The sequence below is a fragment of the Flavobacterium sp. RSP15 genome (assembly GCF_003968755.1).
Classification (GTDB): Bacteria; Bacteroidota; Bacteroidia; order Flavobacteriales; family Flavobacteriaceae; genus Flavobacterium.
The window spans coordinates 1-57,671 of the sequence record NZ_RYDL01000005.1 but is presented as its reverse complement, the minus strand read 5'-3'; the positions used below and the strand labels follow the sequence as shown (position 1 = coordinate 57,671).

General features: G+C 35.6%; 58 protein-coding genes, 3 tRNA genes and 1 riboswitch (1 of these 62 running past the window's edge). Of the genes, 28 read left to right on the top strand and 33 right to left on the bottom strand.

Annotated features, from left to right (window positions below):
* The 5 genes from EKM00_RS07420 to EKM00_RS07400 all read left to right on the top strand — a co-directional run.
* Positions 1 to 1,272: the 3' portion of a phytoene desaturase family protein gene (locus EKM00_RS07420; protein WP_126515766.1), read on the top strand. Its footprint begins 204 nt before the window's first position; the window shows 1,272 of its 1,476 coding nt (coding positions 205-1,476); its start codon lies off the left edge, out of view; it ends in the stop codon at positions 1,270 to 1,272.
* 2 nt (positions 1,273 to 1,274) lie between these two features.
* Positions 1,275 to 2,114, top strand: a complete 840-nt coding sequence (locus EKM00_RS07415) for a phytoene/squalene synthase family protein (RefSeq protein ID WP_126455540.1) — start codon at positions 1,275 to 1,277, stop codon at positions 2,112 to 2,114.
* A gap of 43 nt (positions 2,115 to 2,157) precedes the next feature.
* Positions 2,158 to 2,598 (top strand): sterol desaturase family protein, encoded by a 441-nt coding sequence (locus tag EKM00_RS07410; protein WP_126455542.1) that lies wholly within the window; start codon positions 2,158 to 2,160, stop codon positions 2,596 to 2,598.
* Positions 2,599 to 2,764: 166 nt separating this feature from the next.
* Entirely contained in the window at positions 2,765 to 3,226 is a 462-nt protein-coding gene (locus EKM00_RS07405) for an SRPBCC family protein (RefSeq protein WP_126515765.1), read from the top strand.
* Entirely contained in the window at positions 3,226 to 4,521 is a 1,296-nt protein-coding gene (locus EKM00_RS07400) for a cryptochrome/photolyase family protein (protein ID WP_126515764.1), read from the top strand. The genes EKM00_RS07405 and EKM00_RS07400 overlap by 1 nt, the downstream gene beginning before the upstream one ends.
* Positions 4,522 to 4,591: 70 nt before the next feature.
* On the opposite strand, the gene EKM00_RS07395 is transcribed toward EKM00_RS07400, so the two are convergent.
* The 9 genes from EKM00_RS07395 to EKM00_RS07355 all read right to left on the bottom strand — a co-directional run bounded on the left by EKM00_RS07395 (position 4,592) and on the right by EKM00_RS07355 (position 12,983).
* The gene (locus tag EKM00_RS07395) at positions 4,592 to 6,010 is read right to left on the bottom strand and encodes an SDR family oxidoreductase (protein ID WP_126515763.1); all 1,419 of its coding nucleotides are present in this window, start codon (positions 6,008 to 6,010) and stop codon (positions 4,592 to 4,594) included.
* Positions 6,011 to 6,263: 253 nt separating this feature from the next.
* Positions 6,264 to 6,875, bottom strand: a complete 612-nt coding sequence (gene folE / locus EKM00_RS07390; RefSeq protein WP_233592255.1) for a GTP cyclohydrolase I FolE — start codon at positions 6,873 to 6,875, stop codon at positions 6,264 to 6,266.
* 157 nt (positions 6,876 to 7,032) lie between these two features.
* Positions 7,033 to 7,716, bottom strand: coding sequence for an SDR family NAD(P)-dependent oxidoreductase (locus tag EKM00_RS07385; RefSeq protein WP_126515762.1), 684 nt, complete (start codon positions 7,714 to 7,716; stop codon positions 7,033 to 7,035).
* Positions 7,717 to 7,770: 54 nt separating this feature from the next.
* Complete coding sequence (locus tag EKM00_RS07380) at positions 7,771 to 8,055, bottom strand: TIGR03643 family protein (protein WP_255416635.1); 285 nt, start codon at positions 8,053 to 8,055, stop codon at positions 7,771 to 7,773.
* Positions 8,056 to 8,109: 54 nt separating this feature from the next.
* The gene (locus EKM00_RS07375; RefSeq protein ID WP_126515761.1) at positions 8,110 to 9,594 is read right to left on the bottom strand and encodes a cryptochrome/deoxyribodipyrimidine photo-lyase family protein; all 1,485 of its coding nucleotides are present in this window, start codon (positions 9,592 to 9,594) and stop codon (positions 8,110 to 8,112) included.
* An 8-nt stretch (positions 9,595 to 9,602) separates the two neighbouring features.
* On the bottom strand, positions 9,603 to 10,907 hold the full coding sequence (locus EKM00_RS07370; protein WP_126515760.1) for a DASH family cryptochrome: 1,305 nt from the start codon (positions 10,905 to 10,907) through the stop codon (positions 9,603 to 9,605).
* Positions 10,883 to 11,017, bottom strand: coding sequence for a DUF2256 domain-containing protein (locus EKM00_RS07365; RefSeq protein ID WP_126515759.1), 135 nt, complete (start codon positions 11,015 to 11,017; stop codon positions 10,883 to 10,885). Before EKM00_RS07365 ends, EKM00_RS07370 begins: the two co-directional genes overlap by 25 nt.
* Positions 11,017 to 12,324 (bottom strand): ABC1 kinase family protein, encoded by a 1,308-nt coding sequence (locus EKM00_RS07360; protein ID WP_126515758.1) that lies wholly within the window; start codon positions 12,322 to 12,324, stop codon positions 11,017 to 11,019. Before EKM00_RS07360 ends, EKM00_RS07365 begins: the two co-directional genes overlap by 1 nt.
* On the bottom strand, positions 12,324 to 12,983 hold the full coding sequence (locus EKM00_RS07355) for a TetR family transcriptional regulator C-terminal domain-containing protein (protein WP_126515757.1): 660 nt from the start codon (positions 12,981 to 12,983) through the stop codon (positions 12,324 to 12,326). Before EKM00_RS07355 ends, EKM00_RS07360 begins: the two co-directional genes overlap by 1 nt.
* 118 nt (positions 12,984 to 13,101) lie before the next feature.
* Here EKM00_RS07355 and EKM00_RS07350 point away from each other — a divergent pair, with 118 nt between their 5' ends.
* Positions 13,102 to 14,016 (top strand): TIGR01777 family oxidoreductase, encoded by a 915-nt coding sequence (locus EKM00_RS07350; RefSeq protein ID WP_126515756.1) that lies wholly within the window; start codon positions 13,102 to 13,104, stop codon positions 14,014 to 14,016.
* A 125-nt stretch (positions 14,017 to 14,141) separates the two neighbouring features.
* Here the strand turns inward: EKM00_RS07350 and EKM00_RS07345 are convergent, their stop codons facing one another.
* The 6 genes from EKM00_RS07345 to EKM00_RS07320 all read right to left on the bottom strand — a co-directional run bounded on the left by EKM00_RS07345 (position 14,142) and on the right by EKM00_RS07320 (position 20,633).
* Positions 14,142 to 14,339 (bottom strand): YceI family protein, encoded by a 198-nt coding sequence (locus tag EKM00_RS07345; RefSeq protein ID WP_126515755.1) that lies wholly within the window; start codon positions 14,337 to 14,339, stop codon positions 14,142 to 14,144.
* Positions 14,336 to 14,557, bottom strand: a complete 222-nt coding sequence (locus EKM00_RS07340; RefSeq protein WP_126515754.1) for a hypothetical protein — start codon at positions 14,555 to 14,557, stop codon at positions 14,336 to 14,338. Before EKM00_RS07340 ends, EKM00_RS07345 begins: the two co-directional genes overlap by 4 nt.
* 174 nt (positions 14,558 to 14,731) lie before the next feature.
* A complete protein-coding gene (locus EKM00_RS07335) occupies positions 14,732 to 15,277 on the bottom strand; it encodes an acyl-CoA thioesterase (protein ID WP_126515753.1) in 546 nt (181 codons plus the stop codon).
* Complete coding sequence (locus tag EKM00_RS07330) at positions 15,278 to 15,643, bottom strand: 6-phosphogluconate dehydrogenase (RefSeq protein ID WP_126515752.1); 366 nt, start codon at positions 15,641 to 15,643, stop codon at positions 15,278 to 15,280.
* Positions 15,644 to 15,660: 17 nt separating this feature from the next.
* Positions 15,661 to 17,019, bottom strand: a complete 1,359-nt coding sequence (gene rmuC / locus EKM00_RS07325; RefSeq protein WP_126515751.1) for a DNA recombination protein RmuC — start codon at positions 17,017 to 17,019, stop codon at positions 15,661 to 15,663.
* A gap of 200 nt (positions 17,020 to 17,219) precedes the next feature.
* The gene (locus EKM00_RS07320) at positions 17,220 to 20,633 is read right to left on the bottom strand and encodes a T9SS-dependent choice-of-anchor J family protein (protein WP_126515750.1); all 3,414 of its coding nucleotides are present in this window, start codon (positions 20,631 to 20,633) and stop codon (positions 17,220 to 17,222) included.
* Positions 20,634 to 21,098: 465 nt separating this feature from the next.
* Here EKM00_RS07320 and EKM00_RS07315 point away from each other — a divergent pair, with 465 nt between their 5' ends.
* Both EKM00_RS07315 and EKM00_RS07310 read left to right on the top strand, forming a co-directional pair.
* Positions 21,099 to 21,683: a pseudouridine synthase gene (locus EKM00_RS07315; RefSeq protein WP_126515749.1), complete on the top strand. Its 585-nt coding sequence runs from the start codon at positions 21,099 to 21,101 to the stop codon at positions 21,681 to 21,683.
* A gap of 23 nt (positions 21,684 to 21,706) precedes the next feature.
* Positions 21,707 to 22,162, top strand: coding sequence for a tRNA (cytidine(34)-2'-O)-methyltransferase (locus EKM00_RS07310; protein ID WP_126455575.1), 456 nt, complete (start codon positions 21,707 to 21,709; stop codon positions 22,160 to 22,162).
* Here the strand turns inward: EKM00_RS07310 and EKM00_RS07305 are convergent.
* From EKM00_RS07305 to EKM00_RS07295, 3 genes are all read right to left on the bottom strand, one after another.
* Positions 22,159 to 22,944, bottom strand: a complete 786-nt coding sequence (locus tag EKM00_RS07305) for an ABC transporter ATP-binding protein (protein WP_126515748.1) — start codon at positions 22,942 to 22,944, stop codon at positions 22,159 to 22,161. The genes EKM00_RS07310 and EKM00_RS07305 overlap by 4 nt on opposite strands.
* Before the next feature lie 80 nt (positions 22,945 to 23,024).
* Positions 23,025 to 24,056 (bottom strand): FecCD family ABC transporter permease, encoded by a 1,032-nt coding sequence (locus EKM00_RS07300; RefSeq protein ID WP_126515747.1) that lies wholly within the window; start codon positions 24,054 to 24,056, stop codon positions 23,025 to 23,027.
* Between the two features lies 1 nt (position 24,057).
* Entirely contained in the window at positions 24,058 to 25,200 is a 1,143-nt protein-coding gene (locus tag EKM00_RS07295; protein ID WP_126515746.1) for an ABC transporter substrate-binding protein, read from the bottom strand.
* Positions 25,201 to 25,294: 94 nt separating this feature from the next.
* Here EKM00_RS07295 and EKM00_RS07290 point away from each other — a divergent pair, with 94 nt between their 5' ends.
* The 7 genes from EKM00_RS07290 to EKM00_RS07260 all read left to right on the top strand — a co-directional run bounded on the left by EKM00_RS07290 (position 25,295) and on the right by EKM00_RS07260 (position 31,787).
* Positions 25,295 to 25,672, top strand: a complete 378-nt coding sequence (locus EKM00_RS07290; RefSeq protein WP_126515745.1) for a DUF5522 domain-containing protein — start codon at positions 25,295 to 25,297, stop codon at positions 25,670 to 25,672.
* A 1-nt stretch (position 25,673) separates the two neighbouring features.
* Positions 25,674 to 26,183 (top strand): bifunctional adenosylcobinamide kinase/adenosylcobinamide-phosphate guanylyltransferase, encoded by a 510-nt coding sequence (locus EKM00_RS07285; protein WP_126455584.1) that lies wholly within the window; start codon positions 25,674 to 25,676, stop codon positions 26,181 to 26,183.
* Between the two features lie 3 nt (positions 26,184 to 26,186).
* Positions 26,187 to 26,354 carry a hypothetical protein gene (locus tag EKM00_RS07280; RefSeq protein WP_126515744.1) on the top strand — a complete coding sequence of 56 codons (168 nt, stop codon included), beginning with the start codon at positions 26,187 to 26,189 and terminating at the stop codon, positions 26,352 to 26,354.
* A 70-nt stretch (positions 26,355 to 26,424) separates the two neighbouring features.
* Positions 26,425 to 28,101 carry a nicotinate-nucleotide--dimethylbenzimidazole phosphoribosyltransferase gene (cobT, locus tag EKM00_RS07275; RefSeq protein WP_126515743.1) on the top strand — a complete coding sequence of 559 codons (1,677 nt, stop codon included), beginning with the start codon at positions 26,425 to 26,427 and terminating at the stop codon, positions 28,099 to 28,101.
* Between the two features lie 66 nt (positions 28,102 to 28,167).
* Positions 28,168 to 28,944 (top strand): adenosylcobinamide-GDP ribazoletransferase, encoded by a 777-nt coding sequence (locus EKM00_RS07270; protein ID WP_126515742.1) that lies wholly within the window; start codon positions 28,168 to 28,170, stop codon positions 28,942 to 28,944.
* Complete coding sequence (gene cobC, locus EKM00_RS07265) at positions 28,929 to 29,453, top strand: alpha-ribazole phosphatase (protein WP_126515741.1); 525 nt, start codon at positions 28,929 to 28,931, stop codon at positions 29,451 to 29,453. The genes EKM00_RS07270 and cobC overlap by 16 nt, the downstream gene beginning before the upstream one ends.
* 39 nt (positions 29,454 to 29,492) lie before the next feature.
* Positions 29,493 to 29,762: riboswitch (cobalamin riboswitch) on the top strand.
* A gap of 99 nt (positions 29,763 to 29,861) precedes the next feature.
* Positions 29,862 to 31,787: a TonB-dependent receptor plug domain-containing protein gene (locus EKM00_RS07260; protein WP_233592254.1), complete on the top strand. Its 1,926-nt coding sequence runs from the start codon at positions 29,862 to 29,864 to the stop codon at positions 31,785 to 31,787.
* Positions 31,788 to 31,858: 71 nt separating this feature from the next.
* On the opposite strand, the gene EKM00_RS07255 is transcribed toward EKM00_RS07260, so the two are convergent.
* Both EKM00_RS07255 and EKM00_RS07250 read right to left on the bottom strand, forming a co-directional pair.
* Positions 31,859 to 32,479 (bottom strand): N-acetylmuramoyl-L-alanine amidase family protein, encoded by a 621-nt coding sequence (locus EKM00_RS07255; protein WP_126515740.1) that lies wholly within the window; start codon positions 32,477 to 32,479, stop codon positions 31,859 to 31,861.
* A gap of 66 nt (positions 32,480 to 32,545) precedes the next feature.
* A complete protein-coding gene (locus tag EKM00_RS07250; protein ID WP_126515739.1) occupies positions 32,546 to 33,997 on the bottom strand; it encodes a S41 family peptidase in 1,452 nt (483 codons plus the stop codon).
* A 201-nt stretch (positions 33,998 to 34,198) separates the two neighbouring features.
* Here EKM00_RS07250 and EKM00_RS07245 point away from each other — a divergent pair, with 201 nt between their 5' ends.
* Positions 34,199 to 34,651 carry a hypothetical protein gene (locus tag EKM00_RS07245; protein ID WP_126515738.1) on the top strand — a complete coding sequence of 151 codons (453 nt, stop codon included), beginning with the start codon at positions 34,199 to 34,201 and terminating at the stop codon, positions 34,649 to 34,651.
* Between the two features lie 87 nt (positions 34,652 to 34,738).
* Positions 34,739 to 35,305 carry a DUF4252 domain-containing protein gene (locus EKM00_RS07240; RefSeq protein WP_126455719.1) on the top strand — a complete coding sequence of 189 codons (567 nt, stop codon included), beginning with the start codon at positions 34,739 to 34,741 and terminating at the stop codon, positions 35,303 to 35,305.
* Positions 35,306 to 35,476: 171 nt separating this feature from the next.
* Here EKM00_RS07240 and EKM00_RS07235 read toward each other — a convergent pair whose 3' ends face one another.
* From EKM00_RS07235 to EKM00_RS07220, 4 genes are all read right to left on the bottom strand, one after another.
* Entirely contained in the window at positions 35,477 to 35,983 is a 507-nt protein-coding gene (locus tag EKM00_RS07235) for a tetratricopeptide repeat protein (RefSeq protein ID WP_126515737.1), read from the bottom strand.
* A 403-nt stretch (positions 35,984 to 36,386) separates the two neighbouring features.
* Positions 36,387 to 36,469: transfer RNA gene (locus EKM00_RS07230), tRNA-Leu, on the bottom strand.
* Between the two features lie 42 nt (positions 36,470 to 36,511).
* A tRNA-Lys gene (locus EKM00_RS07225) sits at positions 36,512 to 36,584 on the bottom strand.
* 38 nt (positions 36,585 to 36,622) lie between these two features.
* Positions 36,623 to 36,695: transfer RNA gene (locus tag EKM00_RS07220), tRNA-Lys, on the bottom strand.
* A 127-nt stretch (positions 36,696 to 36,822) separates the two neighbouring features.
* On the opposite strand from EKM00_RS07220, the gene EKM00_RS07215 reads away from it, so the two are divergent.
* A complete protein-coding gene (locus EKM00_RS07215) occupies positions 36,823 to 37,341 on the top strand; it encodes a shikimate kinase (protein ID WP_126515736.1) in 519 nt (172 codons plus the stop codon).
* Here the strand turns inward: EKM00_RS07215 and EKM00_RS07210 are convergent.
* On the bottom strand, positions 37,333 to 37,833 hold the full coding sequence (locus EKM00_RS07210) for a phosphoribosyltransferase family protein (protein WP_126455725.1): 501 nt from the start codon (positions 37,831 to 37,833) through the stop codon (positions 37,333 to 37,335). The genes EKM00_RS07215 and EKM00_RS07210 overlap by 9 nt on opposite strands.
* A 178-nt stretch (positions 37,834 to 38,011) precedes the next feature.
* Positions 38,012 to 38,404, bottom strand: coding sequence for an RNA-binding S4 domain-containing protein (locus EKM00_RS07205; protein WP_126460811.1), 393 nt, complete (start codon positions 38,402 to 38,404; stop codon positions 38,012 to 38,014).
* Between the two features lie 80 nt (positions 38,405 to 38,484).
* Here EKM00_RS07205 and EKM00_RS07200 point away from each other — a divergent pair, with 80 nt between their 5' ends.
* Positions 38,485 to 39,465 carry an FKBP-type peptidyl-prolyl cis-trans isomerase gene (locus EKM00_RS07200; RefSeq protein ID WP_126460814.1) on the top strand — a complete coding sequence of 327 codons (981 nt, stop codon included), beginning with the start codon at positions 38,485 to 38,487 and terminating at the stop codon, positions 39,463 to 39,465.
* 73 nt (positions 39,466 to 39,538) lie between these two features.
* On the opposite strand, the gene EKM00_RS07195 is transcribed toward EKM00_RS07200, so the two are convergent.
* The gene (locus tag EKM00_RS07195) at positions 39,539 to 40,492 is read right to left on the bottom strand and encodes a transketolase family protein (RefSeq protein WP_126515735.1); all 954 of its coding nucleotides are present in this window, start codon (positions 40,490 to 40,492) and stop codon (positions 39,539 to 39,541) included.
* A 116-nt stretch (positions 40,493 to 40,608) separates the two neighbouring features.
* Entirely contained in the window at positions 40,609 to 41,460 is an 852-nt protein-coding gene (locus tag EKM00_RS07190) for a transketolase (protein WP_126515842.1), read from the bottom strand.
* A 150-nt stretch (positions 41,461 to 41,610) separates the two neighbouring features.
* Between EKM00_RS07190 and EKM00_RS07185 the strand changes: the two genes are divergently transcribed.
* The 3 genes from EKM00_RS07185 to EKM00_RS07175 all read left to right on the top strand — a co-directional run bounded on the left by EKM00_RS07185 (position 41,611) and on the right by EKM00_RS07175 (position 43,907).
* A complete protein-coding gene (locus tag EKM00_RS07185) occupies positions 41,611 to 42,198 on the top strand; it encodes a Crp/Fnr family transcriptional regulator (RefSeq protein ID WP_126455733.1) in 588 nt (195 codons plus the stop codon).
* Between the two features lie 86 nt (positions 42,199 to 42,284).
* Entirely contained in the window at positions 42,285 to 42,782 is a 498-nt protein-coding gene (locus EKM00_RS07180; RefSeq protein ID WP_126515734.1) for a hypothetical protein, read from the top strand.
* 33 nt (positions 42,783 to 42,815) lie between these two features.
* Positions 42,816 to 43,907, top strand: coding sequence for an alkene reductase (locus EKM00_RS07175; protein WP_126460826.1), 1,092 nt, complete (start codon positions 42,816 to 42,818; stop codon positions 43,905 to 43,907).
* A 321-nt stretch (positions 43,908 to 44,228) separates the two neighbouring features.
* Here the strand turns inward: EKM00_RS07175 and dnaB are convergent, their stop codons facing one another.
* The 5 genes from dnaB to tgt form a co-directional block, all read right to left on the bottom strand.
* A complete protein-coding gene (gene dnaB, locus EKM00_RS07170; RefSeq protein WP_126460829.1) occupies positions 44,229 to 45,773 on the bottom strand; it encodes a replicative DNA helicase in 1,545 nt (514 codons plus the stop codon).
* A 140-nt stretch (positions 45,774 to 45,913) separates the two neighbouring features.
* Positions 45,914 to 46,867 carry an acetyl-CoA carboxylase carboxyltransferase subunit alpha gene (locus tag EKM00_RS07165; RefSeq protein ID WP_126455741.1) on the bottom strand — a complete coding sequence of 318 codons (954 nt, stop codon included), beginning with the start codon at positions 46,865 to 46,867 and terminating at the stop codon, positions 45,914 to 45,916.
* Positions 46,868 to 46,940: 73 nt separating this feature from the next.
* Complete coding sequence (locus EKM00_RS07160; protein ID WP_126515733.1) at positions 46,941 to 47,870, bottom strand: DMT family transporter; 930 nt, start codon at positions 47,868 to 47,870, stop codon at positions 46,941 to 46,943.
* Positions 47,857 to 48,945 carry an LptF/LptG family permease gene (locus EKM00_RS07155; protein ID WP_126455745.1) on the bottom strand — a complete coding sequence of 363 codons (1,089 nt, stop codon included), beginning with the start codon at positions 48,943 to 48,945 and terminating at the stop codon, positions 47,857 to 47,859. The genes EKM00_RS07160 and EKM00_RS07155 overlap by 14 nt, the downstream gene beginning before the upstream one ends.
* A 66-nt stretch (positions 48,946 to 49,011) precedes the next feature.
* Positions 49,012 to 50,142, bottom strand: coding sequence for a tRNA guanosine(34) transglycosylase Tgt (gene tgt, locus EKM00_RS07150; RefSeq protein WP_126515732.1), 1,131 nt, complete (start codon positions 50,140 to 50,142; stop codon positions 49,012 to 49,014).
* 587 nt (positions 50,143 to 50,729) lie between these two features.
* Between tgt and EKM00_RS07145 the strand changes: the two genes are divergently transcribed.
* From EKM00_RS07145 to EKM00_RS15170, 6 genes are all read left to right on the top strand, one after another.
* Positions 50,730 to 52,259 (top strand): AAA family ATPase, encoded by a 1,530-nt coding sequence (locus tag EKM00_RS07145; protein ID WP_126515731.1) that lies wholly within the window; start codon positions 50,730 to 50,732, stop codon positions 52,257 to 52,259.
* A 395-nt stretch (positions 52,260 to 52,654) separates the two neighbouring features.
* The gene (locus EKM00_RS07140) at positions 52,655 to 53,596 is read left to right on the top strand and encodes a DUF4238 domain-containing protein (RefSeq protein WP_126515730.1); all 942 of its coding nucleotides are present in this window, start codon (positions 52,655 to 52,657) and stop codon (positions 53,594 to 53,596) included.
* Between the two features lie 682 nt (positions 53,597 to 54,278).
* Complete coding sequence (locus EKM00_RS07135; protein ID WP_126515729.1) at positions 54,279 to 54,749, top strand: hypothetical protein; 471 nt, start codon at positions 54,279 to 54,281, stop codon at positions 54,747 to 54,749.
* A 447-nt stretch (positions 54,750 to 55,196) separates the two neighbouring features.
* Entirely contained in the window at positions 55,197 to 56,033 is an 837-nt protein-coding gene (locus EKM00_RS07130) for a DUF5694 domain-containing protein (protein ID WP_126515728.1), read from the top strand.
* Between the two features lie 374 nt (positions 56,034 to 56,407).
* Complete coding sequence (locus EKM00_RS15085) at positions 56,408 to 56,542, top strand: hypothetical protein (protein WP_255416631.1); 135 nt, start codon at positions 56,408 to 56,410, stop codon at positions 56,540 to 56,542.
* A gap of 18 nt (positions 56,543 to 56,560) precedes the next feature.
* Positions 56,561 to 56,794 (top strand): DNA polymerase ligase N-terminal domain-containing protein, encoded by a 234-nt coding sequence (locus tag EKM00_RS15170; RefSeq protein WP_126515841.1) that lies wholly within the window; start codon positions 56,561 to 56,563, stop codon positions 56,792 to 56,794.
* The last annotated feature ends 877 nt before the right edge of the window (positions 56,795 to 57,671 follow it).

Genomic DNA, 57,671 nt, shown 5'->3' with positions numbered 1-57,671 from the left:
TTCTTTGCTGATTTTGGAAAGAAAACAACTGATTACTACGAATTAATAAAATTAGCACCAGCCTATCGCGTGTACTATGGAGTTGATGATTTTATTACCATAGCAGATAATTTAAAGGATATTACAATCGCTTTTGAAGCTATCGAAAAAGGAAGCGGTGACCTGTTAAACGAGTTTATGGCTAAGGCCAAAAGTAATTATGACATCGCCATCAAAGATCTAGTGTATCGTCCCGGGATTTCTCCACTAGAATTAATAACGGCAGAAACCGCCATGAAAGTGGGTCAGTTTATTAGTACTATCAGTAAAGATGTTCGCAAGAAATTTAAAAACGAAAGGTTGATTCAAATTCTGGAATTTCCGGTTTTATTTCTTGGTGCTAAGCCATCTGATACTCCGTCATTTTACAGTTTCATGAATTATGCTGATTTTGGTATGGGAACTTGGCATCCTAAAACAGGAATGTTTGATGTAGTTCGGGGTATAGAAAGTTTAGCAAGGGAGTTGGGAGTGAAATTTGAAATGAATTCCAACATCGAAAAAATTATGGTAGTGCGTGAAACAGCCAAATCAATTCAGGTAAATGGAGAAATCATTACCTCTGATGTAATTCTAAGCGGAGCCGATTACCATCACACGGAAACATTATTGGATATGGAGCACCGTACTTATTCTGAAAAATATTGGGACAGTCGCGTTTTTGCACCATCATCATTATTGTTTTATGTTGGTTTTAATAAAAAAATAAAAAATATTTCACACCACGCCTTATTCTTTGATGTTGATTTTTATCAGCACGCTAAAGACATTTATGATGAGCCACAGTGGCCAAAAGAACCCTTATTTTATGCTAATTTTCCATCAGTGACAGATAAAACTGCAGCTCCGGAAGGAATGGAATCGGGGTTTTTTCTAATACCTTTAGCACCCGGAATCAATGATACTAAAGCACTCCGAGAAGAGTACTTTGAAAAAATAATGGATCGTTTCGAAACTTTAACGCAACAAAGTATACGTGATACTATTATATTTAAACAATCTTTTTGTAAAAATGATTTTGTTTCAGAATACAATTCGTATAAAGGAAATGCCTACGGAATGGCAAATACATTATTGCAAACCGCCTTTTTGAGGCCTAAGTTAAAAAGCCAGAAAGTGAAAAATTTATATTTTACCGGTCAGTTGACCGTGCCCGGACCAGGTGTACCACCAGCATTGATTTCTGGAAAATTAGTGTCGGAGTTAATTAACAAACAATTTTTAGCACAATAATTATGAAACAATTATTTGATGACGTATCTTTTAAATGTAGCAAATTAGTTACTAAAAACTACAGCACCTCTTTCTCTATGGCAGTTTATATGCTCTCGCCCAGTATTAGGGATGCCATTTATAGTATTTATGGTTTTGTTCGTTTTGCGGATGAAATTGTAGACACTTTTCATGGTTTTGACAAAGAAAACCTGATCATTGAGTTTGAAGATGAGTATTACAAAGCCATTGACAGAGGGATTAGTTTAAATCCTATATTGAATTCTTTTCAGCAAACGGTAAACAAATACAACATCTCTGATGATCTCATTCAGGCGTTTTTGAAAAGCATGAAATTAGATTTAATCAAATCGGATTATCACAGTAAAGCAGAGTATGATGATTACATTTATGGATCGGCTGATGTGGTGGGTCTTATGTGTCTCAAGGTTTTTGTGGCTGGAGATAACAAACGATATGAGCAACTGAAATGCGAAGCCATGCGACTGGGATCTGCTTTCCAGAAAGTGAATTTTCTAAGGGATTTAAAGGATGATAATCTCGTCTTGAACCGGAACTATTTCCCAGGAGTTGATTTAAATTCTTTCGATGAAAATGCTAAGTCGGCTATCATTAATGAAATTGAAGCAGATTTTAAAGTAGCATATGAAGGTATTGTAAAACTTCCTATTGAAGCTAAGTTTGGCGTATACACCGCTTTTGTGTACTACAAAAAACTATTAAAAAAGCTAGAAAACACTCCGTGCCATGAAATTGGAAGTGCGAGAATCCGAGTTTCTAACTATACCAAAGCCGGATTACTGGCAAAATCTTTTGTCTCTTATAAATTGAAGTTAGTTTAAGTTACAGCTTGTTTTAAATATTTTTAATTAAACATAGAATAAAATGATATTTTTTTTGATATTTATAGGTACTTTTTTAATAATGGAATGTGTCACCTGGTGTACCCATAAATTCGTTATGCATGGCTCAATGTGGTACTTTCATGCCGATCATCACCAACCAAAATACGCTAATGTTTTTGAACGAAACGATATTTTTTTTATCATTTTTGCCATCCCAAGCATCCTGCTTTTCTATTATGGTGTAGAAGGAGGATTGAATTATAAATTTTTTCTCGGACTGGGAATTATGTTTTACGGCTTTTGCTATTTCATGATACATGACGTCCTAATTCACCAACGTTTCAAATGGTTCAAAAACACAAACAACAAGTATTTAATAGGATTGCGAAAAGCCCATAAAGTACACCACAAACACTTAGGCAAAGAGCACGGAGAATGTTTTGGCATGCTGTTCGTTCCTTTCAAATACTACAAAATATAAATTTATTTTGGGCGTTACTACGCTTTTAGTAGTGTTATGGCGGGGTCGGGCTATCCGTTCCCGCTTTTTTATACCAGACAAAAAAGCCAGCTACAAAAAGAGCTCCACTATTATCCCTCACACGAAAACAGTGTCCCATGAAGGCATTTATCTTTAAAATATAACCATGAAAATATACAAACAAGAAACCGTTCAGCACGTAAATGCAACTGTTCAAGAATGCTGGACTTTTTTTTCCAATCCTAAAAATCTTCAAAAAATCACACCGGAAGGAATGGGTTTCCAAATCACAGATTTCGATAATAAATCTATGTATCCCGGGCAAATCATTCAATATAAAGTAACACCACTTTTTGGGATCACCTTGTCGTGGATGACAGTGATTACACAAGTAAATGATAATAACTATTTTATTGATGAACAGCGTTTTGGTCCCTATAGTTTCTGGCACCACAAACATTTTTTTGAAGCCGCACCAAATGGAACAAAAATGACTGATGTGGTCCATTACGGTTTACCACTTGGTATATTGGGACGAATCATGAACACCTTAGTCGTGAAAAATAAATTGAAATCCATTTTTGCGTATCGTGTTGCAAAAGTGGACCAAATGTTTAATTCAAAGTAATGAACAAGCAAGAAATTTCTGTTTTTTGGTTTAGACGCGATTTGCGTCTGGAAGATAACGTTGGATTGTTTCATGCTTTAAAGTCTGAATATCCGGTTATTCCGTTATTTATTTTTGATGATTCCATCTTAGATACTTTACCTAAAAACGACGCTCGAGTCGGTTTTATTCACGAATCACTTTTCAGAATAAATAGACAATTACAGGAAATTGAAAGTTCACTTTTGGTTAAAAAAGGAAAAACTACCGCTGTTTGGCAATCTTTATTAAAAGAATTTGATGTCAAAGAAGTCTTCTTCAACAAAGATTACGAACCGTACGCGATACAACGTGACTCTGCAATTTGTGAATTTTTAGAAACTAATAAAACCATTTCTTATTCTTTTAAAGATCAAGTGATTTTTGAAGAAAAAGAAGTTACTAAAGCAGATGGATTGCCCTACACGGTGTATACACCGTTTAAAAATAAGTGGCTGGAGAAATACAAGTCAATGACTCCAGTTCAAGAATATGATACTGCTGCTTATTTTAATAATTTCTATAAAAACAGTTTTGTTTTTCCCACTTTGGGACAAATAGGTTTCGTAGAAAGTCTTATCAAAGTAAAACCACACAACCTTAAATTCATTGCAAATTACCAAGATATAAGAGATTTTCCAGCCTTAGATAAAACTTCTTATCTTTCGCCACATCTGCGTTTTGGAACCGTAAGTATCCGGAAATTAGTCAATTGGGCATTTAATAAAAATGATATCTTTTTAAGTGAACTAATTTGGAGAGAATTTTTCATGCAAATCTTATTTAGTTTTCCAAAAGTCGGTACGCAAAACTTCAAATCAGCCTATGATGGGATTCAATGGAGAAATAATGAAGAAGATTTCAAGCGTTGGTGTACCGGAACAACGGGCTATCCAATGGTTGATGCCGGAATGCGGCAACTCAATGAAACCGGGTATATGCACAACAGGGTTCGCATGGTTGTCGCAAGTTTTCTATGCAAGCATTTATTGATTCAGTGGCAATGGGGTGAAGCCTATTTTGCCGAAAAATTATTGGATTATGAGATGTCTGCCAATGTTGGAAATTGGCAATGGGCTGCGGGAACAGGTTGTGATGCCGCACCATATTTCCGAGTTTTCAATCCGGAGATCCAACAAAAAAAATTCGATGAAAAAGGAACTTATATCCGCAAATGGATTAAAGAATTCGATTTAGGATACAAACAGCCAATGGTAGAACATGCAATGGCTAGAGACAGAGCTATTGCGACGTACAAAGCCGGAATTTTGAAGTGATTTATTTTAGCATATAAATTATGTAGGTTTTATACAAGGAAAAAAATGTATAGAATTTATATGTTATAAATTATTTTATTAATTTGTTCAGCATGCCATTAAATATAAACCCGTGAAACGGCAAAACAGAGTACCAATATAAATTTCCCCAAATCCCTTTTGGACGGAAAGTAGCCGATTGGTATAGCGTATTTCCTATTATTTTGAATTCCAGCCACGCTTCACCAGGTAACTTCATTTCGGCAAATAAGATTAATTTTCCTTCTTGTTTATTGGCATATAGTACGCGCCAAAAATCCAAAGCATCACCAGAATGAATCTCGTGCCTGTTGGTTCTTCCTCTTCTACTACCGACACCTCCGTATAATTTATCAATAAAACCTCGTAAACTCCACAGCCAATCGCCATAATACCAACCGGAATCTCCACCAATGGACCAGATTTTATTTATAGTGTATTCTCGGTCTATGATTTCCATTTTGCGTCGGTCTATAAAGCAATCTTTTTTTGGAACCTTCAAATATTCTGACATGTTACTGTTGAAACGGCCGCTAATGAGGGAATCTTTCCAGCTCGAAGCTACTTTGTCTTCATCTACTTTTATCAAAGCACGGGAAAGTGCCTGTTTGTAGGTCATTGGTGTAACATGCAATAACTCATTGATTTTATTATCACTGCAAACAACTTCTACTTTCATACTACTGACCAGTACTGAAGCTAGCCGATAAGATGTTGAGGTTACGAAATACAACCAATAGGAAGATAATTTTGGCGTCATTATAGGAACAGTAAAGATCCATCGCTTTAGCTTTTTGGCTTCAGCAAATCCCAAAAGCATCTCTTTATACGTTAAAATATCGGGTCCGCCGATATCAAAACTTTGATTATAAGTAACGGGGTTTAATAATGATTTGGATAAAAATTCAAGAACATCCGGAATTGCGATGGGCTGACATTTAGTGTTTAGCCATTTTGGAGTAATCATTATAGGCAGTTTGTTGACTAAATCCCGAATTATTTCGAAGGAAGCACTTCCAGAACCTACAATAATTCCTGCTCTTAGAGTAGTAGTTGGAAAAGTGCCGGTATTTAAAATTTCTTCTACTTTTTTTCGCGACGATAAATGTTTGGACAATGATTTATCGTTGATAATACCACTTAAATAAATTACTTGTTTGGCTTTGGTATTATTCAAGCGATGCACAAAATTTTGAGCCGATTCACTTTCCAACTCATCATAATTAGTAGCGGAACCTGACATGGAATGAATTAGATAATACGCCGCATCAATAATTTCTGGAATAGCTGTCAATGTTTCTTGATTTAGGAAATCTACCTCAATTATGGTAACATTTTTTTGATATTCGACCGGGCAATTAAATCTGTTTTTATCTCTTACACAACAGATTATATCGTGCCCTTGTCCTGCCAATAGGGGTAAGAGTCGTTTCCCGATGTAACCTGTTGCACCTGTTAAGAGAATTTTCATAAGTTTTTATATTTTGCCATCATATCGTAAAGGTACTACCTTACCGCTTTAATTGATCCCATTTTAATCTTTTCAGGTTTAATTCCTCGAAGCTCTACTTCTTTTTTTTGTCACAGATTCACAGATTAAAAAGATTTTTGAAAATCTGTGAAGCTGTGGCAATTATTTAGTTCATACTTCTGGGGCTCTGTCCTGAGGTAGTTTATTTTGGATTCTGCACTTTTTCAGTCACTTTTAATCTGTTTTATTAATTTTAACTAAGTTTAGTAGAAATTAAACTAATAAATTCTCTTCTAGTTTTATTCTTTTCGAAAGCACCAGTAAAAGAGGAAGTGGTGGTTACTGAGTTTTGTTTTTGAATCCCTCTCATTTGCATACACATGTGTTGCGCTTCAATTACTACCGCTACTCCAAGCGGATTCAGAGCTTCCTGAATGCAATTTTTTATCTGATCTGTCAACCGTTCCTGCACTTGCATCCTTCTGGCAAAAGCATCTACCACTCTTGGTATTTTACTCAAACCTACTATTTTGCCATTAGGTATATAGGCAACGTGTGCTTTTCCAAAAAACGGCAACATGTGGTGTTCACACATAGAATATACTTCAATATCTTTTACCACAATCATTTGATGGTGGTCTTCACTAAATAATGCCGATTTTAGTATTTCTAAAGGATCTAGTCCGTAACCGTGTGTAAGGTATTGCATGGCTTTGGCTACACGTTCTGGAGTTTTTTCAAGTCCTTCTCTGGTTACATCTTCACCCAAATCACTAATTATGATTTTATAATTTTCAGCTAATGCTTCGGTTATTTCTGCATCATATTGCTCGACTTTCTCGTAACTTCTCATTTCTTTTATCATGGTATACTGTATTTCAATTTTAATTTTGGCTAATTTTTTTTTTGGATACTTGTTTAAATAAACCATTTATAGATTTAACAAAAACAATCATTCTCTATGGGTAAGCTTAATTTTTTAATGGTTAATTTTTCTTTTCGTGTGGTTAATAATAACTTGTTTAGATTTTAAAAGTCACTATTCCGTAATCCATTTCGAATACCTGACCTGAAATTGATTTTGCATTTTCTGAAATCAGGAAGTTGGCCATACTAGCCACTTCTTCCGGTTTCAAATAGCCTTTCATCGGGTGACGTTCTACCATGTTTTCTTTCATGCGGTCGTTTCTCAGAATTCCTGCTGCAAGTGTGGTTTCAGTAATTGTTGGGGCAATGGCATTGATGCGAACTACCGATGCCAGTTCTGCTCCTAATGATTTCACTAATCCTTCCACACCTGCTTTTGCAGTAGCAATGCTCGCATGAAAGGGCATTCCTAATTTTGCTGCTACCGTACTGAACAAAACAATCGAAGGATTGGTTCCTTTTTTCAAAACTGGCAAGTACTTTTGGATTGCTTTTACGGCACCAATCACATTAATTTCAAAATCGGTTCTGAAATCGTCAATACTAAGACTACCTATAGGTTTTAAATTGATAGATCCTGGACAATAAATTAAGGTGTCTATCGCCTCAATTTCAGGAAGTGTATCTTGTAACACATTTACTGAAAAATGTTTCAGATTGGGATGTGTGATCTCTGGTGCATTTCTGCTGATGTTATACACCATGTTTGTCTCCAATTGTTGCAACAAAATGGCATTGCCAATTCCTTTGCTTCCGCCTATGATTACTATATTTTTCATATTATTGTTCGATCAGTTATTTAAATTCTATTTTTTTTTTTTTTTGGATTCTATTTATCGTTTGGAAATCTTATTGTTATTAATCTGTCTTTGCATGGTACATTTAAAGCGACCTTCACGAAAATCTCTTAATTTTTCATGTTTTGTTTTACGGCCTTGCACTCTTTCTCGCCACATTCTAAAACTTGATGGCTTCATTTCTGCGCGCATCAGGTCTATTACTTCTTGTTCTTTTAATCCAAATTGCATTAAAATTGCATCAAAAGTAGTTCGATCCTCCCAAGCCATTTCGATTATTCTGTCCTTGTCTAAATCAGTATGTTCTTTTTTTATAGCCACTGTGTTTCTTTTTAGTTGAATATGCTGTTGATTTTCTAAAATTTCTCGTTGACGTTAATCTCTATCACCAATATCGGCCATGGTATGCAGTTTCAAAATCCGAGAACTTTCTTCCTTTACTAAGGGATTTTTCTTCATTTTCCATAAAAAATCACTGGCAAACTTTCTGGTTCGTTCCATGTTGATAATTTGTTTGGGATAATGGATACCTAATTCAAAATCATTAAACTTTTGATCTAAATAGGTCATTTTATTGGGTTCATGTACAAATGCTCTTGGTAAATTGCGTAATTCTGGCACCCATTTTTTTATAAACTCTCCATCAGGATCGTGTTCATAACTGTTTTTTATGGGATTATAAATACGCAACATATTGATTCCGGTTTCGCCAGCCTGCATTTGTAATTGCGGAAAATGAATACCGGGTTCAAAATCGAGGAACATTTGCGATAAATGTTGCGTAGCACCTTGCCATGGTTGCCATAAATTATGCGTAAAAAAGGAGACTAGCATGGCGCGCATCCTAAAGTTCAAGTAGCCTGTTTCGTTCAAACAACGCATAGATGCATCGACTAGCGGAAATCCAGTTTGTCCTGTTTTCCAAGCTTGAATATAATTTTCATTCACTTTCTTTTGCAAAGAATGAAATCCTTTATTGACACTTTCAAACTCCATGACTTCTTCCATTTCAAATTTTTGAATGAAATGTGCCTGCCAAGTCAGTCTGGAGACAAAAGAATCAATTTGTTTTTTGTCGCTGCAGTTTATTCTGAACGTGGCTGCCTTTTGCAAAACCTGTCTTGAAGATAGATTGCCCCATGCAATATACGGGGATAATCTACTGCAACTTTTTCGAGCCAGCATTGGTTTTGAAATATGGGAACTGTAATTGTGATACCGTTCCTCAAAAAATGTGTGTAAATACTTCCCTGCCATAGTCGTGCCTCCTTTTTGGAAAATAGTATCGGCAATGGTTTCGAGATTAGTTTTTTCTAGTGCTTTTTCAAGCTCAAGAATTGCTGCTGTATTAAGGAAATTCTCTTCTTTAGAATCAAATATAAATAGGGGTTCATTCATGTATTCTTCCCATTTAGAAACCCAGTTGGTCCTGTCTCTTAATGCCCTGAAAATTCCGTTATTGATATTTTCAACCCAATTAATCTGATTGTTTTTACAAAATCGTTTGAAGGTTTTGTCTCTTTCGTAAGTTATTTTTAACCCGGTTTCCTGGTGCGAAAAAACGGTGTCAATTTTGTATGTTTCTTCAAGGATATTGAAAACTTGCAGCACCTCTGAGGTTACTGCTAAAACCTGCGTGTTTGATTGTTCCAACTGTTTGTTGATGTCAACAAGCGATTGCTTGATGAAATTCCAATGTCTCGGGCTGTAATGTGAATCATTTTCTAATGACTTTTCAAACACATAAAGCAACAGAGTAGGTGTATCTGTTTTTGTGGCATTAAAGATTGCTTCGTTATCTTGTAAACGAAGGTTTCTTTTTAACCAAACTACATTAATATTTTTTTTATTTGTACTCATTGTTTTTTCTAAAATAGTTTTTGTTGCAACCATAAATTCTGGAATTTTGATTGTCCGTCGTAATTAGAAGCTTGTAATGGAATATTGAATTTCCTATTGCGAGGATCATTTCCTACTCCTGATACATACATCCAATTTCCATAGTTACTGTGAACGTCGTAATCGATAAGCATTGCTTCAAAATAGGCCGCTCCTATTCGCCAATCAAGAAGTAGGTCTTTGGCAAAATGGGAAGCTACATTTTGTCTTCCGCGATTACTCATCCAGCCGGTTTCTTTTATTTCAATCATATTTGCATTAACAAATGGCTCTAAAGTATTACCAGTTATCCATTTATTTACTGCAGATTTGTTTGTTTTCCAATCGTAATCTTTATCTAAAATCCCTCCAATTTTAAAAATTGAGTTGCCGTTTTTTAGAGAAATATATTTAAAATAATCCCTCCAGATTAATTCGAAAATCAACCAATATGTCGATTCGTTCTTTTCGATTTGTTTTTCATATTTGATAATTTCCCAATATATTGTTTTAGCCGAGATGCTACCATTTGCCAGCCATGGGGAAAACTTTGAACTAAAGTCTGAACCAATCAATCCGTTGCGGGTCAGTTTGTAAACACTTAATTTTTTTGTTTCCCAAAAATAGATTTGCAATCGCTTTAATGCATCATCTTCGCCACCAAAATAAGGAAAAGCCGTTCTAGAATCCATTTCAAAATTACTAAATCCCAATTTTTCTAGTGTTGGAAATTCATTTTCATCTGCCCCCAAGTTTTCTTGGGGCATTGGCTGAACTGTAAATTCAGGTCTAATGTTTGTCGACTTTTCACATTTATTTCTAAATTGTGTGAAAACATTAGGTATGGATTGAATTTCAAACGGAATATCTTCAGGGTGAAATAAGAATTGATTGTAAGTTGCATTAAATTTTGTCAAAACCGGAACTTTTAACTTAATACTCTCTAGGACTTCCTTTTCTTCGCTGGTCCATTCTTGTTGAAGGTATATGGACGTGATGCCATTATTATTGACAATTTCCGGAATAACATTTTCTCCATTTTCGTAAAATACAAACAGTGTTATGTTTAGTTTCTTCAAGTTTTTCTTCAATACCAGTACAGATTCTATTAAGAACTTAGCACGAAACTTTTCTGTTTTTTTAAAACCATATTTTGTTTGCTGATACTGCCTTGGTTCAAAACAATAGACAGCAATTACGTTTTCATTGTCTCGTACCGCATTTGTAACAGATTCATTATCATGAACTCTAAGATCATTCCTAAACCAAATTAACCCTTTTTGTTTCTTTTGCATTTTTCACTACAATATTTAACTTCGTTCCAAACTTTTTCCCATTTTTTCCGCCAGCTGAATGGCCGGTTGCATACCAAACACATTTTTGAAGGCAGATTTTCTTTTTTCACTACTTGTATTTTTCAAATTCATTGACAACTATTTTCGCTTTTAAATCAAACATTAAATTGTACAATCCAAAAAAAGTTCTGTTCATATATATAAAATGTTTGGATCCACGATTTCCATTCATTTTACGAATATTGGTGTCTTTTGAAAATCGTTCCCCTAATTGTGCTATATTTTCAAAAAAACTTTCATCCGAGAAATCGAATATTTTCTCTTGAAAAGGTTTGGTAAACAACGATAATAAATCATGAAACAATTCTGTGAAATAGGCTATTTCTGCATCAGAATCATCAGCACGTAAAATTTCTAATTCAAATAATTTTGAATTGAATATTTTAGTATCGTTAATTACGTCTTTACTTACCAGCTCAAAATAGGGGGTGTAAAATTCTGTTGGAATTTGTTTCATACAACCAAAATCTAATGCTACTAATTGGTTTGCATCGTTGACTAAGAAATTTCCAGGATGTGGATCAGCGTGTACTTTTCTTAAAATATGAATTTGGTACATATAAAAGTCCCATAAAGCCTGACCAACTTTATCTGCTACTTCCTGATTGGTATTTGTTTTTGTAAATTCAGAGAGATGTTTGCCATTCATCCAGTCCATTGTGATGACTTTGTCAGTTGAAAAGGCAGGGTAATATTCCGGAAAAACCAGATTTTCTATTTTTTTGCAGGCGTCAACTACTTCTTGACTTTGTTTTAATTCTAAAACATAATTAGTTTCCTCAATCAATTTGTCTTCAACTTCCTTGAAATATTTATCAGAGTCTTTTCCTTGAAGGTTGAACATTCTGATGGCAATAGGTTTCACCATCGATAAGTCAGAGGAGATGCTGTTAGCCACTCCGGGATATTGAATTTTTACAGCTAGTTTTTTACCGTCTTTCATGGCAACATGTACCTGACCAATACTGGCGGCATTTTTCGATGTAGCATTGAATTCATCAAATATTTCATAAGGTGTTTTCCCAAAATTTGTTTTGAAGGTTTTCAGTACTAGCGGAGCTGAAAGTGGTGGAACAGAAAATTGGGATAGTGAAAATTTTTCTACATAAGCCTGAGGTAAAAAACTTTTATCCATACTCAACATTTGTGCTACTTTGAGCGCACTTCCTTTAAGGCTTTTGAGTCCGTCGTAAATATCCTCGGCATTATTTTCGTTTAATTTTTCACGAGTCAAATCAGAATTGACTATTTTTTCACCGTAATATTTTAGGTAATTTACGCCAACTTTAGCACCGGTTTGTACCAGCTTAGTTGCTCTTTCAATTTTTGATGTTGGAATATAATCTATAGTTTTCATTATTTGTTGTATATTTTTTCTTTGAAAATGAATTTTCCAAAGTCGATTAAACTGTCTATCGGTGCAATATTCATTAACTCAAAAGTTACTTTAACAGATTTTTCAATGTAAATGTCTGTTTTCTCAAAAGCAGCTGAGGCATCATCCAGCCAAAACTTTAGCGTTAATAAAAGTTGAATCCAGGAAGCTTCTTGAAAGGATTTCTCTTGAAAGTTTTGCAGTTTTTCCTGTTGTGTTCTAAATTCATCTGAGATTATTTCAGATAAATAATTTCTGAAACTGTTTCTGAGTCCAGAGAGTTGCATTAGTTTTTTCAACTGATTGTTGTGCTCCTTTAATACAAGAACAACGTAACTCCTGTTAGCAGTCAGGATCTCAAAAAATGTAAAGTAAAAACTTAACATTTTACTTTTCATGTCATACATTTCGTATTCCTTATTTTTGTTCAGTAAGTCAGTAGTTTTTTCTACAAACATTTTAAAAATTTCTTTCTCAATACTTTCAATTGTACCAAAAAAAGCATAGAATTCAGTTTCTGTAAAATCATTTATTTTTGTAAAATGATATACTGATTTTGGTTTCTCGCTGTATTCAAGAACGTAATTCATGTACAGTGAAACTATTTTGTCTTTTGTTACGGTTGTTTTTTTAGTTGCCATTTTTACGATGTTTCAAATTAGAGTATAAAGGTAGTGAATGTTTAAACATATATCAATAAAGTTAAACAAAATTTAATATAATTTTAGTATCAATAAAAATCAGTAGCTTTACAGTATTATGAAAAAGAATGTTTTAATAAGCGGAGGTTCGGGATTTATCGGAAAAAATTTAACTGCTTTGTTGGTCGCAAAAGGGTATACAGTTTCCATTTTGAGTAGAAGTGAAAAGCGTAATACAGAAGTTGTTTTTTATTATAAGTGGGATGTAGCAAATCACACTATTGATGAAACGGCAGTTTTGAACGCCGATTATATTGTACATTTAGCTGGCGAGAATATTGGGGAGAGGCGCTGGACGGCCAAACAAAAAGCGGCTATTATTGATAGCAGGGAGCAATCTGTTCAGTTGCTTTATACGGTTCTAAAAAAGCATGATAAAAAAGTAGAAGCGTTTATTTCCGCTTCGGCAGTAGGTATTTATGGTGCTGTCAATGGCGAAGAAATTTGTTCAGAAACCATGGCTCCTGCCAATGATTTTCTAGGTTATACTTGCCAGAAATGGGAAGATGCCATAGACTTTATAGAGAATTTAAACATACGTACCGTTAAAATCCGTACCGGATTAGTGTTAGGAAAAAATGATGGTTTTTTAATGAAACTCATTCCTATGTTTAAGTATCGATTGGGTTCTGGATTGGGATCGGGAGAGCAGTACATGCCTTGGATTCATATCGATGATTTGTGTGCGATCTACTTTCAGGCAATTGTCAATCCCAATATGTCTGGGCCGTATAATGCTGCGATTACTGATAATACTACAAACACCGTTTTTTCTAAAACCTTGGCATGTGTTTTTGGATATTCAATATGGTTGCCAAATGTACCTGCTTTTGTATTGAAATTAGCGATGGGGAAAATGGCGGTAATTGTACTAACGGGACGAAGGGTTTCTTCGGATAAAATAACTCAAACTGGGTTCAAATTTAAATTTAAAAATTTAGAAGGAGCTTTGCGAAATTGTTTAACAAAATAGATTTAATGTAAGACACAAATGATATTTGTGTTCACATTTTTAGATATTTTGCTGCGAACGATGAACGGAATTTTAATCTTGAAAGCATCCGTATTTAGGGGAAATGTGGCATATAACTCAATTCCCTAATCTACTCTTTTTAAGGTGCTGTTAAAAAAAAGCCTTTTAGTTCTTCCACGAATGGTTATTTTTCCATTTATTTGGTATTCTCCTACAGTAGTATTTATGTTTTTTAAATCGAATTTAGCAATTTTCTCTTTAAAAATGGCTGTTGGAAAACGATTGCTCTCCATATAATTATTGTTAAAATGTTCTTGCATCATTTTTTTTTGAACTTAAAATCTTTGATGCTAATCCAACAAATGATCTGACCTTTCTTAGGGATTAAAATACAGGTTGTTTTCTCGTTGATTGCGTTCACTTCTTCAAATAATGGGATTGAAGCCTCAAGATTAATGATTCCCGAATAGGATACCATTTTTTCTTGAGCAGTGGTTGCTATAGCAGTAAAGAGCAGCGCTATTTGTGTGATTTTTTTCATAATGATTTATGAATTAAATTACTTAAAGTTACAAAATAAGCAGCAATTATAAAATTATTGTTTACCTGAAATAGCAGGTCGACAAGTTTAATTTTCTATTGTTTTTTGATAAGAAATATGGGATTTGTTATCCAAAAGAACAGCTGATCTTTTGGATAGCAGAGGCTTGTTACATTATAGTTCTACCCGAACATTGTATTTTTTTATGTTTTCTAGTGCTTTTTCTGAACGGTAATCAAACGCTTCTTTATGGAGATTTTTTTCTTCTTTTAACGCTATTAGTTTGATGCAATTATAAAAACGGCGCACTTCATTGAGATTTGTGAGTATCAGTCTGGGAACAAGGGCACTGTTGCCTTCCTTATCTTTGGCTACCATAGTGAAATAGGATGAATTACAATGTTTAATTTTTCCGGTTTGAATGTTTTCGGCTTCTACCCGAATACCAATAATCATAGAGCTTTTACCTACATAATTTACGTTGGCTTTCATGGTTACCAGTTCACCCACTTCAATAGGTTTAAGAAAGTTAACCGTATCTACCGATGCCGTTACGCAGTAATTTCCTGAAAATTTTGAAGCACAGGCAAAAGCAATTTGATCCATAAGGGACAAGATGTACCCACCATGAATTTTGCCACTGAAATTAGTGTTTGATGGTAACATTAATTCTGAAATACTGATGTCAGATGATGCTACTGTTTTAAAAATGCTGTTCATTTATTTGATTTTAAAGGGAGAATTAACTTTCTTGACATTAGTTATAAAATAGTGTGAATCGCCCCACCATGGGTAAGTTCTATAACGTTCCATATAAGTTACTTGGACGTATTGTCCTTCAAATTTTTTTAAATCCGTAATTACTTTTTCCTCACCGTCCATTACCGAAAAAGAAAAAATTTGCGCACCGGAAATGCCTTGACTAATTTCGCCCTCCCAAGTTTTGAATACAACTCCCTTGCGACTCACTTTTATTAATTCGCCGGAGCGAACTCCTTCACTGTACGTGGCATTGTATATAAAAGTGAAATAACCCGCAACAGTTACTACAAGCAATACAGAAAGGATTAGTATGAATTTTTTCATTAGGATTTAGTTTAAAGTTAATTTTCGTTTTTTTCGGCTCGGTTTATAATGCTTTCGGGAAGTGCTTTTTTCGCTTTAGCGCCCATTTTTTTTAATTTTTCGACACTCACAATTAGATTTCCTTTTCCTTCTACCAGTTTATTCATCGCACCGCTGTATTCTATTTTGCTCTCGTCTATTTTTTTTCCAATTTTGATTAAATCTGCCACAAAACCTTCAAATTTGTCATATAATGCGCCGGCCTGACGTGCAATTTCTAGTGCGTTTTCCTGTTGTTTTTGATTGGTCCACATACTGTCAATTGTTCGTAGGGTAGCCAGAAGAGTTGCTGGAGTAACAATGACAATGTTTTTCTCGAACGCTTTGTTGTATAAAGACGTATCCTCATTGAGTGCCATGGCAAAAGCAGGTTCAATAGGAATAAATAACAACACAAAATCAGGACTTTCTATTTGGTACAAATCATGGTAGTTCTTATTGCCAAGTTGCTCTACGTGGCGTTTGATGGAACTGACATGCTCTTTTAGATAGGCAATTTTTAGTAGATCATCTTCTTCATTGATGTATTTTTCATACGCTGTCAAAGAAACTTTAGAGTCAACAATCATTTTTTTACCGTCTGGTAGATTGATCACAACGTCAGGGAAAACGCGATTTCCATCTTCGGTTGTGAAGGCTTGTTGCACCTCATATTCACGGCCTTTCTCCAAACCTGATTTTTCAAGAACGCGTTCTAATACTAATTCGCCCCAATTTCCCTGCATCTTACTGTCGCCTTTCAAAGCCTTAGTCAGGTTGATGGTTTCCTTGCTCATCTGGATATTCATTTCGCGTAAGCCCAGAATTTGTTGGCGTAAAGCAGCATGATAATCAATGCTTTCTTTGTGGGTGTCTTCAACTTTTTTCTCAAACAATTGAATTTTATCCTGTAATGGTGTCAGGATGTTTTTCATGTTTTCTTTGTTCTGTTCCGTGAATTTAGTGGACTTTTCTTCTAGGATTTTATTGGCGAGATTTTCGAATTCTTTGGTGAATTTTTCTTGTAGTTTCTCGACTTCTTCTTTTTGTTCTTTGTTGCGTTCCCAAAGATTCTCAAAATCAACTTCTTTTTTTGAAAGCTGAATGGCTAGACTGTCTTTTTCGTTTCTGATGCTTTCTTTTTGGGAATGGGTGTTTTCCAGTTGCTTTTCAAAAGTTATTTTGTCTACAATTAGTTGTTCTTTCAGTTGATTGAATTGGGTGGAAAATGCAATCAGTTTTTCTTCTAAACTAATTTTTTCCGATTGAAATCGAGCAGAGAAAATGAGCTTGCCAATGAAAACACCAATCGCGAGCGCAACAATAAAAATCAATAAAAACGGAAACATATCTGACATAGAATTTCTTTTTGTAACGTTGTAAAAATAAACAAAAGTTTCCTGATTTTCTTTCGGAAATCAAAATACTAATGCAAGTTTTTTTATAGAAAGGTATTAATTTTGATGACTCAAACAGGCGGAGTTTTAAAAACATATTAGATAAAAAAGCCAGATTTCAAAAATGAAATCTGGCTTTTTTGAATACTGAAATTAGTCGTTTACTTTTTTACTAATTTATCTTTGAAAACTACTTTAGTACCATTGGAAAGGGTATAAATATAAATTCCTACCGGTAAATGAGCCACATCAATTCTTGTTGTGTTATCGCTGTTAAAACCTTTTAATTCAATTGGAACTCCCACCGATCTTCCTTGAATATCATAAATGGCTAGCGTCAGGTCCTTTGTGTTGCCGGAATTAATTTCGATAGTAAAGGATTCTGATGCCGGATTTGGATACGTAACTACCGTTGATCCATTAGCCGAAATCAAATCATTAGTCGATAAGGTGGAATCTGCTTTAAGTTCAAAACGCGCAATGACCGGCCCATGATCAGAGGTGGTATTGACATAATTAGCCACATCCAGTCTCGGGTCGTAAACTGTTGTTGAATTTGGTACATACTCTGCCATTAATTCATTTGAAATGATAATATGGTCTAAGAAACCTCCAGAAGACAGGTAGCTGAAAGCTCCCGCTTTGCTGATTTCTAAAGTCAATGGATTGTATCGAGCTGTATCTTCAACCATTTTTTGGAACGAGGATGGATTACCTGCAATTACAGATTCGTCGACATCATCGTTATAATCTCCTAAGAGGATTAAATTGGCCTCTGGATAATTGAAATCTAAACTGTCTTTCAACAATTCAGCGTCATATTTCCTCATATTGTATCTTGCGATATCGCTGCCACTATTTGCTCTGGCGTGAATGTTAATGATTTTTATGTCTTTTTTTACACCGCCAATATTAGTTTCAATTTCAACCATATACGGCAGCCTACCTGAGGCGAAAAAACTACTACTGTTGCCGCCTGGATAATTGGGTAAGGTGGTTTTACCAGCACGAATATCATTAAAAAGTTGACTGAACATCACACGGCTTTTTTTAAATGTAGCTGTTTGGGTATTATAAAGCACCACTAATTTTTGAGCGGGGAAGTCAGGTGTAGGCGCATTGAAAGAATAGGACCAAGCAGGAGAAATCATTTTGTTAAAGGTTTTTCCGTTGATACTTATTTTTTGTATTAAAGTTTCTAAAGCCGCATCATGTGCAACCTCCTGTACGGCATAAACATCAGCATTCAAAGTATTCATTATTTTAGCCACATTGTCAATTTGTAGTGCATCGTCAATTGGCCCAAATTCAGTTCCCGTTGAACCGATTGTATTACTTCCAAAAAACTCTAAGTTGTACGTTACGATGTCAAATGTTTCTGTTTTGGGTAACGAGGATCCTGATAAAGATCCAATTTCTTGATTTAACCCGGTTCCAACTGCAGTCAAAGGACCTGAAATGCTCAATGCTTTTGACGAAGGAAAAAAACGAGCATAAATTGTCTTACCCTTAACAGCATCTTCAGCTGAAATTTCGACACTAGATTTGAAAGTACTGTTGTCTGGGGATAATTGATAATCAAATGGAGCTGTAAGAGTGATTGTGCCGTAACCTCCGGCCATAAAAAGGAACGATTGGCTTTGTGAAGCCGTATTGGGATTTACTTCTGCAAAATTTAAAGTAGGATTAGCTGCTAAAAATGTTGCTTCGTTAGTAATGCGCACATCATCAACAGTCCATTCGGCGCTATCCGTACCGCCGGAAGTTGGAGTCTCATATACCCAGGCCACATAAGTATGATTGGTTTTATAGGCCTCGAGATTGATATATTGCGATTGTTTGAAAGTTCCTGTAGTACTTGGAAAATCGCTTTCAAGAACCGTCCAAGTGGCTGTTTCCGGGGTGCTTTTGCCATCATAATCTACTGAAACCATTAATTTAAGCGGTGTTCCAGCGAAAAATTTACGCGAATAAAAAGACAATAATGGGAATTTATCAAAAGTATCCAAACGTAAATTAGGAGAAATTAACCAATCTTTACTGGCACCTGTTTCTGAATATCCATTCATTTGTACAGCAGCAGGAGAACTGTTGAAACGGGTAGTTGTGCTCACCCATTTATTCTTGTCGCCTGCCACACTATATTCTGTCCAACCACTGTTTGTAAGGACATTTACATCATTAAAAGCTTGAAAATAGGGATTTATTCCTGTTCCTGATAAAGACACCGTCTTTGTAGAAGCGCCAGTAGATTCATGAGTGATTTGACCTGAAAAAAGACCAGTTGCAGTAGGTGTAAATCGTACATAAACTGTAGGTGTTTTATTGTTATTGAAATCTTGGGAAGCAAAAACCAATGCCGTTTGAAAACCAGTACTTTGATTTTTAGAAATGGTAAAGTTTCCAGATGTTGTCAGGGTTACTGCTCCAGTAAGATTAAGCGCTTCAATCTGGTAGTTTATTGCCGTTGAACTGAAATTTTGCTCCACAAAATTGAAATCTAATGCAGCTTTAGTAGTCGACAAAGAGGGAACAAGAACGCTGGAAGTTGTTATGTTTAATAGATTGCTTTCAGTTTGAGTATTTCCAGTTGCATCTTCAGATATAGAATATAAAACATAATCAGTGCCTAACGATAATCCCGTTATGGTTTTTACAGACTCAATCGCGGCGTCCTTAATTTCCAGGATACCGGATTGTAAAGCGGGTGCATTGGTCGCATTTGTTCCTGCTTTTATTTGTGCACCGCTTGGGGTTGCACTTCCTGAAGGCAATAGCACAAAATAGGTTTTTCCGGGCTCGTCTAGTTTAGTCGAAAAATCAAATCCATCAGAAAGAATGCTGCTTATTTTTGGATATCCCACGGCATTTACAGGAGCTGTAACATCATTTATCACACTAATGTTATCAATGGCAAATGAGGGACGGAAACCACCGCCTGAAACTTGTCTTGAAATCCATCGGATCTGAACTACGTCTTTATTGTCGCATTCTGTTGGCAGGACAACTTTTATTTTTTGAATGTTTTGCCCTATTGTTCCTGAAGTTTGTCCTGTTGTACCGCTCGAATACACCGTTGGGTATAAAGTAATAAAAGCATCAGCGGTGCCCACTCTGTATTGCAGGACGAACTCGTTGATCCGCGTATTGGAAGTTCCATTATAGGGATTACGAATCACCATCGCATCATATTCTACGGTAATTCCAGATTTACCAAGTGTTTTGAAAGCAAATCCTAAAGTTAAATCCAATGAACCGGTATTTAGAAAACCAATTTTTCCATTGTAATTATGGAAATTCCCGCTCGTTGTTGCAGCGGTACTACTGGCCACTAATGGTTTGTCTGCAACAACTGCAGCTGCGGTATTAAATGTACTTCCCGGTGCTGTACTGGCTGTCCAGCCCTGAAATCCGGCGGGATATGTAGCAGAGGCTGCATCTAAAGTTGAAAAATCCTGTAAAAAAAGTAAATCTTGAGGAGCTGGCGCAGTTCCTTGGGCAAAAATAGAGGCCGTAAAGCAATAAAAAAAACTTAAAAAAGCCAGGATATGGCACAAATGGTACTTGTTTTTCATAGGTTTACGATTGAATTAGGAGTCAAAAATAACATTTCTTACGTTAACAGAATATTATAAATTCGTACTTCGGATTGTTTTTAAAGGAATTTATTATAAAAGAAAAGAGCTTCAGTAAAACGCAATTGTTCGCTTTTTTTCAATACGATGAATTCTTATTTTATCCAGTTTTATATTTCCTTCGATTTCAAAAGCTATACTTCAGAATTTATATTTTTGCGTGGATTTTTACTACTACTGCATACTTCATCTGTCAGTCGGCTTTTTCAAACCTAAAGCAGTTGTTTTTCTGCAATCTGTATTTTTAAAGTTAAGATAGCAACTTGCTGTAACAGTTCATCATTTATCCAAAGTAATTCTATTCGTTAATAAAATATTTAGTTTACACCAATAAATGTTTTCGGTTTTACTTTTTTAAACCCATTAAAAACTAAGCTATCTTTGTGCCAAAACAGAAAGTATAACATGTCTCATTCGCACTTTATCATACACAAACCATACGGCTATCTGAGCCAGTTTATTTATGAGCTCAAAAGGAAAAAGAAACTGCTGGGTGAATTGTACGATTTTCCCAAAGGAACTATGGCAATAGGACGTCTTGACGAAGATTCAGAAGGGTTATTGTTGCTGACCACGGACGGAATGATGAGCGAAATCATTAGAAGCAAAAAAGTCGACAAGGAATATTATGTACAAGTTGATGGTATTATTAATCAGGATGCCATTCAGCAATTGCAAAAAGGAGTCGAAATTGGTTTTAATGGCACTAAATACATCACTAAACCGTGTACTGCTTTTTTGATAAATGAAGTTCCCGCTTTTGGTGCCAGAGGGAAAAAAATAAGGGACGAACGCCATGGTCCAACTTCCTGGGCTTCAGTTACTATCAATGAAGGAAAGTTTCGCCAAGTACGAAAAATGACCGCAGCGGTTGGGTTTCCTACCTTGCGATTGGTTCGAGTGCGGATAGGAAATGTTTTTTTACATGACTTACAGGCGGGAGAAGTTGTGGAAGTGTCTGATTTTGCAGTCCTTTCAAATGAAAAATAACAATAAAAAATACAATAGTTACAATGTTAAATATCGTTTTAGTAGAACCCGAAATACCAAATAATACCGGAAATATTGGCCGATTGTGCGTAGGAACCGAAAGCCGGTTGCATCTAATTCATCCTTTTGGTTTTGTGATCAATGATAAAAATCTAAAGCGTTCTGGACTCGATTATTGGGTGCATCTTGACGTTACCGAATATCAAAATATAGCCGAATGGAAAGTGCAGATTCCGGATTTGTCCCGCGTTTTTCTGATGAGTTCCCACTCTAAAAAATCGTATTTAGAAAATGATTTTCAAGAGGGTGATTGGTTGGTTTTTGGCAAAGAAAGCAAAGGGTTGAGTGAAGCTGTTTTAAACGAATTCCCCAATCATCTGACAATTCCTATGGCACCGCTGATCCGGAGTTTCAATATTGCTAATTCCGTGGCTTTTGTCATTGGCGAAGCAAAAAGACAAATAGGATTACAGATTTAAGAAATAATAAACTTTCCTTTTTCAGCATCAAAAACAATATGCTCATCTTTGAACAGCGTATTGAAAGTTCCTTTCATAATCAAATTACAAGGTTGGTCCTGAACGACGGTTTCCGGAGTCATAATGATCATTTCATCACTTAATTGTATGGCCATATCAATATCATGTGTAGAAAAAAGAATGCATTTTTGAGTTTCCGCTGTAAGTTTTTTTAGGAGTTTAAACAACACCACTTTGTGTAATAAATCTAAATGGGTCGTGGGTTCATCCAGAATGATTAACGGTGTGTCTTGTGCTAAAGCCCTTGCGATCAGAACGATTTGTAACTGTCCGTCACTGATTTCGTAATGTTTTTTTGAGACCAAATGACCAATTTGTGTGCGTGCAATTGCTTGGTTAATTTTAGCAATATCAGTGTCGGTTAATTTTCCAATCCAATTGGTGTACGGTTGCCTTCCTAAAGCGATGAGTTCCCAAACGGTCAAATTACTGCGCGGTAATTTTTCAGTTAAAACGATGCTTAAATTTTGTGCCAAGGTTAACGTATCCAGCTCGTGAATATTTTTGTTATTCAGCAAAGCAGTTCCTGAAAGGGGTTTCTGAATTCCGGTTATGGTTCGTAAAAGTGTAGATTTTCCAATTCCGTTAGCGCCTATTAAGGCAATGAGTTTTCCTTTATCTAAGTTTAAGTTGAGGTTTTCGGCAATAGAAATAGTCGCACTTTTAGTTTTGTAACCAATGCTCAAATTGTTTGTTGAAAGGATGTTCTTAGTGGTACTCATTTTTCTTTTTTTGGAAAATTTAAACGTCGATCATATCGATTTTAAAAACAAATATAAATATAGGCACGCAATTTTTAATATTATCCCATCATTTTTCGTTTTCGGACAATCAGCCAGATAACTATAGGCGCTCCTAGTAAGGAAGTGATGGCATTTATTGGCAATGTGATATTCGTACCTGGCATTTGGGAAATCGCATCGCAAATGAGCATTATTGCGGCTCCTAAAAGGAGGGTGCTCCAGTACAATATAGAATGGTTGCTGGTTTGAAACAGTAATTTTGCTATATGTGGTACGGCTAAACCAATGAAAGCAATAGGTCCAGCATACGCAGTAATGCTTCCCGCCAAAATACTCGTTGCAATAATGATAATCAATCGTGTTCTTTTGAAATTCAGTCCCATACTTTGGGCATAATTCTCTCCTAAAAGCAAGGCATTAAGTGGTTTTACGCTGAATAGGCTTAATAATAATCCTATAACTACGCACACTGTCAAAATCAAAATCGAGGACCAAGAAAGATTCCCTAAAGATCCCATAGACCAGAAAGTGAATTTTTGCAATTGTTCTGCCGAGCTAAAATAGGTCAGTACGCCCACCACAGCACTTGTAAAACTACCAAACATCAAGCCTACAATCAGTATGGTCATCGTGTCCCGCAAGCGTCTGGAAATTACTAAAATGGCAAGTAGAACGATAGAACTGCCAAGGGTAGAGGCAAGGACTACTCCGTAAGACGACAGTAAAATACCACTTAGAAATGGAGGTAATAATCCCGCACCCAAAATTACAAAGGCAACTCCCAGACTCGCTCCTGAACTCAACCCTAAAACATAGGGACCAGCCAGCGGGTTTCTAAAAAGGGTTTGCATTAATAATCCGCTGATCGAAAGTCCCATTCCTACTAAAACTGCTGTGATTGCCTTAGGTAAGCGGTAGTTGATAACAATGTATTCCCAAGTTGATCTGCTGGCCTGACCACCGGTTAAACTCGTGTACACTTCCCGAAAAGGAATTCGTATCGAACCCAAACTGATGTTCAGAAAAAACAAGAAAAGAAGCCCTGAAGCAAGAGCGGAAAATAAAATGATATTTCGGTTTTTATTGGCCAACTTAGTTCAGTTTTTGTGCAAAAGTAAAAGTATAATTTGGAAGCAATTCAGGGTGAAAAATTTTGATATAGTCTTTTAAAATCAAATCCGGTCTGCTCGGTCCTGTTTCATAATAAATGGTTCCTCCTGTTGCTCCTAATTTGCTTTCGAAAGTATAAATATTTTTGGTAGAAAAAGCGTTAAACTGACTGTAATGGGGATTGCTTTTTTCTAATTCTGACAGGTTTTTAAATGACCCGGAAGCAATCCAGTGAGTCGCATTTTTTGCTTTATACAATACCTGTTCAAAAGAAAGTGCCTGGCTTCCTGTTCCTTCCAGATTTGCCCAGAGATACGTTGCTTTTGCATCTTTCATGAATTGTGCCACCCAGCTGTTTCCCTTGGCAATAAACCATTGATCTTGATACATTGAGCCATACAATACAGTAGATTCAGGCTGTTTGTCTGCAACTAATTGTACCGCTTCCTTGTAGTCTTTTGTAATCTGGTCAAAAAGTATTTTAGCTTCTCTTTCTTTGCCAAAAAGAGCGCCATAAAGTTTGAGCCATTCTGCTTTTCCAAGAGGAGATTGTTCCATCCAGTCGCCTTGAATCATGATTTTCAATCCGCTTTTTTGTAAGTTTTCAATCATCGGGTTGTTATTGTCGATGCCAAAAGTGACAATCAGGTCAGGAGCGATATCGATGAGTTGTTCCATGTTTAGCTTTTCATTTTGCCCCACATTTTTGATGGAACCCTTGTCAATTAAACGACGGGTTTTCTCAGAAGATACGTAATCAGTATGCGGAAAACCAACTAATTTGTTTTCGGCACCAATCATTTCCAGGAAAGGAATATTGGTTGTTGAGGTAACCACAATCGTTTCTAACGGCACTTGAATTATGAGGTTTTTTTGTAAAGTATCGGGAATAACAGCTCCTTTTTCTTTTAAGATATAAGTGAAGTCTGTAGCAGCATTTGGCCATGGATTACTCACTTTTACCAGCGAGTACCCTTGATATTTGTAAATAGCCAGACCACTTGCATATTCAATTTCGTTGTTAGCGTTACTTATTTTTAGTGTTGCAGGGTTTTCGTTTTTTTTGCAACTGACGAATGATAAAAGTGCCACCGCAAAAAGGATTTTATAAAGATAAATTTTCATGATTCCATTTTCAATACTGGCAAAGGTAGGCCATTTATAAAATTTATTGTTTAATTTTTACAGTAAAAATTTCAACAAATACTATCTTTGACAAATGGATAGCCTAAAGATTAAAAACTGCTCCAGTTGTACAAAACCTTTTAACTGCGGGCACGATTTTCAAGGTAATAGCTGTTGGTGTGCTGATTTTCCTCCTGTTTTTTCTCCTTTAGATGGTGTGGATTGCCTTTGTCCCAGCTGTTTTGCTACGGCTTGTTCGATTAAAATTGAGGAGTATGTGGGCACAATAACCCCGGAAACGGCTAAAGGAAATAAAGCAGCAACTTTGCCTAAAACGGATCAGCTAATCGAAGGGATCGATTATTATATTGCACAAGGCAATTACGTTTTTAAGGCTTGGTTTCATTTAAAAAGAGGACATTGTTGTACTAATGGTTGCCGCCATTGTCCCTATGGATTTAAAAAGAAGTAGCATGATATATTTGATAACAGGTGGAGAACGCTCCGGAAAAAGTAGGTATGCTCAGGACCTGGCAATGGAACTTTCGGCCAGACCCATGTATGTGGCAACCGCCAGAAAATGGGATGGTGATTTTCAAAAGCGAATTGATCGTCACCAACAAGAACGTGACGAGCGCTGGATAAATATCGAGAAAGAAAAACAATGGAGCGAGATCGATTTTTCCGGTAAAGTAGCCGTGATTGATTGTGTGACCCTTTGGTTGACTAATTTTTTTGTAGACACTAAAAATGATGTCGCTTTATGTTTGGAACAAGCCAAAGCCGAATTTGAACAAGTGGCCAATCAGGAAAATACAACCGTTATTATTATCACTAATGAGATAGGCATGGGCGTACATGCTGAAACTCAAATTGGTAGAAAATTTACCGAATTACAAGGTTGGATGAATCAATATTTAGCTAAAAATGCGGATAAGGTGATTTTGATGATTTCTGGAATTCCAGTTACCATAAAACAATAAAAGATGAATTTTGTAAGTTCTTGGAGCGGAGGAAAAGACAGCTGTTATGCTGTGATGAGAGCTAATCAAAACGGTTTTATTCCAAAGGGATTACTCAATATGATGAATGAAAACGGGAAAGTTTCCCGCTCACACGGATTGCCGTTGTCTGTTTTGAAGCAGCAAGCCTAAAAAATGCAGGTGGCTATTGAATCACTGTTTGTCCAAACTTTAAAAGTACTCAAAAACATCGTATTTCAAGATGAAAAACTTAGATGAAATTATAAAATCGCGCCGAGATACCCGTCATTTTACCTCGGAACCAGTCCCTGAATCTGTTATTGAAAAAGCATTACAGGCCGGCCATTATGCTCCTTCTGTTGGATTGACGGATGCTACAAAGTATTACCTCATTAAATCAGATGTCATAAAAAAAGCGATAAAAAATTTATTTTTGGATTTTGATAAAAAAGCAGCGAATCAAACTGACACGGCAGCACAAAAAACGCAGTATCAAGCTTTAAAATTAGAGGCAATAGAGGAAGCACCGCTTGGATTGGTGATTTGTTATGATCGGGCGGTTTTAAATAATTTTACCATCGGCACCGTGGGAAGTAATGAAGCCATCAAATTTAGTGCGGTTTGTGCTGCGCAAAACATTTGGCTTTCCCTAACCGAACAAGGGTATTCCATGGGCTGGGTTTCTATTTTGAATTATAGTCAGTTCAAGGAATTATTGGGTTTGGGAGAAAATATGGAGCCTTTAGGGTATTTCTGTGTGGGAAAACCAGCTACTGATTATGACAACCAACCCATGTTACAGCAATTGAATTGGAAACAAAAATCAGAAAGTCCATCTGTCGAAGAAATTACGAAAGTGCATCAAAAAGATAATATTTCGGTGCCGAAATTTAAGACTACCATTCTAGATACAATCCATTTATCTGAAGCACTGCAGTATAAAATCGATCAGAAGACCAAGCCAACAGGTTCATTGGGTGTTTTGGAAGTTTTAGCCAAACAAATTGGCGAAGTTTTTCAAACATTGGAACCAAAAATTTTAGAACCTACACTTGTTGTTTTTGCTGCAGATCACGGAATTGCTGCCCACGGTGTTAGCGCTTATCCACAAGATGTTACCAGACAAATGGTGGCTAATTTTCTGGACGGTGGAGCTGCAATAAATGTGTTTTGTAAACAAAATTCCATCAAATTAGCCATAGTTGATGCAGGAGTAAATTATGATTTTTCGATGACGAGTACTTTGATTTCGGCCAAAATTGCCAAAGGAACCCAGTCGTTTCTGCAGGGTCCTGCAATGAGTCTTACCGAATTGCAGCACTGTTATACCAAGGGGAATGAAATTGTTACCGCTATTGCCAAAACGGGAAGTAATTGTATTGGTTTTGGAGAAATGGGTATTGGGAATACATCAACTTCTTCAGTTTTGATGAGTGTAATTACTGGAATTGCAATTGAAGACTGTATCGGAAAAGGAACTGGAGTAAGCGATGAAAGACTACTTCAAAAACACCGCTTACTCAATAAAGCTATTGAGGATTATCAAGGCTCGCCAACATTAGAAGATAAGTTAGCTCATTTTGGGGGCTTTGAAATTATGCAAATGGCTTCTGGAATGCTCACGGCACATCAAAACAGAATGCTGCTTCTTGTAGATGGATTTATTTGCAGTGTGGCTTTTTTGATTGCCTATAAAAAAAATCCACTGATTCTAAAAAATGCTGTTTTCTGTCATTGTTCTGCAGAACAGGCGCATGCTAGATTATTGGATTATTTAGGTGTAAAAGCCTTGCTCCAACTCGACTTGCGCTTGGGCGAAGGAACGGGTTGTGCGGTGGCTTTTCCAATTATTCAATCGGCAGTTGCTTTTTTGAATGAAATGGCCAGTTTTGACAGTGCCGGTGTGAGTACAAAATAATAATTTTTTCAGTCCAAATTCATAAATAGAGCACTAAAAACGACATAAAATCCAGATTGCATTCACATGAAAAAAGAACTACACATATTTTTTACCGCATTGATGTTTTACACCCGAATTCCCTGTCCTAAAAACATCGATCATAACCCGGATTATTTAAATAAGGCATCTCGTTATTTTCCTTTAATTGGTTGGATTGTAGGTACTATTAGTTTTTTAGTCTATGATGTATCGGTTGGTGTTTTTACCCCTGAAATAGCGATTGTTCTCTCGATGATTGCTGGAATCCTTACTACCGGTGCTTTTCATGAAGATGGTTTTGCTGATGTTTGTGATGGTTTTGGTGGGGGTTGGACCAAAGAAAAAATCTTGGTGATAATGAAAGACAGTGCCATTGGAGCTTATGGTGCCATAGGTTTGGTACTGCTGTTTTTATTGAAGTTTCAGGCTGTTTCGGAGGTACTTACTACTTCTTCATTACAGAATTTATTGCTTTTTGTTGCAGCACATTCCGTGAGTCGTCTGGCAGCCATTTCTATTGTTTTTACGCATCAGTATTCCCGTGAAGATGCCTCGAGTAAAAGCAAGCCCATTGCACAAAGTTATTCCTGGTGTGAGGTGATTGGGGCGTTCTTTTTTGGGTTGTTACCGCTTATTGTTTTGTCTTTTTTTCATTGGCAAATGCTGTTGGTGTTAGTGCCGGTTTTTATCACCCGCTTTTTTCTGGCCCGCTATTTTCAAAAATGGATAGATGGCTATACGGGGGACTGTCTTGGTGCAACACAGCAAGTTTGTGAAATTATATTCTACTTATCTTGTATTGCTTTATGGAAGTTTATTTAGTACGCCATACCGAAACCGTTTGTGAAAAAGGAATTTGCTACGGGCAAGCTGATGTGGCATTGTTGGAACCTTATGAACAACAATTTGAAGCCATAAAAACACAAATTCCTGCTGAAAGTCTCGTGTACTCTAGTCCGTTAAATCGATGTGTGGAGTTGGCACACTATCTGTCAGCAGCAAAAATACAAATAGACTCCCGGTTAATGGAAATGAATTTTGGCGATTGGGAATTGAAAAATTGGGATAGCATTCCTGTTATCAATTTGACCCCTTGGATGAATGATTTTGTTCATGTTCGTGTACCAAACGGGGAGTCTTTTACAGACCTCCATGATAGAGTTAGCGATTTTTTAGATAATGGACTTCCTAAAAAGACCATTAAACCTATTGTGATCGTGACCCATGCCGGAGTGATTCGAAGTATTTTGTGTAAAATTACAAAGTTGCCATTACAAGAAGCGTTTCAAAATAAAGTGAACTTTGGAGCGGTGATTAAAATTGAAATATAAAATTGAGAATAGTGTAGGATAATAACGTATTATAATTTTATCTTTGCCGCCGTAATGAGGTTGCTGTTTTGTTTTTCATACCAGCATTAAAAGGGAATCAGGTAAGCGATTACAGATTTCAGTATTCAGATTAGAGAGTTTACATCCTAAATCAAGAATCCTAAATCAAGAATCAAAAATCCTGGGCTGTACCCGCAACTGTAAGCTATAAAGCTTGTTGTTATCTACAAAACCACTGTTCGTCTTTACGAATGGGAAGGTAAACAACAAGACGCGAGCCAGGAGACCTGCCTGTTACATCGAGTATCAAACTTTCGGGAAAAAAGGTTTGGGTATGGGTAATTCTATGCTTTTCTCCCATTTATAGTCATGTGGCAGTACCATAAAACTGCTATTAAATGTTTCAAAATGAACAAGAAAATCGTTCGTATTAGTGCGCTCTGCGTACTGATGACTTCGTGTGCTTTCGCACAACAAAAAGACACCATTGCATCCACAAATCGATTGGATGAGGTCGTAATTTCCGATTCTAAATTTGCTTTGCCAAAAGAAAAGTCTGGAAAAGTAATCGTAAAAATTACAGCCGAAGATTTAAAGAGAAGACAAGGGCAAACTGTAGCTACCATTTTGAGTTCAGTAGCCGGAATTGAAATCAACGGAAACCAAAGCCGGAATGGAAAGGATTTAGGGGTTTACATTCGTGGGGGACGAAATCATCAAGTGCTAATTCTTATTGATGGTGTTCCGGTTACCGATGCTTCTGGAATTAGCTTATCGTATGATTTGCGCTTGCTGCCCGTTGAACAAATAGAAAGTATTGAGGTGATGAAAGGCGCTTCAAGTACTTTATACGGATCGGGTGCCGCTGCCGGAGTTATTAATATTACGTTGAAAAAAGCTTCCAAAAAAGCGATTGCAGCAAATGCATACCTTAATGTGGGCACCCAAACGATTGCCAATCAGGAAAATTATAGTATAAATGACTACAGCCAAGGGGTTGCTTTGAACGGAAGCGCTGAAAAAATTAATTATTATGCTTCCTTAAACAGCACCGAAACCACGGGAATTTCTGAGGCAAAATCACCTAATGACGCTGTTTTATTTGAAGCTGATCGTTTTTCCAGAGTGAACTCAGTGGTGAAAATTGGTTTCAAGCCAACAGCTAAATTAGATTTGGATTTCTTTGCAAACTACGATAAAATAAAAAGCGATTTTGATGCAGGATCTTTTGCGGATAACGATGAAAACAGCAGTGCCTCTGAACAATTTCGAGTTGGGTTTTCACCAAAATACAAATATAAAAAAGGAGAATTTGTAATCAATTCAAGTGCTAATTTAATTACAAGATCCATTTTTAATTATGGAACAATGTTGGATTATAAATCCAGAAGCGTCAATGCAGATGCGTTTAATAAATATGAAATTTCACCTGAATTATTCCTGGTAACAGGTGCTCAATTTCAATTTCATGAAATGTCTAATGAGAGCCCGTACGAGGCCATAGCAAATGAATTGGCCAAATTTAATATGATTGATCCCTATGTGACGGCGGTTTATAGCTCTGAATTTGGGTTAAACCTGAATTTGGGAGCTCGTTACAACATGCACAGTAAATACGGAAATAATTTAGTTTACAATGTAAATCCTTCTTTTTCATTTCCTAATTTACCCTTGAAACTACTAGCTTCTTACAGTACGGCATTTGTAGCCCCTAGCTTGTATCAATTGTATTCTCCTTATGGTGATTTGAATTTATCCTCAGAGAAAGATAAAACATTTGAATTGGGTTTTGAAACAACGATGATTGATAAAAAATTGGTTCTGAATGCTTTGGTTTTTCAAAGAGAGGAAGAAAATGCGATTGGGTTTGATTTAGTGTCTTACAAGTATTTTAATGTCGCGGGTCTAAATAAAGTCAAAGGGTTTGAGACCATGATTTCGTATGCTTTGACGGCTAAAATAAATTTGAATGCCAATTATGCGTTTACAGAATTAGAAAAACAATCGCGAGTGCTGAATCCAAAACACAAAGCGAACGCCGCAGTTGATCTGCAAGCAACGCCTCGTTTGGCTTTTAATGCCACATATCAATTTGTTTCGGATCGCTATTTTGAGTATACAACATATCCGGCACCCACTTTTGATCCGGTATTGAATTCTGAAATACTGAAAGATTACCAGCTGATCAACATGAATGTACGGTATGAGTTGATCAAAAATCGAATGAATATTTTTGCAGCAGCAGATAATATTTTAGATAAGGATTTTGTTGAAACAAGAGGGTTTAGTACCAGAGGACGAAATTTCAAAGTAGGTTTGAATATCAAAATGTAATACCATTGCATTATTCAATAAAAAAAGAGGCTTTCAGTGATGAAAGCCTCTTTTTAGTTTATAAAATATTCTTATTTCAATTCTGAAATGAATGCTACGATAGTTGCTGCAATTTTATTTTGTTCCACATCATTGGTTAAATAGTCTCTGTCACCAAGGTTTGACATATAACCCAATTCAACGAGTACAGCCGGCACTTCTGATTTTTTTAAAATGTAGAATGGAGCTTTCTTTATTTCTGATGATTTTATAGTAGTATTGCTGATAAATTTGTTGCGAAGTTCCACCGCAATTTCATTTGACCTTTCATGCGCAATTGATTCTGTGGCAATATAAAATTCCATTCCTGATTTTGATAGATTTATATTTTGATTGACATGAAGTGACAAAACTAAATCAGGTTTGATTTTGTTGATCAGCGCAGAACGGTCACTCAAAGAAAGAAATTGGTCTCCAATTCTTGTAAGGTGTATGGTCACTTTCTCATTATTATTCAAAAATTTGATTTTGTTTGTGATTTGCGCTACAATTTGTTTTTCAGTAGCACTACTGGAAGTTGCTCCAAAATCAGATCCACCATGTCCGGCATCAATAACAACATTTATTTGTTTGGATGGGACAGTATTCGGAATTATAAATGCAAAAGAGACGACGGTGGCAAGAGTTAGAAATAACGGAATTGCTTTTTTCATGTGGTTTTGTTTAATTTGTTATTCAATTGTAGCTAACAAAAACAAGAATTATTGTGTAACTTTATTTTATTCTAAAGCTCTCAAAAGACCTTCTGGTGCTTTCTCAATGTACATTTGGTTTTGGATTCCTTTTATTGATTTGGCATCCGTGAAAAACTCAAAATCTTGTCCGGGACTTGGTCGCAACGTGCGGGAAGTTCCAGTAATTTTCCCAATGGCTGTTCGTAATAAAGGTTCCGCAGAATCGCCAAGAACTCCCAGAGTGCTCAATGTTTCTTTTTGAAGAAAATCAGGTTGTAACCCATTGAAGTAATCCCCAAAACCAACTGAATTGACAATTTTTAACACGATTGGCTGCATGGCATATCTGTGATTGGGATTCCTGCTTTCAGCTCCAAAAGTCGGGGAGTCATAAAGCGTTACGGATCCTACGTTTTTTCCTACCGTAACATCTCCAATTTGTATAACTTGAATGTGAGGTTCTAGCCCGTTGATTACTAACTCGCTTGCTGATGCAGAGCTTTTCGTAGTTAAAATATAAATTTTAGTCAATCCTAAACTATTGATGGCTGTGCTTCCTATTTTATCGGTAAAATAATTGAATAATGCTTCGGGATTTTCAGCCTCGAAATAAGCATTAATTTTTGCATTCCATTGTTGTTTTGCAAAGACTTTTCCTTTAAATTGCCCGGTAATCATACTTGCTAATCGTGTAGCCGTTTGCACAGAACCTCCTCCGTTATATCTTAAATCTAAAACCAAATCAGTAACTCCTTGTGATTTTAGAGATGCAAAAGCGTCGTTTAATTGAGTGTCAAAATTAGCATAAAAGCCATTGTACATCAAATAGCCTATTTTGTGAGAGCCGGAGGTGATTACTTTATTGATTAAAATTGGATTTTCGGATAGGACTGTTTTTGTCAATGCCACTGATTTACCGTTGTTGACAATTGTAGTTCCGTTATAATCAGCAAGATTTAGTGTGTAATTTTCGTTTGAACCAAAAAGTAACGATTCATAATTGCTTAAAGTCAGCTGTGTACCATTTACAGCAGTAAAAAAATCACCACGTTTTATAGCTTTACTGGAGGCGTCTGAGTTTGCAATAATATAACGAACATAACCAAATATTTCAGTTGTACTGCCTGGTTTAAAACTTAAACCAAAATCGATACCATTGTTTTTAGTGGTACCCTGAAGCGTTCCTTCGAGTTCTAAATAATCGCTTACAATCCAACTAAATCTATCCGTAGAGGGATTTACCCGCAATGCATTAAACAAATCCTCAGGCACGGGATAGTCTTTTAAAAAAGAGTTTAATGCAGTTTGATCTGCGAATCGGTCATCGTCTAAATTTGGAACATCAGCTTGCCACAAATAGTACAGATTCATTCCTTTCCAAATGAAATCCTGAATCTCTAGACTTGCAGGTGGTGCCACGTCATCATTGTCCTGACAGCTTTGTAAAGTGAAAGTAGCTATGAAAAATAAAAGCGTAAATTTGAATGCTGTTCTCATAATTATGTTTTAATACTTTATTAACGTAAAAATACTAACTTTAGTTTTATTTTGTGTTTTTTTGTTGCAAAAATAAATAGGATTCATCTTAAGAGTATAACTCGTTTGATTTTTTAATAGATTTGAAAGAGTCCGGAATCCTGTTGTCACTTTCCTGGGCACGAAAAATGATTTAAGAATTTATGATACAAATACACAATTATGGAATCAGATAAAGTCGAGGGTTTATTAGAAAAATACTTTCAGGGAGCGGCCACTTTAGCCCAAGAAAAAGAGTTACGGGATTATTTTTCGTCTCAGGATGTTGCTTCGCATTTACAACAGTATGCTTCATTATTTGACTGTTTTGCTGTTGCAAAAGAGCAGCAGAATATGAATAAAACTCCAGTATTTGAAGTTGTTATGGCTAAAAACAAGAATAAAAAAGGGAATTTAGGCTGGGTCTCTATTGCAGCTTCAGTTGTTGTTTTGATGGGAATAGCAACGTATGTCCTTTTTGATTTGGATGCTACAAAAGAAAATACAAATTTAGGAACCTATGAAGATCCTGAAGCCGCTTTTAGGGCCACTCAAAAAGCATTGTCATTATTATCCAAGAATGTGAATATTGGCATAAAAAGTGTACAATACATTGAGAAATATCAAAACCGTTGAAAACAGGGTTTTTGTCAGCACTAAAAAAGAGTGGGAAAGATCCTGAAAATCAAACTAAGAATACTAACAATAAAATAATTAAATAAAATGAAAGCAACCATTCGAAAAAGTATCAACAGGAGTTTTAGCAAAAAGTGTCTGATCACTTTAGTGTTTCTAGTTATTTCGAGTCCATTTTTTGCGCAAGCAGTCTTTGACAAATTTGACGGACAAGATGATGTTACGGCCATTATAGTCAATAAAAAAATGTTCGACTTGATGAGTAAGGTCAAAGTAGATGCTTCTGATATAGAAACGCAACAGTACCTGAGTTTGATAAAAAAATTGGACAACCTAAAAGTTTTTACTACAAAAAGTACCAGAGCAGAGGGAGAAATGAAAGCTGCTGCAGAGAAGTACATCAAAACAGCGGGATTAGAAGAGTTGATGCGCGTGAATGAAAACGGAAGGAATATAAAAATTATGGTAAAATCAGGAACTTCAGATTCTCAAATTAGAGAATTGCTGATGTTTATTGAAGGAGCTAAAAATGAGGATACAGTGCTGATGTCATTGACAGGAAATTTTGATTTGAATGAAATTTCAGTTCTTACCGATAAGATGCGAATTCCAGGAGGTGATGACTTAAAAAAAGCAACTAAAGGCAGAAAATAAGAGGAACCCAACCAGCGTAATGATTATGATGATCGTATTGCAATAATCGAACATTGAGTTAGAACAATTGTAGCCGCTACAGCTGTTCATGAAATAAACGGAATTATATTTATAAAAAAAGCGTCTTGGTGTTGTAATCGAGACGCTTTTTTTATGCCTATTTCAAGAATATTATTTGCAAAACATTTTTTTGTTTTTAACGGCACTTTGGCTTCCTAATTTAATGGCTTTGGTGAAATCAGCGCACGCATTTTTTTTATTTTGAATGTGAATATTAGATAACCCTCTAAGATTATAGGCAATGTAGTCTTTAGGATTTAACGTGATAGATATCGTACAATCTTCAATGGCTCCCGTATAATTTTTAGCCTTGTAATTGATGTCAGCCCTAGTTGTATAAGCATCTCCTTTTTTAGGTTCAATAATGATGGTTTTATTGACATCATCTAACGCCCCTTTTATATCGCCTGATTTTTGTTTCAAAAGTGCTCTGTTTAAGTAGGCTTCAGCAAACAATGGATCAGCTCGTATGGCTTTAGTATAATCAGCAATAGCGCCTTTTAGATTGCCTGTTTCTGCTTTTTTTAAAGCTTGGTCAAAAAACTCGTAGGCAATTGGACTCTGACTCCAGCCAGTTAAGGAACTTAATAATAATGCAAGAAAAATTAATTTTTTCATAAAAATAGATTGCAGGGTATTGGGACTTCTAGAACTCGATTAAAGAATAAAATTGCGTAATAAATGTACTGTTTTTTTATTTAGATATTAAATTAACGCATTTAAATGTAATTTATTTTACAAAATGAAACCAATAAAAAATCACCAAAAGTTGGTATTGTGAATGGATATGCTAACGAAATTAGAGCAGCAAGTTAAGGAAAATTGTGACTTAAGCTAAGTACTTTTGTCTTTGTCTCCAATATGATAAGACTCACTAGTTTTTGATAATTTATTTAATGCAATAAATAATTTGGATCGTAAACTCAGCAAGCACATGACGTTCTTAATCAATTAAAACTATCGACGATTTTGTTGAACAAAAAAAGCCTGCAAAGCACTAATTTTGCAGGCTTTTTTATTGTGACCACGGTGGGATTTGAACCCACACGCCCTTGCGAGCACCAGCCCCTCAAGCTGGCAAGTCTACCGTTTCTCCACGTGGCCTTATAAAAAAAAAGGTCCAGTAATAAATTACTCGACCTTTTGTGACCCGACTGGGGCTCGAACCCAGGACCCCATCATTAAAAGTGATGTGCTCTACCAACTGAGCTATCGAGTCAATGCTTCAAGGAAAGTATGTGTTGATCACTAAAATTGTGACCCGACTGGGGCTCGAACCCAGGACCCCATCATTAAAAGTGATGTGCTCTACCAACTGAGCTATCGAGTCATTTTCTTTCCTTGAATGCGGGTGCAAATATAAGGACTTATTTTGGAGTTTTCCAAGCAATTTTATTATAAATTTGTCTTTTTTAAACAAAATTACTCAACACCTTAATTTGTAAGGTTTTATTCAGATGAAAAAAATAATTTTATTAGGTTATATGGGGTGTGGTAAGTCTACAATTGCAAATAAGTTGTCCAAAATTATCCAAATTCCTTTTGTAGATTTGGATGAAAAGATAGTAGAGAAGATGAATTTGTCCATAAATGCCATTTTTGAAAAGCATGGAGAAATTTATTTTAGAAAGGTAGAACACGAAGTTTTTATCGAATTATTAAACGCTCCCGAATCATGTATAATAGGTTTAGGTGGAGGAACTCCTTGTTATGCCAATAATCATGAGTTGCTAAAAGGAGATAATGTTGTTTCTATTTATCTAAAGGCTTCTATTGAAACGTTATTGAACAGATTGGCTTTTAATGTAAGTAAGCGTCCACTGATTGCGGATAAAAGTCCTGAAGATATGAAAGAGTTCATAGCAAAACACCTTTTTGACAGGAGCTTTTATTACAACCAAGCGCAATATAAAGTTGTGGTTGATGGTAAAACAATCGATCAGACTGCGCAGGATATTGTGGCTCTTTTAGCTTAAATACGCATAATTAGTATCGTTTTCATCAAAAACAACTTGTACGTGCTCTAATAACGAAGTAGAAAGCGAGATTCCTTTAAAATCTGCTTTTACAGGATACTTTTTGTGATTTCTATCCACAAGCACTGCGGTTTTGAATTTTTTCAAAGGAACATCTATAAAGTGTCGTACGGCATAGATAAGTGTCGTTCCGGAGTTTAATACATCATCTACCAGAACTAAACCTTTATTGGTATACTGTTCTTTTGATAACGAAGTATGAATGGGTAATTGAGGGTTTTGTTTGTTGATCTGCACTTCGCATAGTGCAACTTTAAGAGGGGAAATAGTTTCCAGGACGGCGGCTATTTTTTTTGCGAAAATGAAACCATTACTGGCGATTCCTGCAATGACTATTTCCTCTTCATCTACGAAAGTTTCATATATTTGGTAGGCAATTCTTTTTATTTTGTGATCAATTTCCTGATTTGTTAAGATGATATTTTTGCTCATTATTTAAAATTTTTATATTCCCCTCCCCAACCCTCCCCGAAGGGAAGGGAGCTAGGACTGGCAAAGGTTATTCGATGTTTTACTTAATTTTTATTTGTCACTTATCTTACATTCAAAACTCTGGGGTGAGAATTGCGTTTGATAAAGTTCATTCGGGATTGTACTTAATTTACTAAGGCTAGTCTCCCTCACCTTCGGGGAGGGTCGGGGAGGGGAGAAATTCATCAATATCTCTTCGATCTTTTTTGGTAGGTCTTCCCGTGCCATTCTTTCGATAATGTTCTTTTGATAGTTTTAGTAATTCTAAATGTTGATACGCTTCTGCCGGAGTATCGTTTCGTCTGTAAATATCAACCAGTTTTGCTCCGACACGATTTTCCGGGATATCCAACACGGTGATTATTTGGGTAATTTGGTCTTTCCGAAACGTGATTTTGTCAGTAGCGAAAACTTCTTTAGAAGGCTTGGCAACAAGACCGTTAACAGTTACGTGATTCTTTTTGCAGGCTTCAGTAACCATATTTCGGGTTTTATAATACCGCACGCACCATAAATATTTATCTATTCTCATAAATTTTCTAAAATAGGAGTTAAATTGTTTACAAAAATCAATCAATATTGTATCTTGCGCACTTAAAAAAATTAGCTATAATGAACAAATTTAAGTATTATTTTATTCTATTAATTACAACTATCTCTTTATTTTCATGCTCAAAGGATGAGGCTGCTGAAATTCAACCGCCTAGAGATTTCGCAGTGCAATATGCGACTGATTTAACGGATATCGAAGAATATTTAAAAAACTATTATATCACAGTTGTAAATCACGCCGGTTTCCCGGACGACCAGGACGTTAGCTATACAAAAATTCCTGCAGGAGGTAGCCAGCCCTCTATTTGGTCTTATAAAGATAAAACAACCTTTCCTAAACTTTTGAGTAGAGATGTCAAACTTCATGATATAACGTATACCTTGTATTATTTAGTGCTTAGAGAGGGAGCGGGCAAATCTCCTACTAATGCTGATGCGGTATTGGCTTCTTACAAAGGAGATTATTTATCCCGAACCACGGTTTCGGAAGTTACGACACTTTCTGCTACTCAGTTTGAGGTGGTGAAAAACCCACAACAATTCTTTAGTTTGCTTACTACAGTAGTAGGATGGGGCGAAACTTTTCCGCAATTTAAGACTGGGACTTACGATTCTAATACAGATGGGACCGTATCTTACAGAGATTTTGGAGCAGGAGTAATGTTTTTGCCTTCTGGATTAGGATATTATAATTCAGGAAGTGGATCGATTCCTTCTTACGCACCTCTAGTTTTTAGTTTTAAATTATACGAAATTAACAGACTGGATTCAGATGGTGATGGAATCATGAATTTTCAAGAAGATCTTGACGGCGATGGTTATATGCGCGTTTTAGCGACAGGAGTTATAAATCCGGATGATACGGATGGAGATGGAATTCCAAACTTTTTAGATACTGATGATGATGGAGACAGTGTGAGTACCAGAACGGAAATCACGGATGCTAATGGCGTTTTAATCCCATTTGAATCTATCCCAAGCTGTAACGGAAATACTACTGATCCGGCAAGAATCAAAAGACATTTAGTAAAATGCAATTAAAACATACAAATCAAAAAAAATCCAGTTCAATTTGAACTGGATTTTTTTTTTTTGTATAAGTAAAAGGAAGCTATTATTTTCTTTTCATTACTCTTTGAACCGCTTCAACAATCGCTTGATTGTTCAATTTGTATTTATCCATTAATTGTTCTGGTGTTCCGGACTCTCCAAAGCTGTCATTCACTGCCACGAATTCTTGTGGTAATGGGCTGTTCAAAGCTAAAACTCTAGAAATGCTTTCGCCCAGACCACCAAGAATGTTATGCTCTTCAGCGGTAACAATACATTTTGTTTTTTCCAATGATTTCAAAATTGCTTCTTCATCTAATGGTTTGATCGTGTGAATATTGATTACTTCAGCAGAAATACCTTGTGCTTCTAATGCTTCAGCTGCGATAAGAGCTTCCCAAACTAAATGTCCCGTAGCAACAATAGTTACATCAGTCCCTTCCGTTAAAACAATCGCTTTCCCTATTTCGAAAGGTTCGTCAGCGGGCATAAAGTTAGGCACAACCGGACGACCAAAACGCAAATAAACAGGGCCGTGGTGATCCGCAATTGCTAATGTAGCCGCTTTTGTCTGGTTGTAATCACACGTATTGATTACCGTCATTCCCGGTAACATTTTCATTAAACCAATATCTTCCAGGATTTGGTGTGTTGCACCATCTTCTCCTAAAGTTAATCCTGCGTGTGAAGCACAAATTTTCACATTTTTCTCTGAATACGCAACCGACTGACGAATTTGGTCGTACACTCTTCCCGTAGAAAAGTTAGCGAAAGTTCCCGTGAAAGGAATTTTTCCTCCAATAGTTAAACCGGCAGCAATTCCAATCATGTTGGCTTCTGCAATTCCAATTTGGAAAAAACGTTCCGGGTGATTTTTCTTGAAATCATCAAATTTAAGGGAACCAATTAAATCTGCACAAAGTGCCACAACATTCTCGTTTTTTTGACCTAATTCAGTCATTCCCGCTCCAAAACCCGAACGTGTATCTTTACTTCCTGTATTTGTATATTTTTTCATTTTCCTTCCCCAACCCCTCCAAAGAAGGGGAGCTCCTATTGGGGTAAATAGGGTTTTAAATTTTTATTTAATGATTCTTGTAGCTGTTCCTCCCATTCGGGGAAGCTAGGTGGGGATTAGTAGTCGCTTTCTGCTGCTGTGTAGTTTTGGCCTAAAGCAATTTCAAGTTGCGTATCATTAGGCGCTTTACCGTGCCAAGCGTGACTGTACATCATAAAATCTACCCCGTTACCCATTTCAGTGTGCAACAATACACAAACCGGTTTTCCTTTTCCAGTTCTGGATTTGGCATCATTCATTCCGGCAATAATAGCTTCGATATCATTTCCTTTTTCAATTTCTAAAACATCCCAATCAAAAGCTTCAAACTTAGCACGAATACTTCCCATGGCTAAAACCTCGTCAGTTGTTCCATCAATTTGCTTTCCGTTTAAATCGATTGTAGCAATAAGGTTGTCCACTTTTTTTGCAGCAGCATACATGATTGCTTCCCAGTTTTGACCTTCCTGTAATTCACCATCACCATGAAGTGTATAAATAATATGGTTGTCACCATTCAATTTTTTTGCTTGAGCAGCACCAATCCCTACTGATAATCCCTGTCCAAGAGAACCAGATGCAATACGTATTCCGGGTAAGCCGTCATGTGTAGTTGGGTGTCCTTGTAGTCTTGAATTGATCAAACGGAAAGTGGCTAGTTCTCCTACTGGAAAATAACCGCTTCTGGCTAAAACACTGTAAAATACAGGTGAAATATGCCCGTTTGAAAGAAAGAAAAGATCTTCTCCAATACCGTCCATATCAAAACCTTCTTTGCGTTCCATTATATTTTGATATAAAGTGACAAGGAATTCAGTACAACCTAGAGAACCACCTGGGTGACCAGAGTTGACAGCGTGTACCATTCGAAGAATATCTCTTCTGACTTGGATTGTTAAATCGTTTAATTGTTGTGTGTTCGGTTTCATTTGTGTGTTAAAATTAGACTGGGCAAATGTAGTCAGATATTTTGATTTATACAGACTTCCATTTTTAGATTTATCAATAGTTATCAAGGATTGTTTTTTTAGCAGCAATACTATTTTTAAGAATTCTTGATTATTTAGTATCTTGCAACCATGTTTCAACAATTATTCAAAAGCATTCAGGAAAAAGTGATACTGACTCAGGAAGAAATGGAGTTGTGTAAAACTTTTTTTATCCCTAAAAGATTACGCAAAAAACAAATCCTGTTGCAAGAAGGAGACATTTGTGTCTACAATGCCTTTATTGAAAAAGGAATACTGCGCTCTTTTTCCATCGATGAAAAAGGAAATGAACACATCGTACAATTTGCAATTGAAGGCTGGTGGATCGCAGATTTGTCCAGTTTTCTAACAAATAGTTCCTCTATTTATACGATTGAAGCCTTGGAGGATTCTGAACTGCTTTTGCTGACAACATCGGCAAGAGAAGCTTTAATGGATAAAGTCCCCATGTTTGAAAGATACCAACGCTTGCTTTTGCAAAATGCCTACATCGCCAATCAAGCCAGAATAAATTCGACTTTAACAGAAACCGCCGAAGAAAAATACACCAATTTAGGAATTGCTTATCCCGGAATTGTTCAACGTGTACCCCAACACATGATCGCCTCTTACCTTGGTCTGAAACCGGAAACATTGAGTCGGGTTCGCAAACAAATTAACAATCGAAGTTCATTTTAATTGACATAGATCAATAGAATTTCTTGTTTTACATCAACGAAAACTTTTGCAATACAGCCTTAAATTTGTCCTGTAAATATAAGTCGATGTCAAATAGAACCACATTTGCAGTCCTAGGAGTTTCAGTAACCAATAGTATTGTTTTAGCAAAGCAAATTGCCAAAACCAATCCCGTTTTGCTGTTTGATCAAAAAGCCGCTACACTTTTGGAGGTGTATAGCGAAATTATTTCAGAGAATCCGAAGGCAAATGTAGAAATGATGATTTGTCCAACCAATGCAAGTTGGGAGGCAGATATTATTATACTTTCAAATGATGTGGCAACAAATGTTACTCTTATTGAAAAAATCAAAAAAGTGGCAACGGGTAAAATCGTACTTATTTTGGGAAACGAAATGGAGGTGATTAATTCCGAAAGTACACTGGATAAATTACAGCATTTGTTTCCTTTTTCTAAAGTTGTTCTGAGCAACGAATCAGCGTATGATTCTAACGATTCTCTTCTTTTGAAAGGAAATGAGCAAGAAACCTTAAACACTATTTTAACTCTATTTACAAGTATTGGTTTGAAAGCCAGTATTTAATTTAATAAAACACTAATTTTTAACAAAAATCAAATGAGTAAATCAATTTTATTTCAACCCTATACATTAGGAAGCAGTACTTTAAAAAATCGAATGGTGATGGCTCCAATGACCAGAAGCCGTTCTAATAATGAAGGTAATGTTCCTACTGCACTTACGGCAGAATATTACACACAAAGAGCTACAGCAGGTTTAATTGTTTCCGAGGGAACTTTTGTGAGTACAAAAGCAGTGGGTTTTATCAATGTGCCCGGAATTTACAGTGCAGCACAAACCGAAGGTTGGAAACTGGTTACAAAAGCAGTTCACGAAAAAGGAGGAACTATATTTGCACAATTGTGGCACACGGGACGGTTGTCGCATCCGGATTTGCATAATGGCGAATTACCACATGCGCCATCCGCTTTGAATCCGTATGCAAAAGCTTACACAAAAGACGGTTTTGTAGACACTGTTGTTCCAAAAGAAATGACTATTGAAGACATAAAACAAACCGTTTTAGATTTTAAAAATGGAGCTAAAAATGCTATTGAGGCGGGTTTTGATGGTGTCGAATTGCACGCTGCCAACGGCTATTTACTACAACAGTTTTTTAATGGTTATTCCAATAATCGTACCGATGAATATGGTGGTTCAATAGAAAATAAAACCCGAATCCTTTTTGAAATTCTAGATGCTTTAGCCGGTGTTATTGATTATTCTAAAGTGGGTGTTCGATTGAATCCTACCCTGCATAATACGCAGGGAATGATGTTAGATGAACAGACAATTCCTACTTATGAATATATTGTAAACCGTTTGAATGACTATGGTTTAGCGTATGTGCATTTGACGGAGCCTTTTACGCCGGTTGATGATGTACCTTTTGCTGTTACTGAAGTAGCTAAGCATTTCAGACCGTTTTACAAAGGAACATTAATCATCAATAAAGGGTTTACAAAAGAAATGGGAATCAAAGTGCTTGAAGATGGGTATGCAGATCTTGTTGCTTATGGAGTTCCCTTTATTGCAAATCCGGATTTAGTGGCTCGTTTTGAGACTGATGCTCCATTAAGTAAACCAGATCAAAGCACGTTTTACACGGATACTGTGAAAGGATATACTGATTACCCGGCCATGGTTTAATAAAGAAGTATGCTTGTCTGTAGTTCTACGTAAGAAATATTTTTTGACACACATTTCATATATTTTTACAAATTAGACATTTTTTTATTGAAAATCTGTGGAATCTGTGTCGGTTTTTTGTTTGGTACGATTGCGTACAAGCAAATAAATAAATTAAACAAGAATAGTGTCAAAATACCATTGTCTTTATTTTGAGGTTCAATTATAATTCACAAGAAAGCCCGCAATAGCGGGCTTTCTATTTTTATAAACTGTATTTATTATGCTTACTTTTTTTTGTAAAGAAAAACGGGTAGTGCGCATGCTGATGAGGCTTGTTTGCTAAAAAGGAACATCGCTGTCATCATCCGGATCATTCAAATTGCTTCCAAAAGCATCATTGGCAGAGGGCAGGTTTTTAGTAATGAAAGGGTTGTCATCCTGATTCATACTGGATGGTAAGTCATCATATCCGCCACTGTAATCTTCCAGGTTATCAAATTTTCCCAGATGTCCAATAAACTTCAACCGAACGTTTTCTATACTACCATTACGGTGTTTGGCAATCATTATTTCTGCCTGACCGGCTGTTGGTGAGGCTTCTTCATCATCCCATTCGTCTATTTTGTAGTATTCAGGACGGTATAAAAAAGACACAATATCCGCATCTTGCTCAATCGCTCCTGATTCCCGTAAATCAGACAATAACGGTCTCTTGCTGGATCCACGGGTTTCTACCGCTCGAGATAATTGAGAAAGTGCAATAACAGGAACGTTCAATTCCTTGGCTAATGCTTTCAAGTTTCGGGAAATGCTAGAAATTTCCTGCTCTCTGTTTCCGCCTCCTTTTCCGTTTCCGCCAGCCGTCATCAATTGCAAGTAATCCACAATGATAATTCGGATCCCATGTTGCGAAACCAATCGCCTGGCTTTAGCCCGTAAATCAAAAATCGATAAGGAAGGCGTATCATCAATAAAGAGAGGTGCTTTTTCTAAGTTTTTAACTTTGGTACTCAACTGTTCCCATTCGTGTTTTTCTAGTTTTCCAGTACGCAATTTCTCTGATGACAAACCTGTTTCAGAGGAAATTAACCGGGTAATTAACTGTACTGATGCCATCTCCAGAGAAAATAAGGCCACTGGTATTCCGTAATCAATAGCCATATTTCTGGCCATGGATAATACAAATGCAGTTTTTCCCATTGCAGGTCGTGCCGCAATAATAATTAAATCGCTGGGCTGCCAACCGGAAGTAATCTTATCTAACTTATCAAAACCAGTGGCAACACCGCTCAATCCTTCTTGACCGGCAATTTCTTCAATTCGTTTTTTTGCCTGTAGGACTAAACTTTGCGCTGTCTCTGAACTTCGTTTGATGTTTCCTTGTGTTATTTCATATAATTTAGATTCAGCTCTGTCTAATAAATCAAAAACATCCGCGGATTCATCGTAAGAGTCTTCAATGATTTCAGTAGAAATCCGAATCAAACTGCGTTGAATAAACTTTTGAAGAATGATTCTGGAGTGAAATTCAATGTGTGCTGAAGAGGATATCTTTTGCGTAAGCTGAATTAAGTAAAAATCACCGCCTGCTAAATCTAATTTTGCATTTTTCTTCAGTTGTGCCGAAACAGTTAACAAATCAATAGGTTGTGTTTCTGTAAACAGTTGGACAATTGCCTCAAAAATATGTTTGTGTGCTTCTTTATAAAAAGCATCAGGTTGTAAAATGTCAATAACATCATCAACCCCTTTTTTGTCAATCATCATGGCACCAAGCACAGCCTCTTCTAAATCGAGCACCTGTGGTTGTAATTTTCCTTTTTCAAGGCTTATAATAGTCGTTTTATCAACCTTGACAGGATTAATATTTCTGAAATTTTCCATGAAGCGAAAGTAACTAAAATTAAAAAAACATAGTCGTTGAGTTGTTACAAATAATTGTTTATAACTAACTATTTTTTGTTTATAACCAAAAAAAAATCCGAAACGGCAAGGCTTCGGATTAAATAGTAATTCGTAAGATTTTACTCTTTATACTCTCCCATTTTGCAGTATTTATCCATTCTTTGAGCCACTAATTCTGCTGTTGATAAGTCTTTCAATTCGTTGAAACCTTTCATGATATATTGCTCTACCGTTTTGAAAGCAGTTGCTCTGTCATAATGTGCACCGCCTAGTGGTTCAGGAATAATATCATCTACTAATTTTTGTTTTTTCATGTCAGCTGAAGTCAGCTTCAGTGCTTCGGCAGCTTGTTCTTTATATTCCCAGCTTTTCCATAAAATAGAAGAACATGATTCTGGAGAAATGACGGAATACCAGGTGTTTTCCATCATGTATACCTTGTCACCAACTCCTATTCCTAATGCGCCACCAGAGGCACCTTCTCCTACGATAACAGTAATAATTGGCACTTTAAGACCAATCATTTCAAATATGTTTCTGGCAATGGCTTCTCCTTGTCCGCGTTCCTCGGCTTCTAATCCGGGGTAAGCCCCTGGAGTGTCGATCAACGTCAAAACAGGAATCCCAAATTTCTCTGCCATCTTCATCAATCGCAACGCTTTTCTATATCCTTCGGGATTGGCCATTCCAAAATTACGGAACTGTCGCGTCTTAGTGTTGAATCCTTTTTGCTGACCCACAATCATAAAGGATTGCCCGTCAATTTTTCCTAAACCACCAATCATGGCTTTATCATCCTTAAAACCTCTGTCGCCAAAAAGTTCCAGAAACGTATCGCCACACAAGGCCCGCACGTGGTCCATTGTATACGGGCGGCTTGGATGTCTGGATAATTGGACACGTTGCCAGGCAGTCAAATTTTTATAGATTTTTCTTTTGGTCTCTTCTAGTTTTTTGTTGATTTGTTTGCAAGTATTCGTTACATCAACATCTGATTCCTGACCAATAATAAGACATTTATCTAACTGTTCTTCTAGTTCTTTTATTGGAAGCTCAAAATCTAAATATTCCATAGGATTTTTGCGTTTTTGTTTTTATTTCGAACCGCAAATATAAAATTTTAAATCGTTCGAAAAGGTAAATATTCTATTTATGTGTAAAAGTTTGCTTCTCTAAAGCGGGAGATTCTTTTTTAATTTTATTTTTTTGATAGTGTTTAATCACCCCGTTTAGGATTACGGTGATTACAATTATTAGTGCACCAATGTAGAATTCAAAACTCATTTTCTCTTTTCCGCCAAGGATAAAATAGGCCAAAACAATGCCGTAAACCGGTTCTAAATTCGTAGTCAGCATTACGGTATATGGTGTTAATTTTTGCATTATTTTTACTGAAGCAGTAAAGGCGTAGGCGGTACAAACGGATGCCAGAATCAATATCAGGATCCAATTATTAGCCGTTAATACAAAGAAATCGGCCGTGAATTTTTGTTCGAACACAAAGTAAATCGATATGAAACCAACACCCGCCAGGAATTCATAAAACGAGATAACCGAAGGATCGTGATCCGCAATGAGTTTTCCGTTCATCAGCGTAAATAAAACACCTAATATAATGGATGCTAAGGCGTATAACATTCCGTCCAGGTAATTGATTTCGACCTTCATAATCAATCCCAGCCCTGCAATTATGATTAGACCAAAAAAGACTTCGTACCACAGTACTTTTCGACCATAAAAAAGTGGCTCCAGCAGGGATGCAAAAAAAGCACCTAATGAAAAAACGGATAGCGTAATAGACACATTAGAAACATGGATCGCTTTGAAAAATAAAATCCAATGCAAGGCAATCAATAATCCGACAAAAATTAATTTAAAAAATGATTTTAGCGGAATCCGAAACGATTTTTTCTTAAATGCCAGAAAAATGGCTAAAAAGATACCGGCAAAAAACATGCGGTACCACACCAAGGCATCTGCCGATATAGTGATTAGAGCGCCTAAAATGGCGGTAAAACCCCAAATAAAAACAATCAAATGGAGGTTTAAGTAACTTTTTAAATTATCGTTTTGCATTTCGTAATAGGTAGATGGCTAAAATTCCAAAAGCAATATTGGGCAACCAAACCGCTAATAGGGGAGGGAAACTGGATTTTTCTGCAAGAACACCAAAGATTTTATCAAAGAAAACAAAGGCAAAAGCCAGCGCAATTCCGATGGCCAGATTCGTTCCCATTCCGCCCCTACGTTTCATCGATGAGACAGCAACTGCAATGATTGTCAGGATAAATGCGGAAACCGGCACACTGTATTTTTTATACAACACCACTAAATATACATTGATATTAGAGGAACCACGCTCTCGCTCTTTTGCAATAAAAGCATTCAATTTTCCTAAACTCAGGGTTTCTGCAATATAAATTACAGGTGTTAAATCCTCTAAATCGAATGTAAAAACAGCATCCTTTTGAGCTACTTTTTCAATTTTATCATTTAGCTCGCCTACCGTTCTTTTTGTATAATCATACAGGGTGTAGGTACTGTCCTTTGGATTCCATTTGATCCTGCTGGCCGTGATTTTATGAATGAGTTTTTCGTTTTTAAATTTTTCCAGTGAAAAATTAAAAGCGGTTTTAGACTCCGTATTAAAACTGTTTACATAGATAAATTCATTATCACTAATTTGGCGATACACATCCGTATTATCCCCGCGCATGGCCTCTTTTCCGCCTCCTTTCAAATACGTATATCTAAAATTATTAAAGCCTTCGCTGGCAGCGGGAACAACAAAAAATCCCATTAGTAAAACAAAAACAGAAACTATGGAAGCACCAATAATATACGGTCTTAAGAAACGCGTAAATGAAATTCCGGAGCTCAAAATAGCAATAATCTCCGTATCATTTGCCAGTTTTGAGGTAAACCAAATCACCGATAAAAACAAAAATATCGGGAACAGAGAATTCGCAAAATAAACCGTAAAGTTGTAATAATAAAGTGCAATCTCTAAAAACGGAACCTTGTTTTCCAGCATTTTGTTGATCTTCTCAGATACATCAACAACAATTCCGATGGGGATAAACAACAACAACATCACCACAAATGTGGCTAAATATCTTTTTAGGATGTATTTGTCTATTATTGTAAGCATAGTAAAGTTTAATCGGTTATTTGTTTAATCGTTTAACCGAATTAACGATTAACCGATTAAACATTTTTAAAGTCTCTGGTTCATGTTTTTCACCATCATTTCTTTCCAAGGTCTAAAATCGCCCGCTAAGATATGTTTTCTAGCCTCCCGAACCAACCACATATAAAAACCAAGATTGTGTATCGTGGCAATTTGTTTCCCCAAGTATTCATTGGCAGCAAAAAGGTGACGCAAATACGCTTTCGTATATTCTGTATCTACAAAGGTGATTCCCATTTCGTCAACGGGCGAAAAATCAGCTTCCCACTTTTTGTTTTTGATATTGATGGTGCCATTCGCTGTAAATAACATTCCGTTTCTGGCGTTTCGCGTAGGCATCACACAGTCAAACATGTCAATTCCAAGGGCAATATTCTCCAGAATATTTATAGGAGTTCCTACGCCCATCAGGTAACGCGGTTTGTCTTCCGGTAAAATTTCGCATACCACTTCCGTCATGGCATACATTTCTTCGGCAGGTTCCCCTACGGAGAGTCCACCAATGGCGTTTCCTACTTGATTAGAATTTGCAATATATTCCGCTGATTGCTGACGCAAATCTTTATAACAGCTTCCTTGAACAATTGGGAAAAAAGCCTGATCGTAACCGTATTTTACAGGCTGCGTGTCTAAATGATTGATGCAACGATCCAGCCAGCGGTGTGTCATTTTCATCGAGCGTTTTGCATAGTTGTAATCACAAGGATACGGCGTACATTCATCAAACGCCATGATAATATCAGCACCAATGGTACGCTGAATTTCCATCACATTCTCTGGCGTAAAAAAGTGATAGGAACCATCAATGTGCGATTTGAACTTCACGCCCTCCTCCTTGATTTTTCTATTGGCCGAAAGCGAATACACTTGGTAGCCACCAGAATCCGTCAAAATATTACGGTCCCAGTTCATGAATTTATGCAAACCTCCGGCTTTCTCTAGGATTTCCGTTTGAGGTCGCAAGTATAAGTGGTAGGTATTTCCCAGAATAATATCCGGGTTAATGTCTTGTTTCAATTCCCGTTGATGCACTCCTTTGACCGAAGCTACGGTACCCACAGGCATAAAAATTGGGGTTTCAATCACCCCGTGATCAGTAGTAATACTTCCCGCTCTGGCTTTGGACAGCGGATCTTTTTTTAATAAATCAAACTTCATCTAGTATTTTTATTGTTTTTTCGGTCACATGCTATTCGCCAATAAAGCTGTTTTACCAAACATTTACCGCAGCGCAGAACATAGCAACGTATTTCAACCGATTGTTCGGCTGGCAAAGATAGGTTAATTTGAAACCTACATCAAAAAAATGTTTGCCATCCCGCAAAGTTATAAAGTGCATCGAAAGCTGTGGGATGACAACCAAAACAACCTTTTTTTTAAGAAATAATTAAACAATAATAGTATTCAAAAACACACATACCATTTAGCACATGGACTTGGGCGTGCCCTAAAAAGGTCGGGCTATCCGTTATAATCTTTTACTGCTCTGCGCTTCATAAAAGGATTTCCACTATTATCCCTCACGCGAGATTTGGTTTAACAGCAACTAAATTTTCCCATTACTATTCAAAAAGCATCCAACAAATAAAAAGTCCATTTGATGATTTGTAAGAAAATTTTAGTATATTTGAAAATAAGTAAAGCGAAACAAACCTTCGCCAATCTACCCAATTTTGGGTGTATATGCGAAGGTTTGTTTCGCCTATATTCTAGTTGTGTGCTATTTTACCAATAAATGACTAAAGATGATAAATATAAATTCAGATAAAGATTTATTTGACAGAATAGATGTTACAGAAGAAAAAACATATCCAATCTTTTTGACAGAATTAAGGTTTGAGCCATTTAGACATATTCCAGAATTAAAAATTAGTTTTAAAAATCCTATCTCTATAATATCTGGAACAAATCGTTCTGGTAAATCAACAATTTTAATGGCTTTAGCTTGTTGTCATTATGATTTTTTAAAAAGAAATCCTAAAAATGGAAATCTAGAGCGACATACCTGGGGTGCTTTAATGAAAACTACATCTCATGATATTCAGAATGAAGATTGGACATATTTCATTACATACAAAACTGGAAAAAAAATTGAAACGAAAAGAGGACAAAGAAAAAAAACATCAAAAAAATGGAATGGAATTGGTAAAAAAGAAAGTCAATTTCTTCATAGACAAGCAATATTTATTGATTTAGACAGAATTGTCCCTGCTAGATTTTATAGTGATAAAATATATAGTTTATCAAAAAAAGCGATTACTCAAGCCATATCGACCACTAAAGTTTTAGAAATAGAAAAATATATGTCTTTTATTCTAGAAGAAAAATTTGAAATAAAAAAAATTGCTCAACATTTAGATAAAGAAACATTCGAATATAATAACCTCAATCATTATTCAAGTTATAATGCCGCGACTGGAGAGGAAGTACTAACAAGAATTATTATTGACATTGTTGAAGCACCTAAAAACGCTTTAATATTAATTGATGAAATTGAAATGGGTCTTCATCCTAAAGTCCAAAGAAGATTACTTGATGTAATTAGAAATATTTGTACAATAGAAAATAAACAATTTATTATTACAACACATTCAGGTACAATTTTAGATACTGTAAATGATTATTCAAGAATTTTTATAGAAAAAAATCCAAAAGGAGAATACAAAGCAATTCAAAATATTAGTGTAAATGCATCATTGTCCAAAATGGATTCAAAATCGTACCCTCTAATTGACTTATATTGTGAAGATTCAGAAGCTAAAAAAATTATTAAAGAAGCAATAAAAGCAATTGAAATAAATAAAAGAATAAATAATTTTTCTGAATTAATAAATATAATTATTTCTGGTATTGCAGATAAAACATATACATATTTTACATCTCATATGGAAACATATGAATTTAAAAAAATCAAATCTGGATATGCATGTATTTTAGATGGCGATATGAAAAATATGAAATCTAATAAAGGTGCATTAACATATCCCCCATCAGAAAATTTACATTTTCTTTTTTCAAACGAATGTCCTGAAAAATTCCTTACAAGAGCCTATCTGGCTGAAAATCCTAACGTAAATATTGAATACTATTTAGAAAACGAAAATCCTCATTATTTATTCAAAGTAATAATCGAGAATTCAAATTTGAAAGATGCAAACGAAGTATTTGACTATTGTTGGAACTTAGTAATAAAATCAGATAAAGGAAAAATTTATTTTGAATCGCTGCAAAAATTTTTAATAAGTATGGTAAAAAAATATTCGCCTGAATTATAAAAAAAACTACACATAACAGCTAGGGATTCGTTGCGTGCGTAGCACGAACAATGAATTATAATCACTGAATACCAACAAAAATAAATTCAATGAGGTAAACCCGGGTTGAACAGCCTGTCCCGTTTTTACGGGAGAACCGATTGTACGTCCGTAAACACTATGGAGTTGTTGTAAAGATTTTAGAGAGAATATGAAGAGGATTTAGTGTCCTCTTTTTTTGTAGAGTTATTTGCCTTTTTTAATTCTTTTCATTCATTAACCACATGTAAGTTTCATCTCTTAAAGAATTTTAATTGTAGTTTAAATAACATATATTTACTCTATGACTAACAAAATAGAGTTCGTTTAGAGGTTTTTAGACGAACTGACGTTAGCGGTAATTTTAGAAAAGAAAAATGAGTATTAAACGAAAGCATCACTATGTTTGGAGAGAATATTTACGCTCTTGGAGTAGTAATGAAAAGATCTATTCATACCTAAAAAGTAAAGATAAAATCACTAAGCCAAACTTAATGGGGGTTGCTCAGCAAAGATTTTTCTATTCTTTAGAAGAATTTACAATTGAGGAAGAATTAATTCTCAAAGAGTTAGTTATAGAATACAGTAATAGTGACGCATCTTTAAAAATAAATCTAGAATTGTTTAATATTTACACCTCATATTCAAGAATAAAAAGACTTGATAAACAAAAAACATTTGATATAAATTCACAAAGCGAATTAGAAAAACTAGAAAAAATAACAGACTTAATAAGAACAAATTTATTTGAAGAATTTCACACTATAGTTGAGGGTTATGGTAAAAAAGTAATTAAAATTAAAAAATTTGAAGACTTAAAAATATTTGAAAATGAAGATGATTTATTTTTTACAATGATTTTTTTGTGTTCTCAGTTTTTAAGAACCAAAAAAATGAAAAAAAGTTTAGAATTAGTTTTTAATAAAAGTGACTTTATAATTCCAAAATATACCAATATCATATCTCTAGTTTTTGCAAATTCTCTAGCTGTTTCATTATCACAAAATCAAAGTATAAATTTTATTTTCTACGAAAACGATACGAAAATAAAATTTTTGACATCCGACCAACCATTGATGAATTTACTTATCAACGATAAAGATGAAAATGGAAAAGTTAAAGATTTTGAATTATATTATCCTATAAATACAAGAATCGCAATAGTTATACACTTCGGAAATCAGAATAACAAATATGAACTTATAAAAATTAATGAACAAAAAGTAAATATGCTTAACGATTTTCTGTTTGATTATGCAGATGAATTTGTGTTTTCAGATACTGAAGAACAACTAGCAGTATATAAAAACAGCCACTAACAGCTAGGGATTCGTTGCGTGCGTAGCGCGAACAATGAATTATAATTACCGAATACCAACAAAAATAAATTCAATGAGGTAAACCCGGGTTGAACAGGCTGTCCCTTTTTTACGGGAGAACCGATTGTAGGTCCGTTAATACTATGGAGTTGTCGTAAAGTTTTTAGAGAGAATTACAAGAGGCAAGCGAGCCTCTTTTTTTTTGGAGTGTTTTCTGCTTGGTTTTTTCGTGTGTTCCTTCACTTGTGAACATAAGTTCCCTAACCCGATCGCTACGATATCTTATTTTTCTGATAAATATAGCGCGGATTTGCAATCCGTGCCCACAAAGAGAATGATTGAGCATGAAATTATGCCCGTTGAGAGTGTGATAGAAGTGGTTTTATTAGAATTATTTCGATATTATTTACGAGCACGGATTATACCAAGCGATTTTATCTTCTAAACTGCTAATTTGTAATTGTTGACGCGATAATCCAGCTATATGTTGCGTCTTTAAATATACAAATTTTCTTGCTAATATCCAAAATTAAATAGTATATTTGAAACAAATAAAACGAAGGTTTTTTCACAGACTGACTTTAGCACCAAGCGAATAACAACAGAACAACACATTAAACTAGGACGACAAACAGCACTAATTTCTTTTCTGCTCGGGACGATTATTTTCGGACTTTACTTTTTGACATCTTCTTTTGAATTACTATTTGTTGGTTATGGATTTATTGCATTGACAGGACTAATAAATGTGGGAATACTAATCTCCATTTTAGTTAAAGCAACCAAAGACAACGAAAACAGAAAAAAACTACTTACAACTTGCGGACTTATGTTACTTAATATTCCTGTTATGTTTTTTTACTGTTGGGTTGCGATTTTAATGCTTAACACAATGAGAATTACTTTGATAAACTCTACGCAGACTACATTGACAAACATCAACATCGTTGGTTGTGGCGGTGGACACATCGACAAATTAGAAGTTGGTCAGAGTGAAACTGTTTGGGTTGACATAACAGGTGACTGCTCAATAAATATTAACTATTTATCCAACGGACAGAAAATAGAAGAAAGTGTTGCAGGTTATGTAACGAACAGTATGGGACAGAAAATGAAACATAATATTGGAGGACAAAACGAAGAACAATTTTGACAGTAATACAACAAATATCAACGGTGGACAGAACCCCGATCGCTCGGATATCTGATTTTTCGGACAACGATAGCGGATTTGCAATCCGTGCCCACAAAGAGAATGATCGAGCAACAGATTATGCTAGTTTAGAGTGTGAAATAGAAGTGGTTTTATTAGAATTATTTACGGTAACGAATTGCAAATCCGCCTTCGAAGCAAGAAAAGGCTGTAACAAATAAAGAGTATTGGCTTTGCTTTTTGGGATGCTAAAAACAATTTTCAACCCTTTTTACGGACTGTTATATTTTAATATTCATAAGCGACTTTTACAAGAACGAGTTTTAATTATAGTTTAAATAACATATATTTATTCAATGAGTAACAAAACACAGTTCGCTTGGAGGTTTTTATCCCGATCCTTTGGAAAAACTGACGCAGGCATCAATAAAACATAAACACAATACTATGAAGTATTCTAAAGTTTTACTTTTAATCCTTTCGCTCATATTTTCACTTTACGCAACTGGACAAGAAAAAACAAAAGTTCTATTATTAGGAACTTATCATTTTGGTGCAACATCTGATAAAAATAAAGGTTCAGATGATGTTTTAAACCCTAAGAAACAAGCCGAATTGAATTTACTATTAAAAAAATTGAAAGCTTACAATCCTGAAAAAATATATGTGGAAAACCAACCCAGTCGACAACGGCATTGGGATAGCATTTTTGTTGCCTATCAAGTTGACAAAGCGCTAAAAATAAAAAATGAAATATTTCAAATTGGAATCAAATTAGCCGAAAATCTAAAATTTAAAACTGGAGTAACCTGTGTAGATTGGCAACAAGATTCTGAAAATTCATTTAATGAAAAAGCGTACGTAGAATATAGAAATAAAATTAATTTGTATCAGAATTTTTTAGAAACCAAAAAGCCTTCAGTTTTTTCTGAACATGACAAACTAATAGGCATCAAAATTCAAAAGATAAATATTGAAATACCAAAAATGACAATGGTTGATGCTTTTAAAAAAATTAATTCAAAATCATATCTAAATGACATCTTTTATGGAAATATTACTGCTTTTTTAGATATTGATTCAAATCAAAACGGTGTTTTTTATGCTCACGATAATATGATTAGGAATACAAACATATATAAAAACATCATTCAGGATATTTTAAAAAATAATCCTAAAAAAGCTCTGGTATTATACGGAGCCGGACATATACGAGCATTAAAAGATTATTTAGAGTGTCATCCAAGTATTGAAATTATTGAAGTAGATCAATATCTAAATTAGTTACTGTTGCCAACATTTAGCAAACTAGGCCAGAAAGCCCTTTAAAAGCCGCGACTTGAACAGTTCAGGGCTTTTCTTGTAGAGCTAGTGTTGACTGAATGTCCCATTTTCAGAACTGGGTTATAGGGGGTAATTAATTTTACAAGGAATATTGTTTTTGCTACCGCCAAGATTCTCAAAAATGAGCTTAACAATATATTCTAAAGATATTTTTTAATTTATACGTAATACTACTGGTACTTTATTTAAAATTAAGTAAATTAGTGTATTGTAAATCAATTAAATAAGTGTTTAATGAATAGTGCAAATGATAAATTGAATTTTGATAAAAAAAATCCGGAAAGAAAGATAAAAATAAAGTACCAGATTCTTTATTGTATACTCCAAGTGAAGGTATTTATAGCCAGTTTCATAAAGAATCAGATATCGATATGGACGATATGTCTAAGAAAAAAGTACCGGTCGAAATCAATAATGTTACACAATTGAATCAAAAAGATTTTGACTGAGATGTCTATGGAGCTGATATAGATATACTTGAATCATATCCGGATGATGATAAGGAGAATTACGGTGCTGGGACTGTTATTGTTTGCGATAATGATACTTATACTTTAATACCTGAAGATGAATTAGAGAAAGCGGAAAGCAGACTAACAAACGATTTACAAAAAGGTCATCTTAGTTTTATTCTTAACGGAAAAAAACTTACAGGCAAATTCATATTACTGAAACGAAACACGAAAACACCTGGCCTTTAATAAAATCAAAAGATCAAAATGCCAGTCATAATGACATTTTGATACAAAACAAATCCGTAATTTCTAATATTGACACTATAAAGGGTGAAAACTAAAGGCGTTGTGCTATTATTTGGGCGTTCCTCCATATAAAAAAGAGGCAATTACTATAGCGCTTAGTAGCCTCTTTTTATATATGGAGTCGTGCTATCCGCTACAAGTCCTCATAAAGTTGCGTTGCACGCCACTTTCTTGCGGGCTTTCCACTACTATCCCTAACGCGAACTGCGTTAATCGAGAACTTTTAGTTGTTTTGATGTATATATTGATACCTTATATATAGGATATAAAAGCGATAGTACAATTTAGCGCTTACACGATATAGGACAAAACCATTAGTTGGATTAATTACAGGCTTCAATACTAGCGGTGCGGGATCCTATGAAACAGGAAAGCGCATTGAATAGCGTGTAAAAGTCGAACTATTGTCAAATTTCGAGATATTTATTAGAGAAAGAACAGGGATCGAAGAGTTGGTACTGCAGTATAAATAGTCATTTTAGTGGGATAAAGGGCGTGCTTTGGTGTAGGAGGGGATTATAGACAAAAAAACTTTGATCTTCAAAAAACGAGATATCAGCTAGTTAAAGACAAAGTTAAGAAAAGTTTAAAAAAAAGGGAATAAAAAGCTTGTAAAAGCGAATAAAGGTGCTAGTTTTGCACCCGCAAACAAGTTCACCAAACATTAATTAGAATATAATTATAGTAAGGTAATGGTTTAGAAGTTCTTTAAAATACTGGCAAGTTACTTAGATCAAGAAGAAAATTTATTTTCAAAAAAAGATTTAATAAAGCTTGCGAGAATAGAAAAGGATGTTACCTTTGCACCCCGCAAAAC

Bases quoted from the DNA above. Each gene is read 5' to 3' on its own strand.
- EKM00_RS07415 (WP_126455540.1), top strand. From the start codon at position 1,275: ATGAAACAATTATTTGATGACGTATCTTTTAAATGTAGCAAATTAGTT.
- EKM00_RS07410 (WP_126455542.1), top strand. From the start codon at position 2,158: ATGATATTTTTTTTGATATTTATAGGTACTTTTTTAATAATGGAATGT.
- EKM00_RS07405 (WP_126515765.1), top strand. From the start codon at position 2,765: ATGAAAATATACAAACAAGAAACCGTTCAGCACGTAAATGCAACTGTT.
- EKM00_RS07400 (WP_126515764.1), top strand. From the start codon at position 3,226: ATGAACAAGCAAGAAATTTCTGTTTTTTGGTTTAGACGCGATTTGCGT.
- EKM00_RS07395 (WP_126515763.1), bottom strand. From the start codon at position 6,010: ATGAAAATTCTCTTAACAGGTGCAACAGGTTACATCGGGAAACGACTC.
- folE (WP_233592255.1), bottom strand. From the start codon at position 6,875: ATGATAAAAGAAATGAGAAGTTACGAGAAAGTCGAGCAATATGATGCA.
- EKM00_RS07385 (WP_126515762.1), bottom strand. From the start codon at position 7,716: ATGAAAAATATAGTAATCATAGGCGGAAGCAAAGGAATTGGCAATGCC.
- EKM00_RS07375 (WP_126515761.1), bottom strand. From the start codon at position 9,594: ATGAGTACAAATAAAAAAAATATTAATGTAGTTTGGTTAAAAAGAAAC.
- EKM00_RS07370 (WP_126515760.1), bottom strand. From the start codon at position 10,907: ATGCAAAAGAAACAAAAAGGGTTAATTTGGTTTAGGAATGATCTTAGA.
- EKM00_RS07360 (WP_126515758.1), bottom strand. From the start codon at position 12,324: ATGAAAACTATAGATTATATTCCAACATCAAAAATTGAAAGAGCAACT.
- EKM00_RS07355 (WP_126515757.1), bottom strand. From the start codon at position 12,983: ATGGCAACTAAAAAAACAACCGTAACAAAAGACAAAATAGTTTCACTG.
- EKM00_RS07350 (WP_126515756.1), top strand. From the start codon at position 13,102: ATGAAAAAGAATGTTTTAATAAGCGGAGGTTCGGGATTTATCGGAAAA.
- EKM00_RS07345 (WP_126515755.1), bottom strand. From the start codon at position 14,339: ATGATGCAAGAACATTTTAACAATAATTATATGGAGAGCAATCGTTTT.
- EKM00_RS07340 (WP_126515754.1), bottom strand. From the start codon at position 14,557: ATGAAAAAAATCACACAAATAGCGCTGCTCTTTACTGCTATAGCAACC.
- EKM00_RS07335 (WP_126515753.1), bottom strand. From the start codon at position 15,277: ATGAACAGCATTTTTAAAACAGTAGCATCATCTGACATCAGTATTTCA.
- EKM00_RS07330 (WP_126515752.1), bottom strand. From the start codon at position 15,643: ATGAAAAAATTCATACTAATCCTTTCTGTATTGCTTGTAGTAACTGTT.
- rmuC (WP_126515751.1), bottom strand. From the start codon at position 17,019: ATGTCAGATATGTTTCCGTTTTTATTGATTTTTATTGTTGCGCTCGCG.
- EKM00_RS07320 (WP_126515750.1), bottom strand. From the start codon at position 20,633: ATGAAAAACAAGTACCATTTGTGCCATATCCTGGCTTTTTTAAGTTTT.
- EKM00_RS07315 (WP_126515749.1), top strand. From the start codon at position 21,099: ATGTCTCATTCGCACTTTATCATACACAAACCATACGGCTATCTGAGC.
- EKM00_RS07310 (WP_126455575.1), top strand. From the start codon at position 21,707: ATGTTAAATATCGTTTTAGTAGAACCCGAAATACCAAATAATACCGGA.
- EKM00_RS07305 (WP_126515748.1), bottom strand. From the start codon at position 22,944: ATGAGTACCACTAAGAACATCCTTTCAACAAACAATTTGAGCATTGGT.
- EKM00_RS07295 (WP_126515746.1), bottom strand. From the start codon at position 25,200: ATGAAAATTTATCTTTATAAAATCCTTTTTGCGGTGGCACTTTTATCA.
- EKM00_RS07290 (WP_126515745.1), top strand. From the start codon at position 25,295: ATGGATAGCCTAAAGATTAAAAACTGCTCCAGTTGTACAAAACCTTTT.
- EKM00_RS07285 (WP_126455584.1), top strand. From the start codon at position 25,674: ATGATATATTTGATAACAGGTGGAGAACGCTCCGGAAAAAGTAGGTAT.
- EKM00_RS07280 (WP_126515744.1), top strand. From the start codon at position 26,187: ATGAATTTTGTAAGTTCTTGGAGCGGAGGAAAAGACAGCTGTTATGCT.
- cobT (WP_126515743.1), top strand. From the start codon at position 26,425: ATGAAAAACTTAGATGAAATTATAAAATCGCGCCGAGATACCCGTCAT.
- EKM00_RS07270 (WP_126515742.1), top strand. From the start codon at position 28,168: ATGAAAAAAGAACTACACATATTTTTTACCGCATTGATGTTTTACACC.
- cobC (WP_126515741.1), top strand. From the start codon at position 28,929: ATGGAAGTTTATTTAGTACGCCATACCGAAACCGTTTGTGAAAAAGGA.
- EKM00_RS07260 (WP_233592254.1), top strand. From the start codon at position 29,862: ATGAACAAGAAAATCGTTCGTATTAGTGCGCTCTGCGTACTGATGACT.
- EKM00_RS07255 (WP_126515740.1), bottom strand. From the start codon at position 32,479: ATGAAAAAAGCAATTCCGTTATTTCTAACTCTTGCCACCGTCGTCTCT.
- EKM00_RS07250 (WP_126515739.1), bottom strand. From the start codon at position 33,997: ATGAGAACAGCATTCAAATTTACGCTTTTATTTTTCATAGCTACTTTC.
- EKM00_RS07245 (WP_126515738.1), top strand. From the start codon at position 34,199: ATGGAATCAGATAAAGTCGAGGGTTTATTAGAAAAATACTTTCAGGGA.
- EKM00_RS07240 (WP_126455719.1), top strand. From the start codon at position 34,739: ATGAAAGCAACCATTCGAAAAAGTATCAACAGGAGTTTTAGCAAAAAG.
- EKM00_RS07235 (WP_126515737.1), bottom strand. From the start codon at position 35,983: ATGAAAAAATTAATTTTTCTTGCATTATTATTAAGTTCCTTAACTGGC.
- EKM00_RS07215 (WP_126515736.1), top strand. From the start codon at position 36,823: ATGAAAAAAATAATTTTATTAGGTTATATGGGGTGTGGTAAGTCTACA.
- EKM00_RS07210 (WP_126455725.1), bottom strand. From the start codon at position 37,833: ATGAGCAAAAATATCATCTTAACAAATCAGGAAATTGATCACAAAATA.
- EKM00_RS07205 (WP_126460811.1), bottom strand. From the start codon at position 38,404: ATGAGAATAGATAAATATTTATGGTGCGTGCGGTATTATAAAACCCGA.
- EKM00_RS07200 (WP_126460814.1), top strand. From the start codon at position 38,485: ATGAACAAATTTAAGTATTATTTTATTCTATTAATTACAACTATCTCT.
- EKM00_RS07195 (WP_126515735.1), bottom strand. From the start codon at position 40,492: ATGAAAAAATATACAAATACAGGAAGTAAAGATACACGTTCGGGTTTT.
- EKM00_RS07190 (WP_126515842.1), bottom strand. From the start codon at position 41,460: ATGAAACCGAACACACAACAATTAAACGATTTAACAATCCAAGTCAGA.
- EKM00_RS07185 (WP_126455733.1), top strand. From the start codon at position 41,611: ATGTTTCAACAATTATTCAAAAGCATTCAGGAAAAAGTGATACTGACT.
- EKM00_RS07180 (WP_126515734.1), top strand. From the start codon at position 42,285: ATGTCAAATAGAACCACATTTGCAGTCCTAGGAGTTTCAGTAACCAAT.
- EKM00_RS07175 (WP_126460826.1), top strand. From the start codon at position 42,816: ATGAGTAAATCAATTTTATTTCAACCCTATACATTAGGAAGCAGTACT.
- dnaB (WP_126460829.1), bottom strand. From the start codon at position 45,773: ATGGAAAATTTCAGAAATATTAATCCTGTCAAGGTTGATAAAACGACT.
- EKM00_RS07165 (WP_126455741.1), bottom strand. From the start codon at position 46,867: ATGGAATATTTAGATTTTGAGCTTCCAATAAAAGAACTAGAAGAACAG.
- EKM00_RS07160 (WP_126515733.1), bottom strand. From the start codon at position 47,870: ATGCAAAACGATAATTTAAAAAGTTACTTAAACCTCCATTTGATTGTT.
- EKM00_RS07155 (WP_126455745.1), bottom strand. From the start codon at position 48,945: ATGCTTACAATAATAGACAAATACATCCTAAAAAGATATTTAGCCACA.
- tgt (WP_126515732.1), bottom strand. From the start codon at position 50,142: ATGAAGTTTGATTTATTAAAAAAAGATCCGCTGTCCAAAGCCAGAGCG.
- EKM00_RS07145 (WP_126515731.1), top strand. From the start codon at position 50,730: ATGATAAATATAAATTCAGATAAAGATTTATTTGACAGAATAGATGTT.
- EKM00_RS07140 (WP_126515730.1), top strand. From the start codon at position 52,655: ATGAGTATTAAACGAAAGCATCACTATGTTTGGAGAGAATATTTACGC.
- EKM00_RS07130 (WP_126515728.1), top strand. From the start codon at position 55,197: ATGAAGTATTCTAAAGTTTTACTTTTAATCCTTTCGCTCATATTTTCA.